This window comes from Microbacterium zouquanmingi, from assembly GCF_052266695.1.
Taxonomy (GTDB): Bacteria; Actinomycetota; Actinomycetes; order Actinomycetales; family Microbacteriaceae; genus Microbacterium.
This window is the reverse complement of record NZ_JBQPQZ010000003.1, coordinates 426,601-480,630: the sequence shown is the minus strand read 5'-3', so window position 1 is coordinate 480,630 and position 54,030 is coordinate 426,601. Positions and strand designations below refer to the sequence as shown.

Sequence of the window (54,030 nt, the reverse complement as noted above, 5' to 3'; positions counted from 1 at the left end):
ACCACTTCGTGTCATCGAAGCGCACGCCGACGCTCACCGAGTGCAAGCCCTCGCTGGATGCCTCGACCCGTGCCGTGCACCAGTAAGTGCCGTTCCCGGTGTCGGTGTACTGGTAGTACGGGTTGAAGCGGTCGTCCTCGTCGAACACGACCCGGCTCGTCCACCGGCGGCAGCACATCTGACCCTCAATGGAACCCAACCGGTCGGTCGGGAAGTTCACGTCGTCGTTCTCGTAGGCCTTGGTGATCGTTCCCGACTCGTGCACCTTCAGGAAGTGCACCGGAATGTCGAGGTGCCGCGTGGCGAGGTTGGTGAAACGGTGCGCCGCGGTCTCGTATGAGACCGAGTACGTGTCGCGCAGGTCTTCGATCGAAATCGCTCTGCGCTGCTTCGCATCCTTCAGCGACGGGACGATGTGCGTCTCGGGGATCAGTAGCGCGCCTGTGAGGTAGTTCGTCTCGACCCGCTGACGAAGGAACTCGGCGTAGCTGCGCGGTTCGGCGTGCCCGAGGATGCGACTCGAGAGCGCTTGCAGCACCGCGGTGCGCGCGTCGCCCTTCGCCGAAACACTGCTCGACAGGTACAGCCGACCGTTGGCGAGGTCGGCCACGCTGCGCGTGGTCTGCGGCAGGTCGGGCGCGTAATGCAGGGTGAACCCGAGGTATGCGGCGATCTCGGATGCTGTGCGTTGAGTCAATGGTCCGCCAGGGTGCCCGACCGCGCTGAGGATCTCAGCGGCGCGAACCTCCAGATCCTCGAAGTGGTTGTCCTGATCGCGCATCAGGTGCCGCAGCTCGACATTCGCACGCCGGGCCTCTTCGGGAGTGGCAGCGCGCTCGTCCCCCAGCCGCTCGATCTCTTCATGCAGGGCGAGAAGAGCCTTGAGCGCCTCCGTCGGCACGGTCTTCGAGATGCGGAACGGATCGATGCCGAGCGCCTGGAAGGTTTGCCCCTTCATCGCGCGCTCGAGAGCGATCTCGGTGGCACTGCGCTCGTCGAGCGGCTCGCCCTCCAGCACCGCGTCGAGGCTGACGCCGAGAGCGCGTGCGATCGCCTGCAGCTGGGTGAGCTTCGGCTCGCGCTTTCCCGTCTCGATCATCGACATCTGACTGGGCGCGCGGTCGACGGCAGAGGCGAGATCCTCGAGCGTCATCCCGCGTGCAGTGCGCAGCTGGCGGATGCGGCGCCCGATGGTGAGAGCATCGGCGTCTTCTGTGATTTCCGGGCCCTGAGCCTGTCGAAGGGTCATCATGCGGCTGATTCTGTCACGAAAGCAGAAATTTGAGAATTCTTCACCTCGAAAATATCCATCTGGACGCCTGAACTTCACACAGAGTGGGTGTCAAGCCACTCCGTAGCTCGACCGAACCGAGGAGACATCATGAGCACTCCCACCGCTGCACCCACCACTGCTCCCACGCAGACCATCCAACAGGGACCGACTCTCACGGTCACCGGCCCCGTCCGCGATCGGTTCGACGAGATCCTCACCCCTGAAGCGCTCGCCTTCCTCACCGAGCTGCACCATCGTTTCGCAGGCCGCCGCCACGACCGCATGGCGGACCGCCTGCGTCGCCGCTTCGAGATCGGCAGTGGCCGCGATCCGCAGTTCCGCGACGACACGAAGCACATCCGTGAAGACGCCGACTGGCGTGTGGCGGGAGCGGGCCCCGGCCTCGAAGATCGCCGCGTGGAGATCACCGGCCCCACCGATCCGAAGATGACCATCAACGCCCTCAATTCGGGCGCGAAGGTCTGGCTCGCCGACCAGGAGGACGCCACCAGCCCCACCTGGCAGAACGTCATCGGCGGCCAGCTGTCGCTGCGCGACGCGATCCTTGGGCGACTGACGTTCACCTCCCCCGAAGGCAAGACTTACGAGGTCACTGCCGAGCAGACTCCCACCATCGTGATGCGCCCGCGCGGCTGGCACCTGGTCGAGAAGCACCTGGCCTTCGTCGACCGAACGGGCCGCAGCATGGCGGCATCCGCTTCTCTGGTCGACTTCGGCCTGTACTTCTTCCACAACGCCAAGGCGCTGATCGACGCGGGTCGCGGGCCGTACTTCTACATCCCCAAGCTCGAATCCAGCGAAGAGGCAGGCCTCTGGGACGACATCTTCACGTTCGCCGAGGACTACGTCGGGATCGATCACGGCACGATCCGCGCCACGGTCCTCATCGAGACGCTGCCGGCGGCCTTCGAGATGGACGAGATCCTCTACGCACTCCGCGATCACTGCGCTGGCCTGAACGCCGGACGCTGGGACTACATCTTCTCGATCATCAAGAACTACCGCGGCCGCGGCGCACGATTCGTGCTGCCGGACCGCAGTGAGATCACGATGACGGTGCCGTTCATGCGGGCGTACACCGAGCTGCTGGTGCAGACCTGCCACAAACGGGGCGCCTTCGCGATCGGCGGCATGAGCGCTTTCATCCCGAACCGTCGGGATGCCGATGTCACAGCAGCCGCGATCGAGAAGGTCACCGCTGACAAGAAGCGAGAGGCCGGCGACGGCTTCGACGGAACCTGGGTCGCCCACCCCGATCTGATCCCCACGGCTCAGGCGGAGTTCGATGCGGTGCTCGGCGATCGGCCGAACCAGATCGACCGACAGCGCGACGATGTCGATGTGAAGGCAGAGCAACTCCTCGACCTGCGCATCGGACGTCCCATCACGGCGGCGGGTGTGCGCGGCAACGTGTCGGTGGCGATCCGCTACATCGAGGCGTGGCTGCGAGGTCTCGGCGCCGTTGCAATCGACAACCTCATGGAGGATGCTGCGACGGCAGAGATCTCGCGTTCGCAGGTGTGGCAGTGGATCCACCAGGACCGCTCCACCCAAGACGGCACCCGCATCACACCGGAGTACATCGAGGGCATCATCACTGAGGTGCTCGCTCAGGCGACGCGCTCTGCGGGAGACCGTTACGACGACGCCGCGGAGATCTTCCGCGAGGTGTCGCTGGGCTCCGAGTTCCCGGCCTTCCTCACGCTGTCGGCCTACTCGAAGTTCCTGGTCGACGAGGACTGACCGCATCGGGCTGTTCTTACGGGCGAGCTGAACAGTCTCAGGCGATCTCGCCGCCAGCGACCGTCTCGGCGAGCGCGTGCACGCGGACGAGGTGGTGGGCACTGTAGAAGTCAGCGTCGATGAGTCGCGCAGCATCCGCCTCTTCCGGCGAGGGGTGGGCCGTCACAGCGGTGACTGTGAGGGCGTGCATCCAGCCGCCGGCAAGCGTGCCGAGCAGCATGAGGTACGGAACACTGACGGCCGAGGCATCCCGCCCCGCACCGAACGCGAGGAGCCCATCGGTCGCGCGACGCGCAGAATCCAGCGCACGCGAGAGTCGATCGGCGACGCGCGCGGCGACCTCTCCCCCGGCCTGGCGCAATGCGCTCACCGTGTCGTCGATCTTCGCGAACAGCTCTGCCACCGTCGCGCCCTGATCGCGCAGCACCTTTCGCCCGATCAGGTCGTTCGACTGGATGGCGGTCGTGCCCTCGTAGATCGGCACGATGCGGGCATCACGGTAGTGCTGAGCCGCACCGGTCTCTTCGATGAAGCCCATGCCGCCATAAACCTGAATACCATCGCTCGTCACCCGCAGGGCCTCTTCACTCGCCCAGCCCTTGAGGATCGGCACGAAGAGTTCGGCGAGTCGCACGGATTCCTCGCCCTGGTCGAACAGGTCGCCGACGTAGACAGATAGTGCGCGCATCGCGAAGATCTGGCTGGACATTGAGCGCAGGATGCGGCGCACATCGGGATGCTCGGCAATCGGCGTCCCCTCAGCTCGCTCCTGCACGCGCCCTTGCAGACGAGAGAGCGCGTAGTCAGCGGCCCCCTGATAGGAACGATCAGAGATGCCGGTAGCCTGGTGCCCCATGCCCACTCGCGCGGAGTTCATCATTACGAACATTCCGGCAAGACCGCCGTGCAGTTCGCCGACGAGGTAGCCGGTGGCATCCTCATAGGCCAGCACACAAGTCGGGCTGCCGTGGATGCCAAGCTTGTGCTCGATGGCGACCGTCTCAACGCTGTTGCGCCCACCGAGTGAGCCGTCTGCGTTCACGAGCGTGCGCGGCGCGACGAACAGCGAGAGCCCCTTCGCGCCGTCGGGCGCGCCGGGCGTGCGAGCGAGAACGAGGTGGACGATGTTCTCCGCGACATCGTGATCTCCCCAGGTGATGAAGATCTTCTGGCCGCTGATCGCGTACGTGCCATCGTTGCGCGGAGTGGCCATCGTACGAATCGCACCGAGGTCGGTGCCGGCCTCGGGCTCGGTGAGATTCATGGTGCCGGTCCACTCGCCGCTGACCAATTTGGTCAGGTAGGTCTCACGAAGCTCTTCGGATGCGGCGGCGTCAAGCGCGTGGATGGCTCCAGCCCCCAGCATCCAGCACAGCGCGAATGCCGCGTTCGAGGCGTTCCAGATCTCGCCGAGCCCCGCGCCGACCGACTGCGGAAGCCCATCACCTCCGGCGGACTCCGGTGCTGTCGCGCTGACCCAGCCCGCTTCGACGAGCGCCTGGTAGGCCTCGGGGAAGCCCTCGGGCAGGTGCACCTGACCGCCCTCGAGCCGGGCGCCGATCTGGTCGCCCGCGCGATCGAGCGGTGCGAGGACTTCGGCGGCGAATTCTCCGGCGCCTGCGATGATCTCGACGGCATCGTCTGCAGTGATCGCACCGCCGGATGCCGCGGCGACGATGTCACGGCCGAAAGCCTCTCGATAGAGGAAGGCGTAGTCCGCGACGGGCGGGATGTAAGGGGTTGCAGCGCTCATCGTTCACTCCTGAGTTGAATGTTGCGAGCCGAGCCGGTCGATCGAGACTCAGCGCCAGTGTATCTGACACTCAGTTTCACAACTAGTGCTGGACGCTGTGGACGACTGCGCAGCCTTGTACCATTTGAGGCGTGACTGAACGCGCCCCCCTCTCCCGCAAACTGTCCGCCATCGCCGAGTCGGCGACTCTCAAGGTCGATGCCAAGGCCAAGGCGCTCAAGGCGGAAGGCAAGCCGGTCATCTCCTATGCCGCTGGCGAGCCCGACTTCGCAACGCCGCAGTTCATCGTGGATGCCGCCGCCGAGGCACTGAAGGATCCCGCGAACTTCCGCTACACCCCCGCCCCCGGGCTCCCCGCTCTTCGCGAGGCGATCGCCGCGAAGACGCTGCGTGACTCCGGACTCGAGGTCGCACCGTCGCAGGTGATCGTCACCAACGGTGGAAAGCAGTCTGTGTACCAGGCGTTCCAGGCCGTGGTGAACCCGGGAGACGACGTGCTGTTGCCCGCGCCGTACTGGACCACCTACCCCGAAGCGATCCGCCTGGCTGATGGCACCCCGGTCGAGGTATTCGCCGGCGCCGATCAGGACTACAAGGTGACCGTCGAGCAGCTCGAGGCCGCTCGCACCGAGCGCACGACTGTACTCGTGTTCGTCTCGCCCTCGAACCCCACGGGAGCCGTCTACACGCTCGAGGAGACCACAGCGATCGGGCAGTGGGCGCTCGAGCACGGCATCTGGATCATCTCCGATGAGATCTACCAGAACCTCACTTACGAAGGCACGAAGGCCACCTCGATCGTCGAGGCGGTTCCCGAGGTCGCCGATCAGACGATCCTCGTCAACGGCGTCGCCAAGACCTACGCGATGACGGGCTGGCGGGTGGGCTGGATGGTCGGCCCCGCCGACGCCATCAAGGTTGCCGGAAACCTGCAGTCCCACCTCACGAGCAACGTGAACAACATCGCCCAGCGCGCGGCCATTGCAGCGCTCTGGGGCCCGCAGACCGAGGCGGAGCAGTTCCGCGAGGCGTTTGACCGTCGTCGCCGGATGATCGTGTCGGAGCTCTCGAAGATCGATGGCGTCCAGGTGCCGAACCCGCTCGGAGCCTTCTACGTCTACCCCGACGTGCAGGGTCTGCTGAACCGCACCTGGCAGGGCGTCACGCCCACGACATCGTTGGCGCTCGCCGACCTCATCCTCGAGAAGGCTGAAGTCGCCGTTGTTCCCGGCGAGGCGTTCGGCCCGTCCGGATACCTGCGCCTGTCGTACGCACTCGGCGATGACCAGCTGCTCGAAGGCATCCAGCGCCTGCAGAAGCTGTTCGCCTGAGCGGACGTGTCAGCTCTGCTGGTATCCGATCAGCCAGCGGATGCCGTAGCGGTCGGTGACCTGACCGTCGAAGTCGCCCCAGGGGCGCTTCTGCAATGGATCGATGATCCCGCCGCCCTCGCCGAGGGCAGCGAACCATTTCTGCAGAGTGGTTGGTTCGGCGGTGCCGAGGAGCGAGAATGTCGCGCCGACCATGTGGACCGCGTCTTCATCGCCGGCGGCATCCGAAGCGAAGAGCTCGACGACACCTTTCAGCTGACCATGCGCGATCGCGGCACCGGGCCCATCGGTGCGCCCGAACTGTTCGTACGTGAACAGCTGCAGTTCACCGCCGAAGACCCCGTGATAGAAGCCCAGCGCCTCCGCAGCGTTTCCGGGAAAGTACAGGTAGGGAACGAGTCCGCTCATCCCGCGAGTGTAGTCGCTACAGTTCCACACCTACGAGAACCGGTTCGGGCTGCAGCAGCAGTCCGAACTCCGCGTGCACACGAGCCTGGATGTAGCGGGCCAGTTCGCTGACCTCTCCTGCCGTAGCGTGTGCGCGGTTGGTGAGGGCGAGGGCGTGCTTGGTCGAGATCCCCGCGCGCGAGCGCGGCAGACGAAACCCCTTGGTGATTCCGGCATTCTCAATGAGCCAGGCCGCACTCACCTTGACCTCCGGACGCGTCGTCGACGCAGGAGGCACATACCCGTCGTACGACTCCAGCGGGATCACGGTCGCTGCGTCGAGATCCGGCTGCACGGGCCAGCGCGGGCACTCGGGAGGAAGCTGCGCGGCAACCATCTCGGGGACGATCAGGTTCTGGAAGAACGATCCAGCGCTGCGGGTATCGGGATCGGCGGGGTTCAGAAGCATCCCCTTCGCCGCGCGGATCTCGAGGATCCGCTCACGTACCGACGAGAGCGGGACGGTCTCGTCGCCCTCGATGCCGAGCGCGCGACGCAGCTGTTCGCCACCGATCCGCCGGCCGCCGACGCCGACGTCGGCGAGATCGAGGGTCACAGAGAGAATCACCGCGCGACGCAGAGGGGCGCCGCCGTAGTGGTGTTTGAGCACCGAGGTGCGAAATCCCAGACCCAGTTCGGATGCCGGGACGGTTGAGACCTCGCCAGTGGACTCGTCGATGAGCTCGACCTCGACGAGAGTCTCCTGGATCTCCTGTCCATATGCTCCGACGTTCTGCACGGGGGCTGCGCCGACCGTGCCGGGGATGCCGCTCATCGCTTCGATGCCCGCGAGTCCCTGCTCGACTGTGTAGGCGACGAGGTCGTCCCAGTTGTGCCCTGCCTGCACGCGCACTCGGGTGCGGCCGGGGTGCGGGGACTCCACCCGTTCGATACCCGAGGTGAGAATGCGGATGACCGCACCATCGAAGGGCTCATCGCCTGCGAACAGGTTCGAGCCGCCGCCGAGGACGAACCACTCCTCGCCCAGAGACCACACCTCACGCAGTGTGTCGACGAGCTCATCGGCGCTCGTGGCATCCATCATCCGCTCGGGAGCCGCGCCCGTGTGCAGGGTCGTGAGCTCGGAAAGCGGTATCGGGGTGATATCTACCATCGCGGACCGTCAGAGAGCGACGCGCAGCTGCGCCTTGACGAGGACCGTGGTGTCTGCGTGTGTGACGGTGAGGTCGATGCGCGCACTGGTTTCATCGACGGCACCGACCTTCGCGAGCACCGAGACATCCGCGCCGCTTCGCGGGTCGACGACGACGGGACGCGTGAAACGCACACCGTACTCGGTGATCTTCACTTCAGGGTCAAGGGCTGCGACCACAACAGAGGAGGCCAGTCCCATCGTCAGCATCCCATGCGCGAGCACACCGGGAAGGCCGACGGACTCCGCGATGTCGTCACGGTAGTGGATGGGGTTGAAGTCGCCCGAGGCGCCCGCGTAGCGGACGAGCGATTCGCGCGTGAGGTGGATGGTGCGCTCGGCGATGACGTCTCCGACGGTGAAAGTCATGCGTCCCCCTCTTCCGCGCCGACGAGCAGCACGCTCGTGGCGGTTACGACATGTTCGCCTGCGGCATCCGTGATCACGGCTTCGCTGGTGACCATCGAGTTGCCGGCCATCATGCGGATGCCGGTGACCTTCAGTTGCCCGGTGAGCTCGTCGCCTGCGACGATCGGCTTCGAATACGTGAACCTCTGTTCTGCGTGGATCGTGCGCGCGAGCACGATGCCAGAATCGGGCTCGGCCAGCAGCAGCTGCAGCGTCTGGTCTTGAATGACCATTGCGAACGTCGGGGGCGCGACCACATCGGCGAAGCCCGCGGCACGCGCGGCCTCGACGTCGGTGTGCAGCGGAGCGTCGGCGAAGACCGCGCGAGCGAACTCACGCACCTTCTCACGACCGACCAGGTACGGAGGCGTCGGCGGGAACTCCCGGCCGACCAGTTCGTTGTTCACAGGCACCGGACAAGTCTATCCAGCCGACGCCGCGTCGCTCAGCCTCGCCGCATCCTGAGCGCCTTGATGATCATCTGCACCGCGATGACCACGAGATATGCGGCGAAGAGCATGTTTCCCCAGAAGGGGTTGACGAGCGTGGCGAGCCATGCGCCCAAGGCCGTCATCGTGCAGGCGGCGACACCGATGAGGGCTGCAGCGACCAGGTCGACGTTGTGGTGGCGGAGGTTGCCAATCGTGCCGGACAGGGCCGCCGGGATCATCATGAGCAACGATGTGCCCTTGGCGACGAGGTCGGTGGTGCCGAATCCCATCATCAGCACCGGCACGACGATGACGCCACCGCCGACGCCGATGAGGCCGGAGATGATGCCGGTGACGATGCCAACAAGAATGAGGGCTGCACCGTTGATCCAGCCCAGCTCGAAGGTCGCTTCGCGGGAGGGTATGACCACGAACAGCATCACGATGACGATGACGATGAAACCGATGAAGCCCCACCGGAGCGCCGTCTGCGAGACTCGCGGAAGCAGTCGGGTGCCGACCTGCGCGCCGGCCACTGCGCCGACAGCGAGGAGGAGCGCGGGGATCCAGGCGACGGAATCGTGGATGGCGTAGGAGATCACACCGATGCTCGCGATCGGCACGATGGCCGCAAGAGACGTGCCGGCGCTGATCCGCTGGTCAAAATGCACCATGAGCACGAGCAGCGGCACAATCACCGTGCCTCCGCCGACCCCGAAGAGCCCTGAGAGCAGACCTGCGATCAACCCGATGAAGATGAAGGTGAGGTACGCGCGCGGACCTCGGGTTATCGGACTGGTCAGCTCACTCACTCGGCAAGCCTAATGGGTGCGGCATCCGCCCTTTGTCGCACTCCCCTGTCGCACTCCCCTGTCGCACTGCCCCCAACGAGAGAAGGCCCGCCCTCCCTGACGGGAGCGCGGGCCTCCTCTACGAGGGTGTGTTACTTGTCGCCCTCGACTGCATCAGACGCGGCAGCTTCAGCTAAAGCGCCCTCCTGCTGCGACTCGGCGGCGACATCCTCGGCAGGCTTTTCCTCTGCCTTGGGTGCGTCTTCGACCTTCTCGGTCTTCTCAGCCTTCGGGGCGGCCTTGGCAGCCGACTTCTTGGCCTTCGGCGTGACGGGCTCAAGGACGAGCTCGATGACAGCCATAGGAGCGTTGTCGCCCTTACGGTTTCCGACCTTCGTGATGCGGGTGTAGCCACCCTCACGGTCAGCGACCAGCGGTGCGATCTCGGTGAAGAGCGTGTGAACCACGTTCTTGTCGCCGATGATCGACAGCACCCGGCGGCGGGCGTGCAGGTCGCCGCGCTTGGCGAACGTGATCAGTCGCTCAGCGAGCGGACGCAGGCGCTTGGCCTTCGTCTCGGTCGTCTTGATCGACTTGTGCGTGTAGAGAGCAGCAGCAAGGTTGGCAAGCAGCAGACGCTCGTGTGCGGGGCCGCCTCCGAGGCGGGGTCCCTTAGTGGGCTTAGGCATATTGGTCTAACTCCTGGTCAGAATTTCGGGGAGGTCAGAAGGACTCGTCTTCGCCTGCGCCGTAGAAGTGGGCGCCGTCGAAACCGGGCACCGAATCCTTGAGCGACAGACCGAGCGAGATGAGCTTGTCGCGCACCTCGTCGACCGACTTCTGGCCGAAGTTGCGGATGTTCATGAGCTGCGTCTCCGACAGCGCCACGAGCTCGGACACCGTGTTGATGCCCTCGCGCTTGAGGCAGTTGTAGGAGCGGACCGAGAGGTCGAGGTCTTCGATCGGCATCGACAGTTCGCTGGAGAGCACGGGCTCCACAGGTGCCGGGCCGATCTCAATGCCCTCTGCCTCGACGTTCAGCTCGCGAGCGAGGCCGAACAGCTCGGTCAGGGTCTTTGCAGCCGAAGCGACAGCGTCGCGCGGGAGCATGCTGTTCTTGGTCTCGACATCGAGGATGAGCTTGTCGAAGTCGGTGCGCTCACCGGCGCGAGTCGCCTCGACGCGGTAGCTGACCTTGAGGACCGGCGAGTAGATCGAGTCGACGGGGATCTGCCCCGCCTCGGCGTACTCGTTGCGGTTCTGGGTCGCCGACACGTAGCCACGGCCACGCTCGATCGTGAGCTCGAGCTCGAACTTCGCGGTGTCGTTGAGCGTTGCGATGACGAGCTCGGGGTTGTGCACCTCGACACCGGCAGGAGCCGAGATGTCAGCGGCGGTAACCTCTCCGGCACCGGTCTTGCGCAGGTAAGCCGTGATGGGCTCGTCGCGCTCGCTCGAGACGACGAGCTGCTTGATGTTGAGGATGATCTCAGTGACATCCTCCTTCACACCGGGGATGGTGCTGAACTCGTGCAGGACGCCATCGATACGGATGCTGGTAACAGCAGCACCGGGGATCGAGGAGAGCAGGCTGCGACGCAGCGCGTTTCCGATGGTGTACCCGAAGCCGGGCTCGAGCGGCTCGACGATGAACCGGCTCCGGTCCTCGGCGATCTTTTCCTCGGTAAGTGTGGGACGCTGTGCAATAAGCACTCTGTGTTCCTTTCGATCACATGCCCGCTATATGACATGTGTTGGGTGAGGTTTTTGAGTTGTGAAAGTCAGTGCCCTGACGGGCAGAGCGAGGGATGCGTGCGCATCCCTCGCAACAACCTGATCAGACGCGGCGACGCTTCGGCGGGCGGCATCCGTTGTGCGCCTGCGGCGTGACGTCCTGGATCGAACCGACCTCGAGGCCTGCGGCCGTGAGCGAACGGATCGCGGTCTCGCGGCCGGAGCCCGGACCCTTCACGAAGACATCGACCTTCTTGACGCCGTGCTCCTGAGCCTGGCGGGCAGCCGACTCAGCAGCCATACCAGCGGCGTACGGGGTCGACTTGCGCGAGCCCTTGAAGCCCACGCCACCCGAGGATGCCCAGCTGATGACAGCGCCGGACGGGTCGGTGATCGAAACGATGGTGTTGTTGAACGTCGACTTGATGTGGGCCTGGCCCAGCGCGATGTTCTTCTTTTCCTTGCGGCGCGGCTTGCGCGCGGCGGCCTTAGGTGCAGCCATGAAAGTTTTCTCCTATTCCCTGGCCGCTGCTTAGCGGGCCTTCTTCTTGCCTGCGACGGTGCGCTTCGGGCCCTTGCGGGTACGGGCGTTGGTCTTGGTGCGCTGGCCGCGGACCGGAAGGCCACGACGGTGACGGATGCCCTCGTAGGAGCCGATCTCAACCTTGCGGCGGATGTCTGCGGCGACCTCGCGGCGCAGGTCACCCTCCACCTTGTAGTTGCCTTCGATGTAGTCGCGAAGCGCGATGAGCTGGTCGTCCGAGAGGTCCTTGACGCGGATCGACTCGTCGATCTCGGTGGCCTTGAGGATCTCGACCGAGCGGGTACGGCCAACGCCGTAGATGTAGGTAAGGGCGATCACCACGCGCTTGTCGCGCGGGATGTCAACGCCGGCAAGACGTGCCATGCGGTTTCTCCTGAGATGAGTAGAGGTGTGGGGCAGGATGTGGACCCGGGCCTCTGTCCCGAGGTGTCGGCTGCTTTCGCGGCTTCTTGACCCTGCCTGCGTGTATTCAGTTGTGTGTCAGATCTGTTCGATCAGCCCTGGCGCTGCTTGTGGCGCGGGTTGCTCTTGCAGATCACCATGACGCGGCCGTGACGGCGAATCACCTTGCAGTGATCGCACATGGGCTTGACGCTGGGATTGACCTTCATGATGTTTCCTGTTCGCTGTCTTCGTACCGCCCCGTGCAGGGGCAGGCCGTTACTTCTCGACCGATCAGCGGTAGCGGTAGACGATACGACCGCGGGTGAGGTCGTAGGGGCTGAGCTCCACGACGACACGGTCTTCGGGGATGATGCGGATGTAGTTCTGTCGCATCTTGCCCGAGATCGTTGCAAGGACCTTGTGTCCGTTGCTGAGCTCAACGCGGAACATCGCGTTGGGCAGAGCCTCGGAGATCACGCCCTCGATCTCGATGACACCGTCTTTCTTAGCCATAGCCTCGCTGACGCTTCTGCAGACCGGTCGATCTGCGTTGGATGGATGATTGTGATGCCGCTCCAGACGGACACGCCGAAACTGGGCGCAAGGCACCAACGCTCCATCTTATCTGAACGGGTTCCGTCCGGCAACTTGGGTCAGGAGCGACCCACTACCGAGCTTGGTGAGCTCAGCCGAGTAGTTCGTTGAGCTGCTCCTGGCCGCCCGCCTGAAGATTGACGAGCTCGTCATCGATCTTCACGGTCGGCGTGCTCGCAATGTCGTGAGCGTTGGTCTGGTCTTCGACGAACTTCATGTACGTGCCATCGGCGATGCAATCGGCAGCGGCCCCCGCGCCTACCTGCTCAGCGAGCGCGCTCATGTCGTCGTCGCTGAGACCCGCAGTACCGCCCTGCGGCTGGTTGGCGAAGAGGAGGTTGAAGAAATCCAGCGTCGAGTCGGGTGCCTCGGCTGCAACACAGTAGACAGCCCCACCTGCGCGCGAGGAGTAGTCCGTCCCCTGCGACTGGTGGTTGAGGATCGCCACCGGGTGGAGGCGAAGCGTGATGTCGCCGTCCGCGGCAGCCTGCTGGAGCTGCGCACCGTAGGCCTGCTCGAACGAGTTGCACGCCGGGCACATGAAGTCGACGAATGTATCGACCTCGGTGCCGCCTTCGCCGACGACGATCGCACCGCTATCCTCGTCGATGATCGTGCTCTGCGGCGCGACCCCGGGTGCACCGGCCTGGTTGTTCAGGAAGACGACGAGGGCACCGAGCCCGACGAGGACGATGACGGCGACGGCGGAGATTCCGACGGCGAACCAGTTGGTGTTGCTCTTGGCAGCAGCAGCCATGACGTTCCGATCAGTAGAAGGAGGGTGGCGCCGAGCGCCCATACCCTTTCATCTTTCCCCAGAATCCTATGCCCCCGCAGGGAGCGCGACCCCCTCCCTCACCCCCTGCTCGCGCTTTCCCCGGGCCATTCCCCCGCGAATTGTGCGTGAGCGTGACCAACATTGCGTCTTGCCGCGGCCGGACGATCGGCACGCCGATGGACACCAGCGCCTGACAGAGGGGGGTCACCTTCCAGATGCCGCGCATTTCCCATCGAGCGAATGGATGCTGGTGACGGCGAAGCCGATCCTCACGGCGCTTCTCGTCCTTGAGCTTGTTCGCCGCCTCGGCAGGATCCTCCAGGTTGTACTTGCCCCAGCCGTCAGACTCGCCAATAGCGCGGACCGACTTGAAGAAGAAGTCGACCCGGTCGAGTTCGCCCTCATTGAAGAACTCGCGCTGCAGCACCGGCACCTCGAACCCGCTCCAGAGGATGACTGCTCGGCTCACGCTTTCAGCGGGTGACTCCGCCAGCGGATCAGCCAGTTCCCACACCGATTGCATTCGTGCTCGCCCACGCTGATTCTGCTGGCCGCCGGCCCGCTCCCGAAGTTCGCTGCGCCTGAGCGGTCCGCCCTGCACCGGCGAGATCGAAGCATCCGTGATAGCGAGCGCCTGTGCCGGTGAAACGACCCGAACGAGATCGCAGACGGTGTCCAGCATGCTGGTCACGTTGACCCCGTTGACCTGTTCGATCTCGCGGGGATCCCGACTGGTGTGCACGCAGACATCTCGATACCGCCACGACGCAGTTCGATCGGGGTCGAAGACGTGGATGTCTTTCGGTTCGTTGAACTGCGGCAGGCCCCAGATGACAGCCGCCGACTCGAGGCAGAGCACAGCATCCGGGTTCTTGCGCAGGAAGGCATACACGCGCACGGCGTACCTCTTGCGCGCCGGAAGCTTGTCATACGCGGCGCGGTCGACATATATCCCCTTGCGCACGCGCAGCCAGGCCGAATTCCGTCGGATGCCGAGCCGCCGAGCATCTTCGGTCGTGCACAGCGGAAGCGGGGAGACCGCGCACGCGCGGTCGAGCAGTGTCAATGGCATCCGCTCATCGTGCCCGAACCGGCGCTCTCACACGGCGCTATCCCCAGCTTCAGCTCGGACCGCGGATGGTGCAGAACAAGTCGTCACGCCACGAGAAATGGTTTGCCGCATGAAACAGGTGCTGGCACCACGTTTTTCATGCAGCAAGACGTTTTTCGCGCGGCGCGAGGCTACGCCACCGGCACCGGCACAATGCCGAACGGGGCGAGGCCCGCGGCGCCGCCGTCAGCGGCAGTCAGCACCCAGATACCGTCGGCGTGGAATGCGACCGAGTGCTCCCAGTGCGAGCCGTCAGTGCCGTCGACCGTCGAGACCGTCCAGTCGTCATCCTCGACCAGGGTGTCGTCTCCCCCGGCGGTGACCATCGGCTCGATCGCAAGGACCAGACCCGGCTTGATCTCAGCCCCTGGATCGGGTGTGCGGTAGTTGAACACGCTCGGCGCCTCGTGCATCTTGCGCCCGATGCCGTGCCCCACGTACTCGCGCAGGATGCCGTAGGTCGAGCCCGAAACCTCAGAAGAGCCCTGTGCCTCGATGTATTCCTGGATCGCCGCACCGATCTCGCCGATGTGAGAAACGGATGCCATCGCGGCGATCCCCGCCCACATCGAGCCCTCGGTGACGCGAGACAGCTCCGAGCGCCGCGCGACCAGGTCCGGTCGCTCCGGGTCGGGCACGATGAATGTCCGTGCACTGTCGCCGTTCCATCCCTGGAACTGCGCACCGCTGTCAACCGAGACGATATCGCCGGGCGCCAATACGCGTGCGCTGGGGATGCCGTGCACGACCTGCTCGTTCACCGAGATGCACGTGGTGTGGCGGTAACCGCGCACGAGCTTGAAGTTCGACTCGGCGCCACGGTCCGTGATCGCAGCGGACGCCGCAGAGTCAACCTCCGCTGTCGACGCCCCGGCACGAATCGCCGCGCCAGCAGCGTCGAGTGAGGCTGCGGTGATGAGTCCAGGTTCGATCATCGCCCGCAGCTGCGCTGGGGTCTTGTAGATCGAGCGACGGAACACAGCTCAGGCCGCGAGCGTCAAGCCACGCGCCTGCAGCGCCGACATGATCCGCTCGGTGATCTCGTCGAGCGAGCCGACGCCGTTGATGCGGTCGACGATGCCTCGCTCACCGTAGACAGCGAGGATCGGCGCAGTCTCGTTCTCGTAGATGTCGAGACGGTGCGCAATGCCCTCTTCGGTGTCGTCCGAACGGCCCTGCTCTTCTGCGCGAAGCTTCAGACGCGCGATGCTCTCGTCGCGCGGAACGTCTAGCAGAATGACGGCATCCAACGACTCACCACGAGCGGTGAGGAACTCGTCGAGGTGACCGACCTGTGCGGCGTTACGCGGATAGCCGTCGAGCAGGAAACCATGCACAGCGTCATCCTGCGACAGGCGATCGCGCACGATCTCACCGGTCAGCTCGTCGGGCACGAGATCCCCACGGTCGAGAATCGCGGTGACCTGCTTGCCGAGGTCGGTTCCGCCCTTGATGTTGGCGCGGAAGATATCGCCAGTCGAGACGACGGGGATACCGTAGGCCTCAGCGATGCGCACGCCCTGCGTGCCCTTGCCGGAGCCCTGCGGGCCGACGATCAGAAGACGAGCGGATGCTGCGGTGTGCTGAGCCTGTGTCAACGGAGAAGCCCTTCATAGTGACGCTGCTGGAGCTGCGCATCGATCTGCTTGACCGTCTCCAGTCCCACACCGACGATGATGAGGATCGACGCGCCGCCGAACGGGAAGTTCTGGTTCGCGTTGACGGTGGCCAGAGCGATGAGCGGGATGAGTGCGATCAGACCGAGATAGATGGACCCCGGGAACGTGATGCGCGTGAGCACGAAGTCCAGGTACTCGGCCGTCGGACGCCCCGCGCGGATGCCGGGGATGAATCCGCCGTACTTCTTCATGTTGTCGGCGACCTCGACCGGGTTGAACGTGATCGCGACGTAGAAGTAGGTGAATCCGATGATCAGCAGGAAGTAGACCGCCATGTACAGCGGCTGGTCGCCTGTGGTGAAGTTCTGCGAGATCCAGACGACCCAGCCGGCCGGCTCCGAACCATCCTGCGGAGTGTTGAACTGTGCGATCAACATCGGGATGTACAGCAGCGACGACGCGAAGATGATCGGGATCACACCCGCCATGTTCACCTTGATCGGGATGTAGGTGTTCGTGCCGCCGTATGTGCGGCGACCGACCATACGCTTTGCGTACTGCACGGGAACTCTGCGCTGCGATTGCTCGACGAACACGACGAGGCCGGTGACCACGATTCCGATTGCGAGAACAAGCAGGAATGTCTCGAAGCCGTTCGACTCGAAGATCATCCACATCGCGGACGGGAAGGTCGCAGCGATCGAGGTGAAGATGAGCAGCGACATTCCGTTGCCGATACCCCGCTCGGTGACCAGCTCTGCGAACCACATAATGAGGCCCGTACCCGCGGTCATGGCGATGATGATGAGCAGCTGAGCCCACCAGACGTCATTGGTCAGCAGCTGCTGACAAGCGGCGATGTCGGTTGTTCCGAACAACTGGCCGCTTCGCGCGACCGTCACGAGAGTCGTCGACTGTAGCAGTGCAAGTGCGATCGTGAGGTAGCGGGTGTACTGGGTCAGGCGGGCCTGTCCTGCCTGACCTTCCTTGTGCAGCGCCTCGAAGTGCGGGATGACCACACGAAGCAGCTGCGTGATGATCGTCGCCGTGATGTAGGGCATAACGCCAAGAGCGAAGATCGAGAGCTGGAGCAGAGCGCCGCCCGAGAAGAGGTTGACCAGGCTCAGCAGCCCTTCAGTACCCGCATTCAGACGCAGGCACTCTTCGACGTTCGGGAAGTGCACGAACGGAGCCGGCACATGCGAGCCGAGCCGGTAGAGGGCGATGATCGCCAGGGTGAAACCGATCTTCCGCCGTAGGTCGGGGGTGCGGAAGATCCGCGCGATAGCGCTAAACAAGGGCGTTCCTCCAGGAATGGTTGCCGGTCCGCTGAGGGCGGCCGAAAGACCAGCGTAACGCAGAGAGGGGCCGGAGAATCTCCGACCCCTCTCTGATGTGACTACTTGACGGTTCCGCCAGCGGCCACGATCTTCTGCTCAGCAGATCCCGAGACCTTGTCGACCGAGACGGTGAGCTTCACATCGATGTCGCCGTTGCCGAGGACCTTGACCTTCTCGTTCTTGCGAACGGCGCCCTTTGCGACCAGGTCGCCGACGGTGACGTCGCCGCCCTTCGGGTACAGCTCCGCGAGCTTGGCCAGGTTCACGACCTGGTACTCGACGCGGAACGGGTTCTTGAAGCCGCGCAGCTTCGGGGTGCGCATGTGCAGAGGCATCTGCCCACCCTCGAACCCGATGCGTACGGTGTTGCGAGCCTTGGTGCCCTTGGTTCCGCGACCAGCGGTCTTACCCTTGGAGCCCTCACCGCGACCGACACGGGTCTTCGCGGTGTTGGCACCGGGGACCGGACGCAGGTGGTGAACCTTGAGCACTCCTGGACGGGAGGCCGGAGCATCCGCCGCAGGCTTGGCCTTCTTCGCAGCAGGCTTCTTCGCAGCGGGCTCAGCCTTGGGTGCCTTCGCGTCGGCAGCGGCCTTTGCAGGCGCCTTCTTCGCAGCGGGCTTCTTCTCAGCCGCAGCCTTGGGAGCGGCAGCCTTCTTGGCGGGGGCCTTTGCGGCCTTCTCCTCGACGGCGTCGTTCTTCTCAGCCATTAGTCGATCTCCTCAACCTTTACGAGGTGGGCGACGGTCTTGACGTAGCCGCGCGTCTGCGCGTCGTCGGGGCGAACGGTGGTGTCACCGATGCGCTTGAGACCGAGGCTGCGCAGCGTGTCACGCTGGTTCTGCTTCTCGCTCACCTTGGACTTGATCTGGGTCACCTTCAGACGGGCGGCCATCAGGCACCTACCTTTGCAGCGGCTGCAGCAGCCGCCTTTGCCTCGTTACGGATGATGATGCCCGGAACGACGGCGTCGTAGTCAAGACCACGACGAGCCGCGACAGCGCGAGGCTCCTCAAGGCTCTTGAGCGCCGCGACGGTCGCGTGCACGATGTTGATCGTGTTCGACGAACCGAGCGACTTCGACAGAACGTCGTGGACACCAGCGCACTCGAGTACGGCGCGAACCGGACCACCAGCGATAACACCGGTACCAGCAGCAGCCGGACGGAGCAGAACGACACCAGCAGCGGCCTCGCCCTGAACCGGGTGCGGGATCGTGGTGCCGACGCGGGGAACACGGAAGAAGTTCCGCTTGGCTTCTTCGACACCCTTGGAGATGGCGAGAGGAACTTCGCGGGCCTTGCCGTAGCCGACGCCGACCAGACCGTTGCCGTCACCGACGACCACGAGAGCGGTGAAGCTGAACCGTCGACCACCCTTCACGACCTTCGAGACGCGGTTGATGGTGACGACGCGCTCCAGGAACTGGTTGTCCCCACGGTCACGCGAGTTGCGGTCACGGCCACCCTGGCCGCGGTCGCGGCCACCGCGGCGGCCCTGGCGCTCGTCGCGCTGCGGCTGCTCGGTGGACGCAGCGGTCTCGACCGGTGCGTTCTCAGCAGCAGGCTGCTCGGTGGTCACTTCGTTCTCCTTGTTGTCACTCACAGTGCCAGCCCCCCTTCGCGGGCGCCGTCGGCGATCGCCGCGACACGGCCGGCGTAGCGGTTACCACCGCGGTCGAAGACGACCTCGGTGACACCGACAGCCTTGGCGCGTTCTGCGACGAGCTCTCCGACTTTGCGGGCCTTGGCGGTCTTGTCACCGTCGAACGAGCGCAGCTCGGTCTCGAGGGTGGACGCCGAGGCAACGGTGTGGCCCTTGCTGTCGTCGACCAGCTGGACGAAGACGTGGCGGGCCGAACGGTTCACGACAAGACGCGGACGCGCCTCGGTGCCGACGATCTTCTTGCGAAGACGGGCATGACGACGCGCGCGGGCGTCGGACTTCGACTTCACAGCCATGGTTACTTACCAGCCTTTCCGGCCTTGCGACGCACGACCTCGCCGGCGTAACGCACGCCCTTGCCCTTGTACGGCTCGGGCTTGCGGATCTTGCGGATGTTCGCAGCTGCCTCGCCGACAGCCTGCTTGTCGATGCCACTGACGGTGAGCTTGTTGTTGCCCTCGACCGTCAGGGTGATGCCCTCGGGCGGGTCGATCAGGACCGGGTGCGAGAAGCCGAGAGCGAACTCGACCGAGCTGCCCTTCTGCTGCACGCGGTAACCGGTGCCGACGACCTCGAGGCCCTTGGTGTAGCCCTGAGTGACGCCGATGATGTTGTTGTTGATGAGCGTGCGGGTCAGGCCGTGAAGCGACCGGGACTCGCGCTCGTCGTCGGGACGGGAGACAACCACCTGGGTGTCCTCGACCGCGACCTCGATGGGGCTGGCCACATTGAGGGTGAGTTCACCCTTGGGGCCCTTCACCGCAACCGCACGTCCGTCAACCGAAATGGTGACGCCCGCGGGGATCTCGATGGGAAGTCGTCCAATACGCGACATTTCGAATTACCACACGTAGGCGAGAACTTCTCCGCCTACGCCCTTCTGCTCAGCCTGACGGTCGGTGAGAAGACCGGAGGAGGTGGACAGGATGGCCACGCCAAGGCCGCCGAGGACGTTGGGGAGCTCCGTGGACTTCGCGTAAACGCGCAGGCCCGGCTTCGACACGCGCTTGATGCCCGCGATCGAACGCTCACGGTTGGGGCCGTACTTCAGCGTGAGGGTGAGGTTCTGTCCGACGCGTGCGTCGCTGACCTCGTAGCCCGAGATGTAACCCTCCTGCTTGAGGATCTCGGCGATGTTGGTCTTGAGCTTGCTCGACGGCAGAGACACGGAGTCGTGGTGTGCCGAGTTCGCGTTGCGCAGACGGGTCAGCAAGTCTGCGACCGGGTCTGTCATTGTCATGAGTATTTTCCTTTGATCATGAGGTTTCGGCTGCCGTTACACGACAGACGACCTTCTATGAGATGCAATCTTCAATTGTAAGCGCACACCGGACCCCCGCCCGACGGGCAGGGGTCCGCAGCGTTACGCCTTTGCGTCCTCCGCCTGGAAGGGGAAGCCGAGGTGACGGAGCAGTGCCCGACCCTCGTCGTCCGTCTTCGCAGTGGTGACGACGGTGATGTCGAAGCCGCGAACGCGGTCGATCTTGTCCTGATCGATCTCGTGGAACACGCTCTGCTCCTGGAGACCGAAGGTGTAGTTTCCGTGGCCGTCGAACTGCTTGCCCGACAGGCCGCGGAAGTCGCGGATGCGGGGCAGTGCGAGCGAGACGAGACGATCGACGAATTCCCACGCACGGTCGCCACGGAGGGTGACGTGCGCGCCGATGGCCTGGCCCTCACGCAGCTTGAACTGCGCGATGGACTTCTTGGCCTTCGTGACGATCGGCTTCTGGCCGGTGATCTTGGTGAGGTCCTCGACCGCACCATCGATCACCTTGCTGTCGCGAGCCGCCTCACCGACACCGGTGTTGACGACGACCTTGACGAGACCGGGGATCTGCATCACGTTCTCGTAGCCGAATTCTTCCTGCATCTTCTGCTGGATTTCGGCCTTGTACTTCTGCTTCAGGCGCGGCTGGATCTTGCCAGCCGGCGCGGCAGTCTCGGTGCTCATCAGAGGTCCTTACCTGACTTCTTCGCGTAACGCACACGAACGATGCGCTTGACGCCGTCCTTGGTCTGCTCCTCGACCCGGCGGCCGACGCGGGTCGGCTTCTTGGTCTCGGGGTCGACGAGTGCGACGTTCGAAATGTGGATGGGAGCCTCGAGAGTCTCGATGCCGCCCGTCTTGGTGCCACGCTGCGTCTGGCCGACGCGGGTGTGCTTGGTGATGTAGTTCACGCCCTCGACGATCACGCGGTTCTGCGCGGCAAGGATCTCGAGGACCTTGCCCTGCTTGCCGCGGTCTCCGCCGCGCTCGGGCTTAGCACCCGAGATGACCTGAACCAGGTCACCCTTCTTGATGTTCGCCATGATCAGATAACCTCCGGGGCGAGCGAGACGATCTTCATGAACTTCTTGTCACGAAGCTCGCGACCGACCGGTCCGAAGATGCGGGTGCCGCGAGGCTCCCCGTCGCTCTTCAGGAGGACGGCGGCGTTCTCGTCGAACTTGATGTAGGAGCCGTCCGGACGACGGACAGACTTCTTGGTACGGACGATGACGGCCTTGACCACATCGCCCTTCTTGACGTTTCCACCCGGGATCGCGTCCTTGACGGTGGCGACGATGGTGTCACCCAGACCGGCGTAACGGCGGCGCGAACCACCGAGAACACGGATCGTGAGCAGCTCCTTCGCGCCGGTGTTGTCGGCGACCTTGAGGCGGGATTCCTGCTGAATCACTATTACTCCTTAAGTAAGCCTGCGGCTTACTTGGCCTTTTCGACGATCTCGACCAGACGCCAGCGCTTGGTGGCGCTGAGCGGACGGGTCTCGCTGATGACGACCAGGTCGCCGATGCCCGCCGAGTTGGTCTCGTCGTGCACCTTGCGCTTCTCGGTACGGCGGATGACCTTGCCGTAGAGCGGGTGCTTCACGCGGTCTTCGACCTCGACAACGATGGTCTTGTCCATCTTGTCGCTGACGACGTAGCCGCGCTGCGTCTTGCGGTAACCGCGGGCGTTCTCGTCACGCACATCGTGCGAGACGGGAGCTTCCGCTGCCGCTTCCTTCTTGGTGGCCATTACTCAGCCTTCCCTTCGGCGTCAGCCGAGGCATCCTCGGTCTTCTTCGCCTTCGACTTGGACGCCTTCTTGGCCGGGGCCTCGACGGGCGCGGGCGTGGCACGAATGCCCAGCTCGCGCTCGCGGATCACCGTGTAGAGGCGCGCGATGTCGCGCTTGACGGCGCGGATGCGGCCGTGGCTTTCCAGCTGGCCGGTAGCCGACTGGAATCGGAGGTTGAAAAGCTCCTCCTTGGCCTTACGCAGCTCCTCAACGAGGCGCTGGTCTTCGAACGTGTCGAGCTCTGCCGGGGCGAGCTCCTTGGTGCCGATCGCCATTACGCGTCGCCCTCCTCGCGCTTGATGATGCGTGCCTTCAGAGGCAGCTTGTGAATGGCTCGGGTCAGTGCTTCGCGAGCAAGTTCCTCGCTGACACCGCCGACCTCGAAGAGGACGCGACCCGGCTTGACGTTTGCGACCCACCACTCGGGAGAACCCTTACCGGAACCCATGCGGGTTTCAGCAGGCTTCTTCGTGAGCGGACGGTCGGGGTAGATGTTGATCCACACCTTTCCACCACGCTTGATGTGACGGGTCACCGCGATACGAGCTGCCTCGATCTGACGGTTGGTCACATACGCGGGGGTCAGAGCCTGGATGCCGTACTCGCCGAAGGAGACCTTCGTGCCGCCGGTAGCCTGACCCGAGCGACCCGGGTGGTGCTGCTTGCGGAACTTGACCTTACGGGGGATGAGCATTATGCCGACGCTCCTTCTGCAACAGGTGCCTCGTTACGCGGGGCACGACGACGGTCGCCACCACGGTCGTCGCGACCGCGTGACTTCGGCGCGTTGGCCTGCTCGCGAGCGAGCTCCTTAGCGGTGAGGTCACCCTTGTAGATCCAGACCTTCACGCCGATGCGGCCGAAGGTGGTCTTCGCCTCGTAGAAGCCGTAGTCGATGTTCGCGCGCAGTGTGTGCAGCGGCACACGACCTTCGCGGTAGAACTCCGAGCGGCTCATCTCGGCGCCGCCGAGGCGGCCGGAGACCTGGATGCGGATGCCCTTGGCTCCAGCGCGCTGCGCGCCCTGGAGGCCCTTGCGCATCGCACGACGGAACGCCACACGAGCAGAGAGCTGCTCGGCGATGCCCTGTGCGACGAGCTGAGCGTCAGCCTCGGGGTTCTTGACCTCGAGGATGTTCAGCTGGATCTGCTTGCCGGTGAGCTTCTCGAGGTCACCGCGGATGCGCTCGGCCTCGGCTCCACGACGACCGATCACGATGCCCGGACGGGCGGTGTGAATGTCGACGCGGACGCGGTCGCGGGTGCGCTCGATCTCGATGTTGGAGACACCAGCTCGGTCGAGCTGGGTCTTCAGCAGGTTGCGGATCTTGACATCCTCGGCCACGTAGTCGGCGTAACGCTGCCCCGGCTTGGTCGAGTCCGAGAACCAACGAGACACGTGGTCCGTGGTGATTCCGAGGCGGAAGCCGTACGGGTTTACTTTCTGGCCCATTACTTGCTCGCCTTCTTCTTGCTGTCGCCCTCAGCCGCAGCAGCGACCTCAGGCGTCGAGAGCACGACCGTGATGTGGCTCGTGCGCTTCTTGATCTGGAAAGCGCGACCCTGTGCACGGGGACGGAAACGCTTGAGCGTCGTGCCCTCGTCGACGTAGGCATTAGCTACGTACAGGTCCTGCTCGTCGAGGTACTCGCCGTCACGATCCGCCTTCACCTGTGCGTTGGCGATAGCCGACGCGACAAGCTTGTAGATCGGCTCACTGGCGCTCTGCGGGGCGAACTTCAGGATCGCCAGAGCTTCCTGGGCCTGCTTGCCCTTGATGAGCGCGACGACACGACGAGCCTTCTGAGGGGTCACGCGGATGTGTCGCACGCGTGCGATGGACTCCACCATTTCTCTCTCCTCTATCGTCGCCGCGTTAGCGGCGACGGCCCTTCTTGTCGTCCTTCTCGTGGCCGCGGAAGGTGCGGGTGGGCGCGAACTCGCCCAGCTTGTGACCGACCATGGTCTCGGAGACAAACACAGGAATGTGCTTGCGTCCGTCGTGGACCGCGATCGTGTGACCCAGCATTGCCGGGATGATCATGGACCGGCGAGACCAGGTCTTGATGACGTTCTTGGTACCGGCTTCGTTCTGCACGACGACCTTGCGAAGCAGGTGCTCGTCGACGAAGGGGCCCTTCTTGAGACTCCGTGGCATCTTCTTCTACTCCTACTTACGCTTCTTGCCGGCGGTGCGACGACGCACGATGTACTTGTCGCTTTCCTTGTTGGCGTGACGGGTACGACCCTCGGCCTGACCCCAGGGGGAGACGGGGTGACGTCCACCGGACGTCTTGCCCTCGCCACCACCGTGCGGGTGGTCGACCGGGTTCATCGCGACACCGCGGACGGTCGGGCGGATGCCCTTCCAGCGGCTGCGGCCGGCCTTACCCCAGTTGATGTTCGACTGCTCGGCGTTGCCGACCTCGCCGATCGTGGCGCGGCAGCGTGCGTCGACGTTGCGGATTTCACCCGACGGCAGACGAAGCTGCGCGTAGGGGCCGTCCTTAGCAACCAGACGAACGGATGCTCCGGCCGAGCGAGCCATCTTCGCGCCGCCGCCGGGGCGGAGCTCGATCGCGTGGATCACGGTACCGGTGGGGATGTTCTTCAGCGGAAGGTTGTTGCCCGGCTTGATGTCAGCCGATGCGCCGTTCTCGACGACGTCGCCCTGCTTCAGCTTGTTCGGGGCGAGGATGTAACGCTTCTCACCGTCGAAGTAGTGCAGCAGCGCGATGCGTGCGGTGCGGTTGGGGTCGTACTCGATGTGAGCGACCTTGGCGTTCACGCCGTCCTTGTCGTTACGACGGAAGTCGATGACGCGGTACTGGCGCTTGTGTCCACCACCGATGTGGCGGGTGGTGATGCGGCCCTGGTTGTTACGGCCACCGGTCTTGCTCAGTGGGCGCAGCAGCGACTTCTCGGGCGTCGATCGAGTGATCTCGGCGAAGTCAGCCACTGACGAGCCACGGCGACCGGGGGTCGTGGGCTTGTACTTGCGAATAGCCATGATTGTCCTTTATCCCCCGGGTCAGCCGATTGCCGTGAAGATGTCGATGGTGCCCGACTTCAGAGCAACGATGGCGCGCTTGGTATCCTTGCGCTTTCCGGTGCCGAAGCGGGTGCGACGGGCCTTGCCGACGCGGTTGATCGTGTTGACCGACGCGACCTTGACGTCGAAGATCTTCTCGATGGCGAGCTTGATCTCGGTCTTCGAAGCGCGCGGGTCGACGAGGAAGGTGTACTTGCCTTCGTCGATCAGCGAGTAGCTCTTCTCAGAGACAACCGGCTTCAGAATGATGTCGCGGGGGTCCTTGTTGAACGCCGACTGGAGGGCGCCGTTCTGCTCGGTCATGCCGAGACCTCCTCGGTTGCGCTGGTCTTGGAGGCGATGAAGCCCTCAAGAGCGGCCTTGGTGAAGACGATGTCGTCGGAGACGATCACGTCGTACGCGTTGAGCTGGTCGAAGCTGAGCACGTGGAGGTTCGCAAGGTTGCGGATGCTCTTCGTGGTCAGTTCATCGTTGCGCTCGGTGACGACAAGGATGTTCTTCGAGGATGCGACGGTCGCGAGGAAAGTCGCGGCTGCCTTGGTCGAAGGAGCTCCGTCGATGCCGAAGGACTCGATGGCGTGCAGACGCTCACCGCGGAAGCGGTCGCTGAGCGCACCCAGGAGGGCGGCAGCGATCATCTTCTTGGGGGTGCGCTGCGAGTAGTCACGCGGCTTCGGGCCGTGGACGATGCCACCACCGGTCATGTGCGGCGCGCGGATCGAGCCCTGGCGGGCGTTACCGGTGCCCTTCTGCTTGAAGGGCTTACGGCCAGCACCGGAGACCTCACCACGACGCTTGGTCGAGTGCGTTCCCTGGCGAGCCGCCGCGCGCTGCGCGACGACGACCTGGTGGATCAGCGGAATGTTCGTCTTGACGTCGAAAAGCGCGGCGGGCAGCTCGATGGAGCCAGCCTTCTTGCCGTCGGCATTGAGAACGTCGAGCGCGAGAGTCGAGTCAGCCATGATCAGGCACCCTTCACTGCGTTGCGGACGTAGACGACGCGGCCACGAGCACCGGGGACGGCGCCCTTGACGAGCAGCAGTCCCTTCTCGGCGTCGATGCCGTGCACCGTCAGGTTGAGGACGGTCACGCGCTCGCCACCCATACGGCCGGCCATGCGCATGCCCTTGAAGACGCGGCTCGGGGTCGACGATGCGCCGATGGAGCCGGGCTTGCGGTGGTTGCGGTGTGCACCGTGCGATGCCGAAACGCCCTTGAAGTTGTGGCGCTTCATGACACCAGCGGTGCCCTTGCCCTTGCTGGTGCCGACGACGTCGACCAGCTGACCGGCTTCGAAGAGTCCGTCAACCGTGATCTCCTGACCAAGCGAGTAGTCAGAAGCATCCGCGGTGCGGATCTCGGTGACGTGACGGCGCGGCGTAACGCCGGCGGCCTCGAAGTGAGCGGTGAGGGGCTTGTTCACCTTGCGGGGGTCGATCTGGCCAGCAGCGATCTGAACAGCGTTGTAGCCGTCCTTCTCGGGCGTGCGGACCTGGGTGACCACGTTCGGTGCCAGCTCGATGACGGTGACGGGGACGAGTTTGCCGTCCGCGTTCCACACCTGGGTCATGCCGAGCTTGGTGCCCAGCATTCCCTTGGAAATCTTTGAATTGATGTCAACCATGCGAGACCCCTTACAGCTTGATCTCGATGTTGACGTCAGCCGGGAGGTCGAGACGCATCAGCGAGTCGACAGCCTTCGGCGTCGGGTCCACGATGTCGATGAGGCGCTTGTGGGTGCGCATCTCGAAGTGCTCGCGGCTGTCCTTGTACTTGTGGGGCGACCGAATAACGCACACGACGTTCTTCTCGGTCGGAAGCGGCACGGGGCCGACGACAGTCGCGCCCGCACGGGTCACGGTGTCGACAATTTTGCGCGCCGACGTGTCGATGACCTCGTGGTCATACGACTTCAGGCGAATGCGGATCTTCTGTCCCGCCATTGTCTGCTCATCTCTCTATAAAGCGTCGTACCGTCCAGAGCCGGATGACTCTGGGGCATTGGACGCACTGCGCCACTGTTCTTCTATCAGCCCGTCACGCACGACGAAACGTCGATGCGAGGTGTCGGGGCTTGTCCTGCTACCCGCGGCCTAGAACCCTGCGCTTATGCGCCGCCTATGCACTGCCGTGGTAGTGATCCTTCCAGCGCGCATAGCGCACCTCCGGAATGTGGAACTTATCTATTCTGCCATGGCCGATTTCACTTACGCAAACCCGGGCGTGTCGCGCTCGATCCCCGCATGAGCAGAGCGAAGGCGGCGCATCCGAAAATGCGCCGCCTTCAGTGGGTGAGACTACTCGTTGCCAATCGATTTGTCCGCTGCGTCGCGGATCTCGTCGATCTTCGCCGAGGCGTCTGGGGCGATCTTCTTCGCGAAGTCCGCGACTCCGTCGAGCACCTTGTCGCTGACGTCTTCCGCCTGCTCGCTCTTGAGCGCGCTGTCGACCTTGTCCTTGTTCTGCTCGTACAGGTCCTTGCCCTTGTTCACCAGATCGTCGATAGCCATGTGCGGGTCCCCCTTCGGATCTCTGTCACCAACGGGCACCCGTCGGCACTCCCCATTGTGCACTGTGCACCGGCTACGAGGAAGCGTGCCGGTCAGGAGAACGACAAAGGGGCCGAGCCCGAAGGCCCGACCCCTGTGCTGAAGTAAGAGAACTTACTTGTTGATCTTCGTGACCGTACCGGCGCCGACGGTGCGTCCACCCTCACGGATGGCGAAGCCGAGGCCCTCTTCCATGGCGATCGGCTGGATCAGCTCGACCGACATGTCGGTGGTGTCACCAGGCATGACCATCTCGGTGCCCTCAGGCAGCGAGATGACGCCGGTGACGTCGGTGGTGCGGAAGTAGAACTGCGGGCGGTAGTTCGTGTAGAACGGGTTGTGACGGCCACCCTCGTCCTTGGACAGGATGTACGCGGTGCCCTCGAAGTTCGTGTGAGGGGTAACCGAACCCGGCTTCACGACGACCTGGCCGCGCTCGACGTCCTCACGCTTGAGGCCACGGAGCAGCAGACCACAGTTCTCGCCGGCCCACGCCTCGTCGAGCTGCTTGTGGAACATCTCGATACCAGTGACCGTGGTCTTCTGCGTCGGGCGGATGCCGACGATCTCGACCTCGGAGTTGATGGCGAGGGTGCCACGCTCGGCGCGGCCGGTGACGACCGTTCCACGACCGGTGATGGTGAAGACGTCCTCAACAGGCATGAGGAACGGCTTGTCGCGGTCACGCTCCGGGTCCGGAACGCTGTCGTCGACAGCCTGCATGAGCTCGAGGATCGCGTCGACCCACTTCTCTTCGCCTTCGAGTGCCTTCAGAGCCGAGACCTTGACGACGGGTGCGTCCTCGTCGAAGCCCTGGCCGGCGAGAAGCTCGCGAACCTCGAGCTCGACGAGCTCGAGGATCTCTTCGTCGTCAACCATGTCGCTCTTGTTCAGCGCGACGAGCAGGTACGGAACGCCGACCTGCTTGGCGAGCAGAACGTGCTCACGGGTCTGAGCCATCGGGCCGTCAGTAGCGGCAACCACGAGGATCGCGCCGTCCATCTGAGCAGCACCGGTGATCATGTTCTTGACGTAGTCGGCGTGGCCGGGAGCGTCAACGTGTGCGTAGTGACGCTTGGGGGTCTCGTACTCGATGTGCGAGATGTTGATCGTGATACCACGCTGGCGCTCTTCCGGCGCCGAGTCGATCGTGGCGAAGTCACGCTGCACGTTGGTGTCCGACGGGTACTTGTCGGCGAGCACCTTGGAGATGGCTGCGGACAGCGTCGTCTTGCCGTGGTCAACGTGACCGATGGTTCCGATGTTGACGTGCGGCTTGGTCCGCTCGAACTTGGCCTTGGCCACTGGGTCCTCCTCAGGACGTTCGTGTAGAGATTGCCGGGCACTGGATTGTGACCGGTTCCCTACGGGGTTTGATTCTCAGTTTAGTAGAGAGAGCTTTGTGAAGTTGTGTGTTGTCCGACCGGCCCCCGCGAAGGGGCCGGTCGGCTTAAGGACTTATTCGCCCTTGATCTTCTGGATGATCTCGTCCGCGACGGCCCTGGGGACCTCGGAGTACGAGTCGAACTCCATCGAGTACACAGCGCGACCCGAAGTCTTCGAGCGCAGGTCGCCGATGTATCCGAACATCTCGGACAGCGGAACCTGTGCGCGAACGATCTTGATGCCGGTGGAATCTTCCATCGACTGGATCTGGCCACGACGCGAGTTCAGGTCGCCGATGACGTCGCCCATGTACTCCTCGGGCGTACGAACCTCAACGGCCATCAGCGGCTCAAGCAGAACCGGGTTGGCACGGCGCAGAGCTTCCTTGAAGCCCATGGAGCCCGCGATCTTGAACGCCATTTCAGACGAGTCAACATCGTGTGCAGCACCATCGACGATGGTCGCCTTGACGCCCACGATCGGGAAGCCGGCGAGCACGCCAACGTTCATCGCATCCTGGAAACCAGCATCGATCGAACCGATGTACTCGCGCGGAATGCGACCACCCGTGACCGAGTTCACGAACTCGTAGGTCTTGTCAGCATCAAGCGCAAGCGGCTCGATGTTGAACTGGATCTTCGCGAACTGACCCGAACCACCGGTCTGCTTCTTGTGCGTGTAGTCGTGCTTCTCGACGGACTTCTTGATCGTCTCGCGGTAAGCCACCTGCGGCTTACCGACGTTGGCCTCAACGTTGAACTCGCGCTTCATGCGGTCAACGAGGATGTCGAGGTGCAGCTCGCCCATGCCCTTGATGGTCGTCTGACCAGTCTCGGGGTTGAGCTCGGTGCGGAAGGTCGGGTCCTCTTCAGCGAGCTTCTGGATGGCAACACCCAGCTTCTCCTGGTCGGCCTTCGTCTTCGGCTCGATCGCAACCTCGATAACCGGATCCGGGAACGTCATCGACTCGAGGACGACGGGAGCTGCCACGTCAGTCAGGGTGTCACCAGTGGTGGTGTCCTTCAGACCGATGACCGCGTAGATGTTACCTGCGGTGACCGCGGGAACCGGGTTCTCCTTGTTGGCATGCATCTGGAAGATCTTCCCGATGCGCTCCTTCTTACCCTTGGTCGAGTTGACGACCTGCGAGCCGGAGTCCAGGTGGCCCGAGTACACGCGAATGTAGGTGAGGCGACCGAAGAACGGGTGCACAGCAACCTTGAACGCCAGAGCCGCGAACGGGTCCTCGGAGCTGGGGTTGCGCTTGATGATCGTGTCGTAGTCCTTCGGGTCGTGTGCCTCGATGGCACCGACGTCGAGGGGGTTCGGCAGGTAGTCGACGACTGCATCGAGCATCGGCTGAACACCACGGTTCTTGAACGCCGAACCACACAGCACCGGGTAGATCTCGCTGTTTACGACCATCTTGCGGATGGCGCCCTTGATCTCGGCGACCGTGAGGTCTTCGCCACCGAAGAACTTCTCCAGAAGCGCGTCGTCGGTCTCGGCGACGGTCTCGAGGAGGCGCTGACGGTATTCCGCAGCCTTCTCTTTGAGGTTCTCCGGGATCTCCTGCACTTCGTAAGAAGCACCCATGGTCACGTCACCCTTGGAGTCACCCTCCCAGACGAGTGCACGCATCTCGACGAGGTCAACGACCCCGACGAAGTCGCTCTCTGCACCGATCGGGATCTGGATGACGAGAGGCTTTGCGCCCAAGCGGTTGACGATCGTGTCAACCGTGTAGAAGAAGTCAGCGCCGAGCTTGTCCATCTTGTTGACGAAGCAGATGCGCGGAACGTTGTACTTGTCAGCCTGACGCCACACGGTCTCGGACTGGGGCTCAACGCCCTCCTTGCCGTCGAAGACGGCGACAGCGCCATCGAGGACGCGGAGCGAACGCTCCACCTCGACGGTGAAGTCCACGTGGCCGGGGGTGTCGATGATGTTGATCTGGTTGTTGTTCCAGAAGCAGGTCACGGCGGCAGACGTGATCGTGATGCCGCGCTCCTTCTCCTGCTCCATCCAGTCAGTCGTCGCGCCGCCATCGTGCGTTTCGCCGAGCTTGTGGTTGACACCCGTGTAGAACAGGATGCGCTCGGTCGTGGTGGTCTTGCCAGCATCGATGTGCGCCATGATGCCGATGTTGCGGACCTTGCTCAGGTCGGTGAGCACGTCTTGTGCCACAGGAGTGTCCTTTTCTGTCTAGCAGTCAGACTGCGAAGAGTGGAGTATTCGACAGGCTCAGAGGGGCAAGCCCGGTCCCTGAGCCTGTCGAAGGGTTACCAGCGGTAGTGAGCGAACGCGCGGTTCGACTCGGCCATCTTGTGAGTGTCCTCACGACGCTTGACAGCAGCGCCCAGGCCGTTCGAAGCATCCAGAATCTCGTTCTGGAGACGCTCGGTCATCGTCTTCTCGCGGCGACCCTTGGCGTAGCTGACGAGCCAGCGCAGGGCGAGCGTGTTGGCACGGTGAGGCTTGACCTCGACCGGAACCTGGTAGGTCGAGCCGCCGACGCGGCGGCTGCGGACCTCAAGGGTGGGGCGCACGTTGTCGAGCGCCTTCTTGAGCGTGGCGACGGCATCCTGTCCGTTCTTCGCCTCGACACCGCGGAGGGCGCCGTAGACGATCGACTCGGCCAGCGACTTCTTGCCGTCGACGAGGATCTTGTTCACCAGCGAGGTGACGATCGGCGCGCCGTATACGGGGTCGTTGACGACGGGGCGCTTGGGGGCGGGACCCTTACGAGGCATCTAACTCAACCCTTCTTCGCACCGTAGCGGGAACGAGCCTGCTTACGGTTCTTGACTGCCTGGGTGTCCAGGGCGCCGCGGACGATCTTGTAACGCACACCGGGGAGGTCCTTCACACGACCACCACGGACGAGCACGAGCGAGTGCTCCTGCAGGTTGTGGCCCTCGCCGGGGATGTAGGCGGTGACCTCGGTGCCGTTGCGGAGCTTCACACGAGCGACCTTGCGCATCGCCGAGTTCGGCTTCTTAGGCGTAGTGGTGTACACACGAGTGCAGACACCGGCCTGCTGGGGGTTCGACTTGAGCGCCGGCGCCTTGGTCTTGGTGACCTTGGGCGAGCGACCCTTGCGAACCAACTGCTGAATGGTTGGCACGTTCTCTCCTCATAATGCTGCACGGTGACAGCGTGATGGGTTTCACATCATGACTCACCGGCACGCCCGATCAGGCGTGCTTTTGGTGTGGCGAGTATGCCGTGGGGGCTGACCGATATGGATCGGAGCCCGCGTGCAGGCACGTCAAGACGTGCACACACCTGGCCAAGTGTAATCCCGAGTAACACATGCGGTCAAATGAGATCGGCGCGGATCGTGAAGGCGTGAGGTCAGACCTACGGCGCCTCGGGATCGAAGGGCGAGTCCAGCGACTGAGTGAGCTCTTCGAGCATCGCTTCGATCTGCGGCTCGACGTACTGCGAGATCGCGCCCTGCACGCTCAGACGGTGACGCAGGAGCATTCCGCAGATCTCCCGACCGACCATGTTGGCGTATTCATCTGCGAGGGTCACTTCCTGGCGCAGCGCTGCTTTCGCCTCGTCTGTGAGCGGTGGAAGCGGGGGCAGCTCCCCCGATTCGTCGTCAGCCAGTCCCGCGATCGTGAAGAGGAAGGGCGCGCCCGGCACGGGCTCGGGATCCAGAGGCATCCCCTCGAACTCGGGCGCGAGGTCTTCGGCTGGACGATAGCTGCGCGCCCGGTTGCGCGCGGCCTGCTGGTCGAGCTCGGCCTGCAGCATCGGCAGATTGCGCGCCGTGTAGTCGGCGACCGCACGGTCGACAACCGTCTTGATGCGTGTCGACAGCCCATGCTGCACGCCATGCGGAACGTTCGATCCGATGCCCACGGCAGAGAGGATCGGCGAACCAAGGCACCGCCGACAGGGGGCGACTCGTCCGCGGTGCGTGGCCGGCTCCCACCGCGGCACCCAACGCAGCCAGGCCTCGACAGCCTGGTCAACCTGCGCCTCTAGCGACCGCTCCACAGATCCAGGGTACGGCGATAGGCGCGAAACGGCAGAGATTTGCGGCATCCGATTCGCAGCAATGCGTCACTGCGCGTCAGGGTCCTCACGCTCCCAGGGCCATTGGGGCCGGCTCCGGCGGGCGCGTCGCAGCGCGACGCCTGCCCAGCCAGCGACCGCGGCAGCGACCAGCACCACAAGACTCGCGCCGTGCGTGACGAGCTCACTCATCACGGCGAGGGGGGTGACGACCTCACCCACGACCACGACAGCTGTCGCACCCACCCCGAGAAGGTGGACCAACGCCGTGACGATCGCGATCGTCCACACCGAACGGAACCTCGGATGCGCCCCGCGAACGGCCAGCCACAGCACACCGGCGAATGCCGCGATGGCGAGGATCATCCCCACGATCCCCGGTGCCTGTCCGATGCCAGGTACCGAGATGATGTCGGAATCGGTGATGACGCTCAGCGCCCCGAGGCCGAAGATGGCGAGAGCGAAGAAGCCGATAGCCGTCATCACCGTCGCCAACACGGCCGAAACCCCCGCAGGCACAGGGCTGCGGGAGTCGGGCGAAGAGATGTTCGTGGCTACCTCGAAAGTGTCGGGCCGGCTTCGATGGTGCGCTCGTACTCGCGCTGCGCCTCGGCATTGAGCTCGGTCTTGCGCGCACCGCTGCGGGCGACCCACGCACCGAACCAGATGGTGAGCTCGCGACCGAAGACGAAGGCTGCGATCGCGAGTGGCGCGAGCCCCTCGCTGAGGGCGAGTTCGCTGCCCTCTCGGGCGGACAGCAGCCAGAACGGCGCCTCGAACAGCTGTCCGAGAATGTGGCCTGCCCAGGCGAACAGACCGACGATGAGTCCGAAGACGACCCACAGACCCCAGCGACCGCGGTTGATGATCGCGCCCAGCAGCCAGAAGCCGATGAAGAAGACGACGACGGGAACCCAGAAGCCCCAGGTCGTCAGCGGAGCAAGAGCAGCCTCGCCGATGTTCTCTCCAGTGACGTCGCCGACGAGAGCCTGAAGCCCGAGAGCAGTACCGAGGTAGAGGATCGCGAACGATAGGGTCGCGATCAGACCGATTCCAGCCGCGGTACCGCGGTTGCCTCGGTCGCGCGGCGGCTCAGGCGCCTGCACGAAGATCGGCTGGTGCTGCGAGATCGGGGCGACAACCACCGTCTCGGCGACGGGCTCCGAGGGGACGACGCGCGTGGGCGCGTCATATTCGCCGGATGCCACGACGTCGGTGACGACGACGTCGGATGCCGCGGATTCGGATGCTGCGCCGAACTCGGTGGCGTCAGAAGAAGTGGCCGCTGAGCGGTAATCGTCGCCCGAGGAGGCGGCGTCGGGCTCCGAGGCACCGAAGGTGCCGGGGTGATCGCGCTCCGCGGCCTCGAAGGCTGCGAGATCCGGGTCGACGGCGTTGTAGTCGACGGGGTCGTTGACGGATGCCGAAGCATCGGCCTCGGCCGGCTGCGCGGGGGAATCGCCGCGTGCGGCCTCGGCGTCGGCGAGTCCGGCGTTAGCGCTGTCGACGACGTCGTCGACGTCGGACTTGTGCTCGTTCTGGGGGACCTCAGGGTCACTCATGTGGGCGCCTCTCGTCAATATGTGCACTGTGAGGTTACCGCCGTGCGGTCTGGCGAAAGCGGAGGCGTGCCGACGTGTCTCCGGACTCGCGGCGACCTCTCAGATCTTCAGGAGGCTGCGCCCGGCGCGATGCTGCGAAGCGTGTCGCCGACGAACTGCACCATGACGGGCCCCATCGGTAGGGCGAGCCACAGGAGTGCCGCCACCACCGTGATGCAGAAGAGACCCGCGATCCAGCTCATCGCGAGGTTTCGACCGCCTACCCGTGCCATGTCTCCACGCTACGACCGAGGAGGGCATGGCAACGGGTGGACACGCTGGGCGATCTCAGCCCTTCGTCGCTCCAGCGGTCAAGCCGCCGACGATGTACTTCTGCAGGAAGAGGAACAGGATCATCACCGGAATCGCAGCCATCACCGCACCGGCCGAGAACGCCGACCAGTCCGCATAGCGTGGGTTGGAGACGAGCTTGGTGAGCCCGACGACCAGGGTCTGCTTCTCAGGGTCGATCAGCATGACGCTCGCGACGACATACTCGTTGACGGTTCCGATGAAGCTGAGAAGCCCCACCACCGCGAGAATCGGCGCAACCAGACGCAGGATGATCGTGAAGAAGATGCGAGCGTGACCGGCACCGTCGATGCGGGCCGCCTCGTCGAGCTCCTTCGGAATGGTGTTGAAGAAGCCGTACATGAGATAGGTGTTCACGCCCAGCGCGCCACCGAGATACACGAGGATCAGACCCGTGTGAGTGTTCAGCCCGATGGCAGGGAACCAGTCACCCAGCGTCGACATCAGCAGGAAGATCGCAACCACTGCCAGCAGCTGCGGGAACATCTGCACGACGACGATCGTCACAAGTCCCACCCGACGCCCGGTGAAGCGCATGCGCGAGAAGGCATATGCGGCGCAGGCGCCGATGAAGACGGTGACAAGACCGGTGACGACGGCGATCACCAGAGTGTTCAGGAACCACATCCCGTACGGATTCTTCGGGTCGCTGAGGATGCGCACATAGCTGTCGATTCCCACAGCGGAGAACAGCTGGTTCGATCCGGTGAGCGTCCCCTTCGGGTTCAGCGACGCCGAGAACACGTACAGCAGCGGGAAGATCGCGAAGATGCTCACGACGATCGCGACGAGGTGGCGCCATCCGGTGTCGGCGAACCATTTGCCGAACGAACGCCGGCGGACGGGTGAGGAGGTCGTGGAAGTCATCTCAGTTCAGCTCCTCGAGTGCCTTGGTCTTGCGGAAGCTGACGATCGAGATCGCCGCGACCACGATGAAGATGATGATCGTGAATGCGGATGCCAGTCCGTAGTCGCGGGTCTGACCTGTGAAGGCGACCTTGTAGACCATCGAGATCAGGATGTCGGTGTGACCGACGGGAATCGATACATCCGAGAAGCGCGGCCCGCCGCCGGTGAGCATATAGATCAGGTTGAAGTTGTTGAAGTTGAACGCGAATGACGAGATCAGCAGCGGCGCAACGGTGACCAGCAGCAGCGGCAGCTTGATCTGGCGGAAGATCTGCCAGGGGTTCGCGCCATCCATCACACCCGCCTCGTTCACCTCTTCGGGGATTCCCTGCAGAGCACCCATGCACACGAGGAACATGTACGGGAACCCGAGCCAGAGGTTGACGATGAGCACCGAGACCTTCGCCAGCACCGGGTCGGTGAGCCAGGGAATGGATGCTCCGCCGAAGAGCACCTGGTTGAGGAAGCCGAAGCTCTCGTTCATCATGCCGGCCCAGACCAGGGCCGAGAGGAACGCCGGGAACGCGTAGGGCAGGATCAGCAGGATGCGGTAGCCGTTGCGGAATCGCATCTTGGTGTTGTTGAAGACCAGAGCGAGCAGGAGCCCGAGGAAGAACGTCGTCGCCACCGAGATCAGAGCGAAGGCGAACGTCCAGATCGTCACCGAGATCAGCGGACCGCGGATCGAGCTGTCGGTGACCGCGCGGACGAAGTTGTCGAAGCCGACCGTGATCTGCCAGCCGGGCAGAAGCTGCTCACCATCTGCCGAGGTGAACGCGCCAGTGCCGTTGTCTTCGTAGACGGTGCCCGAATCGGTATCGGTCATCGTTCCGGCGGCCTCGTCGTACTCGAGCGTCGAGATGTAGAGATAGCCGTTCTGCCCGTCGGGGCTGCGGATGGCTCCGTCGTTGGGGTCGCTGCTGTACTGAACAGAGAGCTGCTCGAGGTCATTGGAGCGTGCGAGCACCTGAGCGAAGCTGAGTGAGGTCCACCCCTCGATGGCGGTGGCCTTGCCACCCTCCATGGTGGCGCCGCTGACCTCTTCGAGCGGCTGATCGTTCGTGCCCACGCTGACGTCGCCGTCATCGGGGTCGGTGACCAGGAGTCCGAGAGTGCCGAGCTGTTCGACGACAGTGACGGGGAAGACGGGCGAGTCTTCCACGCGTTCCTGCGCGGAGCGCATGAGCGCGGCGACCGCCTGGTCCTTGGAGCCGTTGTGGCCGGTTCCATAGTTCGTGAAGCCGATGTACCCGGTGTACAGCAGTGTGAACACCTGGAAGATGATGAGGAAGATGATTCCCGGTGTCAGATACTTGGCCGGAACTGCTTTGCGGGAGAAGTAGATGTAGTTCACCAGCACCGCGACGATCACCACGAGCGCGAGCACAAGCCACTCACGGTGAGTGAAGAGCACGAATGCCGCATACAGCGCCACCGCGTCGACGATCGCGAGGAGCGCGATCTTCAACAGCATCCACCCGATCGGCGTCGATGCCTCCTCCGCGATCCGTGCGGCCTGACGCTGTCGCCTGGTCTGCGGCGGCTTCTGCTCAGTCTCGGTGGTGTCGCTCATCTTCATCCCGTCCATCGTGTTGTCGGGGCGAGCGCTTCCGCGCCCGCCCCGACGTTTCGTGCTTTGTTACTTGATGGCCGCTGCCACGTCGTCGGCAAGCTTCTGCCACGTCGCAGCCGGGTCGGCGCCATTGATGATCGCTGCCTCAGCGATGCCCCAGAACTGCCAGACGGCACCCATGGCGGGGATGGCGGGCATGGGAACCGCATCGGCGCCGACGGCCTGGAAGCCGGCGACGATCGGGTCGGAGGCTGCGGTGTCAGCTGCTGCGGTCAGCGCGGGGAGGACGTTGCCTGCCTCGAACAGCGCGAGCTGGACGTCTTCGGTGCCGAGGTAGTTGACGAGGAAGTCGTTCGCTGCGACCTTGTTGTTCGACTCGGAGCTGACGAAGAAGCCCTTCACGCCGGCGAACGGCGAGGCGACCTCACCGGTCGGGCTAGGGACGGAGTCGATCTCGACGTTGATGCCGGCGTCGACCGCTGCGCCGACGTTCCACGGACCGGTGAGCCAGAATGCGGCATTGCCGTCGATGAACTGCTGCTTGGCGATCTCGCCGTCGATGTCGGTGTTGAAGACACCCGCTGCGCCCTGTGCACCGAGCCAGGTGGCGAACTCGGTGCCGCCGGCACTGCCGAGCTGAAGGTCTGCGGCGTCGTAGCTGCCCGAAGCGTCAGTGCCGAACACCGGAGCGCCGAAGGCGGTCTGGAACGGGTACAGGTGGTACGGGTTGCCCTCAACGCCCTGCTCGACGACGAACGGCTGAGCGAGGCCTGCGGCCTGGCCCTTGGCGATCATGTCGTCGAAGTTCGCAGCCGGCTCAGGGATGAGATCCGCATTGCGGAGCACAGCGATGTTCTCGACCGCGTAGGGGAGCATGTAGACCGTGCCCTCGTACGTCGATGCCTGGAGCGCGACGTCGAGGTAGTCGGATGCCGAGTCACCGAGCTCGAGCGGTGCGACAACACCGTTGGTGGACAGCTCGCCGAGCCAGTCGTGCGCACCCATGGTGACGTCGGGGCCCTTGCCGGTGGGAACCTGCTGGATGAAGTCGTCCTTGATGGTGTCAACGTCCTTGCCGACGATCTCGACCTTGACGCCGGTCTTCTCCTCGTAGGCATCTGCCGCACCCTGGACAGCGTCGACGCGCTCAGCATCGACCCAGACGACGAGCGACGAGTCAGCGGACTCTGCGCCCTTGTCGCTGTCGCTTTCGGTGCCGGCTGAGCAGCCGGCGAGCGTCAGCGTGGAAACGGCTGCGATCGCGCCGAACGCGACGATGGCCCTCGTGTTCACCTTCATTGGTGTGTTGCCTCTCTCGATGCGGGTATCTGCTCACAGAACTGTAAGCGCTTACAGTATGCATTGCAATCGTCCGTTAAGGAAACGGTCGGCACGGCTGATATCAAGCTGTAATAGATGACCAGGGGGCGGGTTCCCGTGGAAGCGCTTTCAAAATCGATCCCTCTGCCCGAAATCAGTAGGATGGCGCCATGGCAGATTCATCGTTCGACATCGTCAGCAAGGTCGACCACCAGGAGGCGGAGAACGCCCTCAACCAGGCCCGCAAAGAGGTCGAGCAGCGCTACGACTTCAAGGGCACCGGCGCCTCGGTCGAGTGGAGTGGCGAATCGGTCCTGATCAAGGCGAACACCGAAGAGCGCGCCAAGGCTGTGCTCGACGTGTTCCAGTCCAAGCTCATCAAGCGCGGCATCTCGCTGAAGAGCCTAGAGTCGGGCGATCCCTTCGCCAGCGGCAAGGAGTACCGCATCGTCTCGACGCTCAAGGACGGCATCTCCTCGGAGAACGCGAAGAAGATCGGCAAGATCATCCGCGACGAAGGCCCCAAGGGCGTGAAGAGCCAGATTCAGGGCGACGAACTGCGCGTGCAGTCCAAGAGCCGTGACGACCTGCAGTCCGTGATCGCCCTGCTCAAGGGGTCAGACCTCGACGTCGACCTGCAGTTCATCAACTACCGCTAGCAGCCGCCCACCCGACGACCCAGCGCTCCAACCGCGCATAAGCTTCCTCTCGCGCAACCTTGCGTGAGAGGAAGATGTCGTGCAGCGCGCCGTCGATCCGCTCGACCGTCACAGACGGTCCCAGCCTCAGCGCACGCTCGGCGATGTCTTCGACGACGAGCACGGTGTCTGCGGAGGTCAGCTCCTCCGACCACCTGGTCGGCAGCGCTGAGCGCGCCGAGAGCATCACGCACACCGGTGCCTTGATCGACAGCCCTGCCGCGACGGTTCGGTGCCCGTGCAGGATCGCCCACAGCCAGCCTGCGTGAACTGGCATCGCCGGCACAGGCCGCCAGGCGGGGTTCGTCTGCATCACGTCATCCGGATCCATGACGGCGGCCTGCGCCCGCGCGTAGAACCCCAGGTCGATCTGCGGTGCGGCTTCCATCGGACGCAACCGCGCCTGCAGCTCGACCATCGGCGCGATCGCGGCCCGCAGGGGCGCGATCTGGAACTCCAGCCACGGAGAGTTGAGGACGATGGCATCCGCAGCATCCGGATGCCGTGACGCCCACAGGCTCAGCACGAGACCACCCGTCGAGTGCCCCATCAGCAGGAGTCTGCGCGGTCGCGCAGACTCGCCGGCATCCTGCCTCATGACCTCGAGGGCCGCGGCGATGTCTTCGTCGTAGGTGGCGAGATCGGCGATGTATCCGGGCGTCTGCCCCTCGCGCAGGCTGCGACCGTACTTGCGCAGGTCGAGCGCGAAGAATCGCGCGCCCCGCGCCGTCCAGAATCGGGCGAGCCGCTTCTGGAAGAAGTAGTCAGACCAGCCGTGCACGTAGAGCACGTCGACGCCGTCGAGCACCGGATGCTGCGACTTGTCGGACTCGCCCCGAAGCCGCGTGACGAACCGCTCCCATCCCGAAGGCTGCGGTGGCAGCGGCGCAGGCAGAGCCCGCACGAGCGTTGCGACGACCTCGCCCTGTTCGTCCGTTCCGAGCGGGAGGGTCCGCTGCTCGAACTCATCGCCCAAGACATCCGGAACCCATTCGGTCATGAGGCCAATGCTCGCACAACCGCCGGGACCGCACGCGCCGGAGGACCGTCAGCCCTCGCGGTTCAGATACTGCAGCACGGCGAGCACCCGCCGGTGCGCATCGGAGTCGACGGCCAATGACAGCGCATCGTAGATGCGCGAGGCGTGCTGCACGACCGCCTTCTCGGTGAGGAAGAGCCTGCCGGCGATCGATGCGTTGCTGCGCCCCTCTGCCATCAGCGAGAGAACCTCCTGCTGCCGGGCGGTCAAGGCTCCCACGGCGGAGTCCGACCGGCTGGCACGAGAGATCATGACCGCAACGACATCGGGGTCGATCGCCGTGCCGCCCTCCGCGACACGGCGAAGATCGCCCAGGAACTCATCGACGTCGGCGATTCGCTGTTTGAGGAGGTAGCCGATACCGCCGGTCTGCCCAGAGAGCAGCTCCACGGCATACCTGCGCTGCACGTGCTGCGAGAGCACCACCACAGCGGTCTGCGGCAGCTGGGCGCGGATGCGCAGAGCCACCCTCAGACCATCGTCGGTGAAGCTCGGCGGCATCCGAATGTCCGTCACGACGAGATCGGGCCGGTGCTCTTCGACGGAACGCTCGAGCGCGGGCGCATCTGCGGCCGAGTCGACGACCTCGAAGCCGGCATCACCCAGCATCAGTTCGAGCCCACGGCGCAGGAGCGCCTCGTCTTCTCCGATCACAACCCGCATGGGATCTCCGCTCGTACTGTCGTGCCGCTGCCGTCTGGGCTCTCGATGTGCACGGTGCCGCCCAGGGCTTCCACGCGCTCGACCATTCCGGTCAGGCCGAAACCGCGCCCGACCCGTGCTCCGCCATCGCCGTTGTCTCGCACCTCGACGTGCAGCACGTCGCCACCGCGACCCAGCTGGACGGCGATGGCCCCGGCCCGCGAGTGCTTGATGGCATTCGCCAGTGCTTCGGCGACGACGAAGTACGCGGTGCTCTCCACAACGGGGGAGCATTCGTTGTCGGCGACGTTCAGGTCGAGGGTCGTGGGCACCGGCACCCGATCTACAAGGTCCTCGGCCGCCGCGGACAGCCCGCGCTGGGAAAGGGCAGCGGGCATGACCGAATACACCACCTCGCGCAGTCCCGACGCTGCCGCATCGATTCCTTTGCGCAGCTCGGTCGCGCGCTCGCGCACTGTCTCTTCGTCGGCGCCGATGTGCGCGATCTGCTGCGCCTCCAGCGCCAGAAGCACGAGTTGCGCCTGCAGCCCGTCATGCAGATCCTGCGCGATACGGCGCCGCTCGCGGTCGGCGACTTCGACCAGCCGCTCACGCGATGACTGCAGCGCGCGACTGCTCGCCAGAAGCTCGGCGATCAACCTCTCACGGTCAAGCGCGATCGCGACCACGCGACCGGCGGTGCGCACGAGTCCTGGCTCGGCCATGAGCGCGATATCGCACGAGATGGCGCCGATCCGTCGCCCATCCAGCTCGACGGTTTCGACCACGCGATGCGCTTGCTGACGTTCGGAGGTCACCTCGACTCCCTCGGTGTCGACGTAGCCTTCGCGAGCGGGCACCCAGAACCAGACTTCCAGCGTGGGGTCACCGAGCGTGCGGGCGAGCGCTGCGCCGATCGCAGGTTTGACGCTGCCGACTTCGCCGAGCCAGACGCCGAGTTCTTCCAGCTCGCCGGTCCTTGCCACGCCTCCGCGCAGCGTTCCGAGCGCGAACGCGATCGGCACGCCGCAGAACACCAGCAGCTGCAGTGCCGCAACATCCGTCGGCGCCCAGCCGAGCACCGGCCCCAGGATGCGGGAAGCGAAGAGCAGCACGACCAGCGCGACGATCCCGTACCCGTAGAGCGGCACCAGGACACGCCGTTCCACTGCGGTCGATCGCCGAAGGCGATCCGCGAGCACGATGAGGGTGCTCGTCAAAACCAGGAAGCCGACGAACTCCTGCACGCCCCCGCCCCACTGCTCGAACGCGGGGACATCAGCGATCATCAGGCCAGGAGCCGCAACATCCGGTGCGAAAAGGTAGCGAGGGACCTGCAAGAGCAACGAGGTGACATATGCGGCGATCACGGTCGCGCGCGCGACCGCTCCCCGCACGCGACCTGCAGGAAAGGCCAGCAGCAGGTGCACGAATCCGGCAAGAGGCATGCTGCCGGCGATGGTGCCGAGCGCTGCGAGGGCTGCGACATCCGCGTTGCCCAGCCCGCCGAGAAGCATCCAGACGCCCGTGAGCAGGATGAGCGCGCCCATCCGATTGCTCGGCCGGTAGTGCCAGGCGAGAACACCTGCGCCGAGATAGATCAGGACGTTGACCGGGAAGAGCGCGAGCACCGGTCCGAGCGGCCCGTGAAGGGGCAGCAGCGCGACGAGAGCCGTGTTGAGCAGCACTCCCGCGCACAGGATCACGAAGAGCGCGCGATTGAAGGATCGCCGTATCGGTGCGCTCGCGCCCGTGCTCATCTGGATGGGTTCCTCGCCGTGGAAGTATGTGCGTTCGCGCTCGACGCTGTCTCATCATGACCACGTTCTCTGCACGGGTGCAAGTGCCGTACGAGTGTTGTGGGAGGGTGCGGTGAATCTGGCGACCTAGGTCTCTATCTGCCCTCCGCCGAGGTGCATACGCTACCGAACATGGGCTCTCCACGTGTGTATTCGGCCAGTACGGAACGAGGTGGGCGCGCACTGCGTGCGGGGGCAGCAGTCGCACTCGCGGCAGCCCTCGCACTGACCGGCTGCACAGGAGCCAGCGTGTCTGAGAGCACGCCGCCACCGACAGCTCAGGCAGCGGAGGACAAGGCGATCAGCGCTGTGCTGACCGACCTCACCCAGCAGGAATTCGCGCAGAAGCAGTTCACCTCGCTCGTCGCTCAAGTGATGGTCGACGGTCGCGTGATCGACACGGTGACATACGGCGAATCGATGACCGGTTTCCCGGTCACCGAGGACGGGCGCTTCCGCAATGGGGCTGTCGCCATCATGTACGTGGCGGCGACCATGCTCGCGATGGCCGACGAAGGCCTGATCGATATCGACGAACCGATCTCACGCTGGCTGCCCGACCTGCCCGGTGGAGACCAGGCCACGCCACGGATGCTGGCATCCATGACCTCGGGATACCCCGATCATGTCGCGAACGCTGACTTCCTCACCGCGCAGGCAGCAGACCCGTTCCGCGCGTGGACCGAAAAGGAGCTTCTCGCCTACAGCGAGGCGAGCCCTCGGCTCTTCGCTCCGGGTGAGAACTGGGACTACTCGCACGCAGGCTACATCATCCTCTCCCACGTGCTCGAGGCGGAGAGTGGCAAGACGCTCGCTGAGCTGGTCGAGAAGTACGTCCTGGGCCCGCTGTCACTCGACGGCACGGTGGCAGACGTCACCGCCCACATTCCAAGCCCTGTCGTGCACGGCTTCACCGCCGAACGCGGCATCTTCGAGGACTCGACTTACTGGAACCCCTCATGGACGCTCCCCCACGGCGCGATCGAGACCACCACGATCGATGACATGACCTCGAGCTTCGATGCCATCGTCGGGCGCGGAGAACTGCTCAGCGACGAGTCGCACCAGGCAATGATCTCGACAGATCTGATCGGCTTCGGAGCCCCGCTCGAGGGATGCCGCTCCTGTCACACGCTGACCACGGAATGGACTTACGGACTCGGGGTGTTCCTCCGCGGCGACTGGGTGATGCAGACCCCGCTCTTCGGCGGGTACCAGGCCGCCGTTGCCACCCTGCCCGAGGCGCAGTCTCCGATCGGGTCGGTGACGGTCTCCGTCTCGATCGTGCCGGGGGCCCAGAGCTACACGGCAGACGAATGGAACGGGAACCTCGAGAACTACGCCGCAACACTGGCGACCCAGCTCGCCTCTGAGATCGTGCCCGAGAATCCCCCACCAGCACCCACCACCACACCCGCGCACTGACAGACCCAGGAACGCAGACATGATGAAGAACTCCAGAACCCTCCTGGCGGCGGCAGCCGTCAGCACCATGCTGCTCGTGAGCGGGTGCAGCGCTCCGAGCCCGGCATCCTCCGGCCCGTCGGGCACGTCGACTTCCTCGACGACGGATGCTGCGCCGGAGTACGCCGCGACCCTGCAGGCGAAGATCCCGGAGGTCATGGCACAGAACGCGATCCCCGGGGTCGTCGTGAAGATCCTCTCTCCGGAGAAGGGCGACTGGTCTGCGACCTTCGGCACTGCCGAGCTCGGCAGGTCAGTGCCGATGTCGATGGATGACTTCTTCCGCATCGGAAGCAACACGAAGACGATGACGTCGACGATCGTCCTGCAGCTGGTCGGAGAAGGTCTGCTCTCACTCGATGATCCGATCTCGAAGTTCCGCCCCGACGTGCCGGGCGGCGAGAACATCACGATCGCACAGCTCTCTGAGATGCGCAGCGGCCTGGTCAGCTACTCCTTCGACCCCGCGTTCAACGCGGCTCTCGACGAGGACCCGCAGAAGGCGTGGACGCCCGATGAGCTGCTCGCGATCGCCTTCGCGTATCCCGCGAACTTCGCACCCGGCACGCAGTATGAGTACAGCAACACGAACATCGTGCTGCTGGGCCTGGTGATCGAGCAGCTCACCGGCATGTCGGCATCCGATGCCTTCCAGGAGCGGATCTTCGAGCCGTTGGGCCTGAAGAACTCATCACTGCCTGAGCCCTCGGATGCAACGATCCCCTCGCCCCACGCGCAGGGGTACCAGTTCGGCTCCAACCTGGAGACGATCGACTCCTACGCCGTCCCCGCAGACGAGCTTCCGGCGGCGCTCGACGGCGCCCTTGCACCGATCGATCAGACCGACGCGAACCCCTCATGGGCATGGACCGCCGGTGGCGCGATCTCGACTCCCGACGATCTCGCCGTCTACGTCAAGGCACTGGTCGGCGGAGGCCTGCTCGATGACGCGATGCAGAAGATCCGCCTCGACAGCGTGCAGCCCACCGTCGCGGGCCAGACCGGCGGCGTCGGCTACGGACTCGGAATCGCGCAGTTCGCGCCCGGCATCCTCGGCCACGACGGCCAGCTCCCCGGCTACTCGACGTTCATGGTCTACAACAAGAACACCGATGACACGATCATCGTCGGGGCGAACCTCTCGGCCTCTCCCGTCGACGGTGAGACGGCTGCCGTCGTGGTCGCCAAGACGATCATCGCCGCCCTCTACGGAGCATCCGTCGTGCCCACCAGCAACCCCGCCGCCCCAGAAACTCCTCCCGCAGGCTGAGCCGTACCTCTAAACTGAGCGCATCATCGTCGAGAGGACCCCCATGTCGCACCGCCGCAGCTCCTTCCGCCGTGCCGGGGCCTTGGCCCTCGCTCTGGGCACCGCGTTCTCTCTCGTCGGATGCTCGTCCTCCGGTGGGACGAATGAGGAGGCCGGGATGATCGCACCCGTCATCGTGAACATCGGCGAGATCAACGGCACGACCGTTGAGGTCGCCAAAGGCAACGTGATCGACCTCACCGGCGACGACGAGACCTTCACCGACTGGACCGCCGAGATCGCGGACGAGAAGATCGTCGAGTTCACTCCGGGCAAGGACGACGGCAGCGCTCAGTTCAACCCGGGCCTGACCGCACTCGAAGTCGGTGAGACCGAGGTCACGCTCGACAACTCGAGCAGCGACGAGTCGGTGACCTTCACAGTCGAGGTCACCGCACCCGCAAACTGACGGAGGCGTTACTCGCCGCGAGAGATCCGCACCATCTCGTCGCGAGGGACGACCTTGACGCGCACGCGCTCCTGCGGTGCGCCGAGCGCGACCTCGTGCTCGTCGAGGCGGTGCCAGCCGTCGAGGTCGGTCCACTGGATGCCGCGAGACTCGAGGAGCGCGGGAATCGCAGCCTCGGATGGGTCAGCGGGATCCCACCAGGAGCCCTGATCGTTCACGAGGTGCTGCACGGTCTCCATGGCGTCGGACTTGGTGTGGCCGATGAGACCCACAGGTCCTCGCTTGATCCAGCCGGTGGCGTAGATGCCTGGGACGCGCTGGTTGGAGTCCTTCGCGATGACCTGCCCCTCGCGGTTCGGGATCACGCCGTGCTTCTTGTCGAACGGCACGTCTTTCAGCGGTGAGCCGAAGTAGCCGACCGCGCGGTACATCTGACCGATCGCCACCTCGCGCAGCTCGCCGGTGCCGGTCATTCCGCCGGAGCCGTCAGGCTTGGTGCGCTCGTAGACGATCGCTGCGACCTTGCCCTCAGCATCCGTCTTGATCTCGACCGGCTTGGCCCAGAAATGCAGGTGGAGGCGGCGACTCGCTTCTCCCCCGGCGTTGTTCACCGACGGACGCGTGCGCCACTGCTGCAGGATGCGGTCGATGACCTTGACCTGCTTGTTGCTGGCGATCGCCGCGAGGGATGCTTCGTCGTAGTCGAAGTCCTCGTCGTAGATGACCGTGTCGACATCGCGCAGCTCACCGAGCTCGCGCAGCTCGAGCGGGGTGAACTTCACCTGCGCGGGGCCACGGCGACCGAAGATGTGGACGTCTGTGACCTTCGAGCCCTCAAGCACCGTGTGCACGTTGTCGGGGATCTCAGTGGGCAGCAAGTCTTCGGCGTGCTTGGCGAGCATGCGCGCCACGTCGAGCGCGACGTTGCCGTTGCCGAGCACGGCGACCGACTCTGCATCCAGCGGCCAGTCGCGCGGCACGTCGGGGTGACCGTCGAACCAGCTCACGAAGTCTGCAGCACCGTAAGAGCCTTCGGCGTCGATTCCAGGGACGTCCAGCGTCGTGTCACGGATCGCGCCCGTGGCGAAGATCACGGCGTTGTAGTGCTTCTTGAGGTCGTCGAGTGTGATGTCCTCGCCGAAGCGCACGTTGCCGAAGATGCGGATGTCACCGCGGTCGAGCACATCACGAAGCGCGTTGATCACGCCCTTGATGCGAGGGTGGTCAGGGGCCACGCCGTAGCGGACGAGCCCGTAGGGCGCCGGGAGCTGCTCGAACAGATCGATCGACACGTCAAAGGAGCGCTCGGTCTTGAGCAGGATGTCAGCGGCATAGATGCCGGCGGGGCCTGCTCCGACGATGGCCAGGCGGAGTTTGGTCATGAGAGTCCTTTCGGATGCTGCAGCGAAGAGCCTGATCGACGATGGGGGCGATCAACTGCTGCGGTCTGCGAGAGTTTCTGCGAAGCGCGTCAGCGCCTCACGCACCGTGCCCTTGGGCAGCGGCGCCAATGCGTCGATGGCGTCACGAGTCCATGAGCGGGCAAGGTCGAGCGTCTTCTGCGTGACCACGTGATCACGCAGTTCGGCAAGCGGCTGGTCGAGGATAACGGCATCCTCACCGGCGGCGATCCGCTCCACCCCGTCGTCGATGCGGGTTGCGAGATCGGTGGAGGCAGCATCCGTCTCTGCTTTGAGCAACAGGTACGGCATGGTGGGAACGCCTGCACGCAGATCGGTGCCTGGCACCTTTCCGGTCTCTTCGGGGCTCGCCGAGAGGTCGATCACATCGTCGAGCAGCTGGAACGCGATGCCGACCTTCTCGCCGTACAGACGCAGCGGCTCGATGCACTCCTCCGGCGCGTTCGAGAAGATCGCACCACCCTGCGTCGCCGCGGCGATGAGCGAACCGGTCTTGTCGGCCAGCACCTGAATGTAGAACTCGATCGGGTCGTCATCGGGCTGAGCGCCGACGGTCTCATGGAGCTGGCCCATCACGAGCCGCTCGAAGGTGTCGGCCTGCAGGCGGATCGCCCGGTCGCCGTGCTTCGCCATGAGCTGGCTCGCGCGAGAGAAGAGGATGTCTCCGGTGAGGATGGCGACGTTGTTGCCCCACACCGCCTGCGCCGCGGGAACCCCACGGCGACGGTCAGCGCCGTCCATGACGTCGTCATGATAGAGGGAGCCCAGGTGGGTGATCTCCAGCGCCTTCGCAATGTCGATCACTGCCGGGATGTTGCCATCACCGAGCTGCGCGGTCAGCAGCGTGAGTACGGGACGGATGCGCTTGCCACCGGCCTCGTACAGGTACCGGGCGGATGCATCGACGAGGGAGTCTGCAACGCGCAGGTCTTCGGACAGCCCATTCTCGACGAGTTCGAGCCCATCCTCGATCTGACGCGCGACACGACGCGCAACAGGGCCGAGGAACACGCGGTCGCTGAAGCCCAGACGGTTCGCGAGGCGCGAACCCGGGGCAGCGGGGCTCGAAGTCACGGTGTCCACCCTACCTGCGGCTCACTCAGGCTTCGTCATCGGAGCGGATGCTGGTTTGACCGCACGGTGCAGCGCGACGATGCCGAAAGTGAGGTTGCGGTACTCGACGTTCGTCCAGCCCGCCTGCCGGATCCACGCCGAGAGCTTCTTCTGATCGGGCCAGTCGCGGATCGACTCGTTCAGATAGTCATAGGCATCGCTGTTGGTGCCGGCCAGACGTGCCACGCGTGGCAGTACCTGGGCGTTGTAGAAGCGGTAGAGGCCGCGGAACAATGCGCCAGGAGGGGTGGAGAACTCGTTGATCACGAGGCGACCCCCTGGCTTGGTGACCCGGAACAGCTCAGCGAGCGCCTTCTTCGGCTGCTGCACGTTGCGCAGCCCGTACGACATCGTGACGGCATCGAACTCATCATCGGCGAACGGCAGGTTCATGGCGTCTGCCTCGACGAAGCTCAAGTTCCCCAGGTGTCCGTGGCGACGCTTGCCCTCAGCGAGCATCCCGGGTGAGAAATCGGCCGCGACGACATCGGCTCCACTGGCCGCGAGGGATGCTGACGAAGAAGCTGTTCCTGCCGCGAGATCGAGGATCCGCTCACCGCGCTCGGGGGCGACCGCACGGGTGGTCGCCGCACGCCAGAGCGCGTCGTTTCCGAACGTCATGACCGTGTTCGTGCGGTCGTAGCCGGCGGCCACCTGATCGAACATGCCGCTGACGCGCTGCGGGTCTTTGCCGAGGTCGGCGCGATTGGGCTGGCTCATCCGACCAGTCTAGATCGGCCTGGCTGTCTGCGCGCGGCGCCGGCGAGGGGTCCCCCGGCGCCTAAACTGGATGGGTGAGCAGCACCCGCCTGGTCGTGCAGACCCGTGAGTTCGACCCGGTCGACGATCTGCTGGCCTATGCGCATCCGCACTTCCCCCTCGCCTGGCTCCGGCGCGGCGACGGCATCGTCGCCGTCGGCGACAGCGCACCGGTGACCATCAGAGTGCCCGCCGACCGTGGCCCGCTGCGCAGCGACGTGATCGCAGAGTCCTGGCGCGCGCTCACCGACGCCGCTGAGATCGATGACCCTGTGCAGTTGCCTGGCACCGGTTTGGTCGGGTTCGGCGCACTGACCTTCGACGAGGGCTCAGCGGCCGACAGCGTGCTGGTCGTTCCGTCGATGGTTCTGGGGCGCCACCGGGGGCGCGGCTGGATCACCCGCATCGCGGTATCCGGAACGGAGCTCCCCGGTGATCAGCCGGGCGCCACTCTCTCCCCCGACGCGTACGGACCGCACTGGGCGGGAACCGTCGGCCCAGGGCGTCAGAGTCCGGCAGGCTACCAGGCCTCCATCCGTGACGCTCTGGAGCGGATCGGTGCAGGAGAGGCGAGCAAGATCGTGCTCGCCCGCGATCTCGAGGGCACGATCCCCGCGGGCTCTGATCTGCGCCGCCTCGTGCGTGAACTCTCAACGGGTTACCCCGATACCTGGACGTTCGCGGTCGACGGGCTCATCGGGGCAAGCCCCGAGACACTCGTCACCGTGCAGGATCGCACCGTGACCGCGCGAGTGCTCGCCGGAACCATCGGCCGCGGTGCGGATGCTGATGAGGATGCCGCAGCATCCTCCCGCCTCGCGTCGAGCGTCAAGGACCTCGACGAGCACCAGTATGCCGTGCGCTCGCTTCTGGAGTCACTGCGGCCGCACGTGCGGGCGATGGCATCGAGCGAGCAGCCCTTCCTGCTGAAGCTTCCGAACCTGTTCCATCTCGCCACCGATGTCGAAGGCGAGTTGTCCGCGGGAGAGTCGGCGCTCGATCTCGTCGGAGCCCTGCATCCCACCGCCGCCGTCGCGGGCACCCCTACGCCCGCCGCCGTCGCGGCGATCCGAGAGCTCGAGCCTTTCGATCGCGGCCGCTACGCGGGGCCGGTCGGATGGATCGATGCGAACGGCAACGGCGAATGGGCGATCGCGCTGCGGTGCGCACAGTTCTCAGCTGGGGACGACGCAATCGCCGTGACCGCGTATGCGGGTGCGGGCATCGTCGCCGCGAGCGATCCCGAGACCGAATTGCTCGAGACCAGGGTGAAGTTCCGCCCACTGGTTGACGCGCTGGCCTAACTCGCCGCGAGCCGTTTCTTCTCGGCCTCGATATCGAAGTCGGCACCCGGCCACTGCGGATCGATGACCTCCATCGTCTCCAGCAGCAGCTCCTGCACGGCGAGGCGTGCGTACCATTTGCTGTCGGCGGGCACGACATACCAGGGGGCATGCTCGGTAGAGGTGCGTTCGAAGAGCGTCTGATAGGCCTGCATGTACTTCGGCCACAGCATCCGCTCGTCGACGTCGCCGGGGTTGTACTTCCAGTACTTGTCGGGGCGCTCGAGCCGCTCCATGAGCCGTTCCTTCTGCTCCTCGGGCGAGATGTGCAGCATGACCTTGATGATGCGCGTGCCGGATGCCGCGACCTGCGCTTCGAACTCGTTGATCGCGCCGTAGCGGCGCTCGATCTCCTCGGCCAGAGCGAGCTCGCGCACGCGACCGATCAACACGTCCTCATAGTGCGAGCGATCGAAGACGCCGATGAATCCGGGTTGGGGCAGCCGCTTCTCGACACGCCAGAGGAAGTCATGCTCGCGCTCCTCGGCCGTGGGCGCCTTGAACGCGGCGAGCTCGACACCCTGCGGGTCGACGCCGCCCACGACGTGCCGGACGATCCCACCCTTGCCTGCTGAGTCCATCGCCTGCAGCACGAGCAGCACGGAGTCAGTCGCGGCGCCGGTGCGACTCTGCGCGAACAGTCGCTCCTGCAGCTCGCCCAGCGCGTCGAGCCCGACCGTGAGATCCTCCTCGCCGTCGCGCTTGTCGCCGTCGTAGCCGGGGTGACTGCCGGGATCGACGTCCGCGAGCCGGAAGTCCTGCCCCACTCGCAGGATCTCGGTTGCGTCGGCAGTCCACCCTCGCTCGCTCATGAGTACATCCTGCCCCAGGGCGGGCATGGGCGGCGTCCAGGTCGCAATTCGTGTCGGTGTGCGGCGCTCAGAACGGCAGAAATCGCGACCCAGAGTGAGGGGGGTTACCCGGCTCAACGCGGGAGCGGAACCTCGATGATCTGACGGCCCGTGACGGGCGAGGTGAGCGCCTGATCGAGCGCTGTGCGCGTGGTGACGCGCTGATAGTCCCAGCCGTAGGCGAGGGCGAGCTGTTCGAGCTGAGCGGTGTGCGGCGTGTAGAAGGCACGGTCGAGATCTTCCCGGGGGGCGGAGGCTGCGACCTCGAGCGAGTCGAAGATCGTCCCTCCCCCGTCATTGCCGACGACGACCTGAATGCGCGGCTCCTGTTCGTCAGGCGGCAGCAGCAGAGAGCCGACATCGTGCAGGAAGGCGAGGTCGCCGAGCAGCACGCGGGTCACGCCCGCCGCCCCGTCGGCCTGGCTCGCGATCGCGATACCCAGGGCGGTGGCGATCGTGCCGTCAATTCCGGCCAGCCCGCGGTTGGAGTGCACGGGCACCTTCTTGCCGCCGAGCACAGCGTCCGCGATGCGGACGAGCCGGGACGATCCGAACATCAGGCGGTCATGGGGCCAGGTCGCGCGCCACACGGCGTCGACGAGCAGTTCGCGGTCGAGCGGGCGGCGGACCGCATCGAGCTCCGCGCGCACCGCCTCGCGGCGGGCGGCGAAATCAGTGGAGTGCAGTCCGTCGTGATCGGGAGCGTCTTCACTGAGGTCGATGACGGATGCCGCAGAGGCCCGCATCCATTCGCCCAGCCACGCCCGGTCAGAGGTCCCCGTGCTGACCGCGACGGATGCCGCAGCACGCGTGCGCTCGTTGAGATTCAGCGCCTCGCCGCCAGAGCGCACGGCAATGACCTCGACATCGTCTCGCTTCAGGAGCGCCGTGACTTCACGGCTGAGCGTGGGGTGGCCGAGAACGACGACGCGCTCGATGCGGCCGCCGAGGTTCTCGTCGCGCAGATGCTCGCGGTAGCCGTGGACGACGAGCCGTCCGAAGCGCGCACCGCTGACGATCTCGGCGATGAGCGGCCACGATCCCGCGTGCGAGATCTCTTCGGCCGCAGCCCCCGCGTCGGCACCAGCCACGACGACCGTGCGCTGTCCGAGTTCGAGAACGAGCAGTTCGCCGGCATCGGGCGTCGGGGCCTCACCCTGGGTCGCGACGAAACCGGCAGGAACCGCACCGGAGAGCGGCTCCCTGGCGGGAAGGTTCAGGTGCACGGGGCCCGGGATGCCGGCGAGGGCAGTGGGCGCAGCATCCGCCCCCATCGCGACCGTGACAGCCTCTTCGCCGAGGCCGCCCCAGGTGCCGTCTCCCGGCACTGGCGCGTCGCGCTGCCAGCGCACGAACGCATCGAACATTCCGGGCTGGATGGTCGCCTGGTTCGCGCCGACGCCGCGCAGCTCCGGCGGGCGATCGGCGGTGAGCAGAAGCAGCGGGATGCCGGAATGGAAAGCTTCCATCGTCGCGGGAAGCAGGTTCGCCGCGGCGGTTCCGGAGGTGCAGATCACCGCGACCGGTACGCGAGTCTCTCGGGCGATGCCGAGGGCGGTGAAGCCGGCGACCCGCTCGTCGATCCGAATATGAACGCGGATGGCGCCCTCACGGGCGAAGCGCAGGGCCGCGAGCGCGAGCGCCTGCGAGCGCGAACCCGGTGAGATCACGGCGTCGCGAACGCCGTGGGCGATGAGCTCGGAGAGCAGGGATGCCGCGGAATCCGCAGCTGGTGATGAGGTCATGAACGAGAGTCCGCGGCAGGGCCGTCGGTCTCATCGTCGAGGCGTGCGAGTTCTTCTTCGAGGCGGCGGATGCGCTCGTCCTGCTCGTTCTTTCCGAGGCTCCGCAGGAACTCGGGGTTGTCGTCTGGGGCGAGGGAGCGCAGCTTCTGCTCGTCGCCGCGACGGCGCCGACCGATCACGAACCACAGGATGCCGCCGAGCACCGGGATCAGGACGACGATCGCGATCCACGCACCCTTGGGCACGCCGCGATGCCGCGTCGCCGGCTGCACTGCGCAGTCCACGATGCTGAAAACCCAGAAGACGACGGCCAGAAAGCCCCCGACGATCAGTACTCTTGCCACAGCTCCAGTCTAGGCGGGATCACTGTGAGAGTCTTCGCTTCCGCTCAGAACTCGGGCGGGGCATCGAGAGCTTGGGTGGCAGCACGGCGGCCCTCAGTGATAAGCCGAGAAACGTCGCGCATCGTCCACTGCGCCATCCGTTGCATCTCAGGCTGAATCAGCACGACGGACGGATCG

67 protein-coding genes (2 of these 67 cut by a window edge) are annotated in these 54,030 nt (G+C 64.8%); 7 read left to right on the top strand and 60 right to left on the bottom strand.

What is annotated here, in order from left to right:
- On the bottom strand, positions 1 to 1,252 hold the 5' portion of the coding sequence (locus ACTU6U_RS09335) for a helix-turn-helix domain-containing protein (protein WP_443468833.1). It extends 218 nt beyond the left edge of the window; 1,252 of the gene's 1,470 nt are visible here — the first part of the coding sequence; the start codon lies at positions 1,250 to 1,252; its stop codon lies off the left edge, out of view.
- A 129-nt stretch (positions 1,253 to 1,381) separates the two neighbouring features.
- On the opposite strand from ACTU6U_RS09335, the gene aceB reads away from it, so the two are divergent.
- Complete coding sequence (aceB, locus tag ACTU6U_RS09330; protein WP_443468832.1) at positions 1,382 to 3,037, top strand: malate synthase A; 1,656 nt, start codon at positions 1,382 to 1,384, stop codon at positions 3,035 to 3,037.
- 37 nt (positions 3,038 to 3,074) lie between these two features.
- Here aceB and ACTU6U_RS09325 read toward each other — a convergent pair whose 3' ends face one another.
- Positions 3,075 to 4,790: an acyl-CoA dehydrogenase family protein gene (locus tag ACTU6U_RS09325; protein WP_443468831.1), complete on the bottom strand. Its 1,716-nt coding sequence runs from the start codon at positions 4,788 to 4,790 to the stop codon at positions 3,075 to 3,077.
- Positions 4,791 to 4,921: 131 nt separating this feature from the next.
- Here ACTU6U_RS09325 and ACTU6U_RS09320 point away from each other — a divergent pair, with 131 nt between their 5' ends.
- Complete coding sequence (locus ACTU6U_RS09320) at positions 4,922 to 6,121, top strand: pyridoxal phosphate-dependent aminotransferase (protein WP_443468830.1); 1,200 nt, start codon at positions 4,922 to 4,924, stop codon at positions 6,119 to 6,121.
- A gap of 9 nt (positions 6,122 to 6,130) precedes the next feature.
- Here ACTU6U_RS09320 and ACTU6U_RS09315 read toward each other — a convergent pair whose 3' ends face one another.
- From ACTU6U_RS09315 to ACTU6U_RS09080, 48 genes are all read right to left on the bottom strand, one after another.
- Positions 6,131 to 6,529 carry a VOC family protein gene (locus tag ACTU6U_RS09315; protein ID WP_443468829.1) on the bottom strand — a complete coding sequence of 133 codons (399 nt, stop codon included), beginning with the start codon at positions 6,527 to 6,529 and terminating at the stop codon, positions 6,131 to 6,133.
- Positions 6,530 to 6,545: 16 nt separating this feature from the next.
- The gene (locus ACTU6U_RS09310) at positions 6,546 to 7,682 is read right to left on the bottom strand and encodes a UDP-N-acetylmuramate dehydrogenase (RefSeq protein ID WP_443468828.1); all 1,137 of its coding nucleotides are present in this window, start codon (positions 7,680 to 7,682) and stop codon (positions 6,546 to 6,548) included.
- 9 nt (positions 7,683 to 7,691) lie between these two features.
- Positions 7,692 to 8,090 (bottom strand): MaoC/PaaZ C-terminal domain-containing protein, encoded by a 399-nt coding sequence (locus tag ACTU6U_RS09305; RefSeq protein WP_443468827.1) that lies wholly within the window; start codon positions 8,088 to 8,090, stop codon positions 7,692 to 7,694.
- On the bottom strand, positions 8,087 to 8,542 hold the full coding sequence (locus tag ACTU6U_RS09300; RefSeq protein ID WP_443468826.1) for an FAS1-like dehydratase domain-containing protein: 456 nt from the start codon (positions 8,540 to 8,542) through the stop codon (positions 8,087 to 8,089). The genes ACTU6U_RS09305 and ACTU6U_RS09300 overlap by 4 nt, the downstream gene beginning before the upstream one ends.
- Positions 8,543 to 8,574: 32 nt before the next feature.
- Positions 8,575 to 9,363, bottom strand: coding sequence for a sulfite exporter TauE/SafE family protein (locus ACTU6U_RS09295; RefSeq protein ID WP_443468864.1), 789 nt, complete (start codon positions 9,361 to 9,363; stop codon positions 8,575 to 8,577).
- A gap of 140 nt (positions 9,364 to 9,503) precedes the next feature.
- Entirely contained in the window at positions 9,504 to 10,040 is a 537-nt protein-coding gene (gene rplQ / locus ACTU6U_RS09290; RefSeq protein WP_443468825.1) for a 50S ribosomal protein L17, read from the bottom strand.
- A gap of 34 nt (positions 10,041 to 10,074) precedes the next feature.
- A complete protein-coding gene (locus ACTU6U_RS09285; protein ID WP_417508675.1) occupies positions 10,075 to 11,064 on the bottom strand; it encodes a DNA-directed RNA polymerase subunit alpha in 990 nt (329 codons plus the stop codon).
- Between the two features lie 124 nt (positions 11,065 to 11,188).
- Positions 11,189 to 11,587, bottom strand: a complete 399-nt coding sequence (gene rpsK / locus ACTU6U_RS09280; protein ID WP_033106075.1) for a 30S ribosomal protein S11 — start codon at positions 11,585 to 11,587, stop codon at positions 11,189 to 11,191.
- A 30-nt stretch (positions 11,588 to 11,617) separates the two neighbouring features.
- Entirely contained in the window at positions 11,618 to 11,992 is a 375-nt protein-coding gene (rpsM, locus tag ACTU6U_RS09275; protein WP_047524098.1) for a 30S ribosomal protein S13, read from the bottom strand.
- Between the two features lie 131 nt (positions 11,993 to 12,123).
- Entirely contained in the window at positions 12,124 to 12,240 is a 117-nt protein-coding gene (gene rpmJ, locus ACTU6U_RS09270) for a 50S ribosomal protein L36 (protein WP_033106073.1), read from the bottom strand.
- 64 nt (positions 12,241 to 12,304) lie between these two features.
- Positions 12,305 to 12,526, bottom strand: a complete 222-nt coding sequence (gene infA, locus ACTU6U_RS09265; protein WP_017201569.1) for a translation initiation factor IF-1 — start codon at positions 12,524 to 12,526, stop codon at positions 12,305 to 12,307.
- Between the two features lie 172 nt (positions 12,527 to 12,698).
- Complete coding sequence (locus ACTU6U_RS09260; protein ID WP_443468824.1) at positions 12,699 to 13,364, bottom strand: DsbA family protein; 666 nt, start codon at positions 13,362 to 13,364, stop codon at positions 12,699 to 12,701.
- Between the two features lie 10 nt (positions 13,365 to 13,374).
- Positions 13,375 to 14,457, bottom strand: a complete 1,083-nt coding sequence (locus tag ACTU6U_RS09255; RefSeq protein ID WP_443468823.1) for a hypothetical protein — start codon at positions 14,455 to 14,457, stop codon at positions 13,375 to 13,377.
- Between the two features lie 170 nt (positions 14,458 to 14,627).
- Positions 14,628 to 15,476: a type I methionyl aminopeptidase gene (gene map / locus ACTU6U_RS09250; RefSeq protein WP_443468822.1), complete on the bottom strand. Its 849-nt coding sequence runs from the start codon at positions 15,474 to 15,476 to the stop codon at positions 14,628 to 14,630.
- A gap of 3 nt (positions 15,477 to 15,479) precedes the next feature.
- On the bottom strand, positions 15,480 to 16,094 hold the full coding sequence (locus ACTU6U_RS09245; protein ID WP_443468821.1) for an adenylate kinase: 615 nt from the start codon (positions 16,092 to 16,094) through the stop codon (positions 15,480 to 15,482).
- Complete coding sequence (gene secY / locus ACTU6U_RS09240; protein ID WP_417508686.1) at positions 16,091 to 17,413, bottom strand: preprotein translocase subunit SecY; 1,323 nt, start codon at positions 17,411 to 17,413, stop codon at positions 16,091 to 16,093. Before secY ends, ACTU6U_RS09245 begins: the two co-directional genes overlap by 4 nt.
- Positions 17,414 to 17,514: 101 nt before the next feature.
- A complete protein-coding gene (gene rplO, locus ACTU6U_RS09235; RefSeq protein WP_443468820.1) occupies positions 17,515 to 18,165 on the bottom strand; it encodes a 50S ribosomal protein L15 in 651 nt (216 codons plus the stop codon).
- The gene (gene rpmD, locus ACTU6U_RS09230) at positions 18,165 to 18,350 is read right to left on the bottom strand and encodes a 50S ribosomal protein L30 (protein ID WP_017201575.1); all 186 of its coding nucleotides are present in this window, start codon (positions 18,348 to 18,350) and stop codon (positions 18,165 to 18,167) included. The genes rplO and rpmD overlap by 1 nt, the downstream gene beginning before the upstream one ends.
- A complete protein-coding gene (gene rpsE / locus ACTU6U_RS09225) occupies positions 18,350 to 19,060 on the bottom strand; it encodes a 30S ribosomal protein S5 (protein ID WP_443468819.1) in 711 nt (236 codons plus the stop codon). Before rpsE ends, rpmD begins: the two co-directional genes overlap by 1 nt.
- Positions 19,057 to 19,416, bottom strand: coding sequence for a 50S ribosomal protein L18 (gene rplR / locus ACTU6U_RS09220; protein ID WP_443468818.1), 360 nt, complete (start codon positions 19,414 to 19,416; stop codon positions 19,057 to 19,059). Before rplR ends, rpsE begins: the two co-directional genes overlap by 4 nt.
- 2 nt (positions 19,417 to 19,418) lie before the next feature.
- On the bottom strand, positions 19,419 to 19,955 hold the full coding sequence (gene rplF / locus ACTU6U_RS09215) for a 50S ribosomal protein L6 (protein WP_417508693.1): 537 nt from the start codon (positions 19,953 to 19,955) through the stop codon (positions 19,419 to 19,421).
- Between the two features lie 6 nt (positions 19,956 to 19,961).
- Complete coding sequence (gene rpsH, locus ACTU6U_RS09210; protein WP_443468817.1) at positions 19,962 to 20,360, bottom strand: 30S ribosomal protein S8; 399 nt, start codon at positions 20,358 to 20,360, stop codon at positions 19,962 to 19,964.
- Positions 20,361 to 20,483: 123 nt separating this feature from the next.
- The gene (gene rplE / locus ACTU6U_RS09205) at positions 20,484 to 21,074 is read right to left on the bottom strand and encodes a 50S ribosomal protein L5 (RefSeq protein WP_443468816.1); all 591 of its coding nucleotides are present in this window, start codon (positions 21,072 to 21,074) and stop codon (positions 20,484 to 20,486) included.
- On the bottom strand, positions 21,074 to 21,433 hold the full coding sequence (gene rplX / locus ACTU6U_RS09200; protein WP_443468815.1) for a 50S ribosomal protein L24: 360 nt from the start codon (positions 21,431 to 21,433) through the stop codon (positions 21,074 to 21,076). The genes rplE and rplX overlap by 1 nt, the downstream gene beginning before the upstream one ends.
- 2 nt (positions 21,434 to 21,435) lie before the next feature.
- Positions 21,436 to 21,804, bottom strand: coding sequence for a 50S ribosomal protein L14 (rplN, locus tag ACTU6U_RS09195; RefSeq protein WP_378745198.1), 369 nt, complete (start codon positions 21,802 to 21,804; stop codon positions 21,436 to 21,438).
- A 26-nt stretch (positions 21,805 to 21,830) separates the two neighbouring features.
- Positions 21,831 to 22,145 (bottom strand): 30S ribosomal protein S17, encoded by a 315-nt coding sequence (rpsQ, locus tag ACTU6U_RS09190; protein WP_206476036.1) that lies wholly within the window; start codon positions 22,143 to 22,145, stop codon positions 21,831 to 21,833.
- Entirely contained in the window at positions 22,145 to 22,462 is a 318-nt protein-coding gene (gene rpmC, locus ACTU6U_RS09185; RefSeq protein WP_147037971.1) for a 50S ribosomal protein L29, read from the bottom strand. Before rpmC ends, rpsQ begins: the two co-directional genes overlap by 1 nt.
- A complete protein-coding gene (rplP, locus tag ACTU6U_RS09180; RefSeq protein ID WP_417508700.1) occupies positions 22,462 to 22,881 on the bottom strand; it encodes a 50S ribosomal protein L16 in 420 nt (139 codons plus the stop codon). Before rplP ends, rpmC begins: the two co-directional genes overlap by 1 nt.
- On the bottom strand, positions 22,881 to 23,639 hold the full coding sequence (gene rpsC / locus ACTU6U_RS09175) for a 30S ribosomal protein S3 (protein WP_443468814.1): 759 nt from the start codon (positions 23,637 to 23,639) through the stop codon (positions 22,881 to 22,883). Before rpsC ends, rplP begins: the two co-directional genes overlap by 1 nt.
- On the bottom strand, positions 23,639 to 24,037 hold the full coding sequence (gene rplV / locus ACTU6U_RS09170) for a 50S ribosomal protein L22 (RefSeq protein WP_194421677.1): 399 nt from the start codon (positions 24,035 to 24,037) through the stop codon (positions 23,639 to 23,641). Before rplV ends, rpsC begins: the two co-directional genes overlap by 1 nt.
- A 25-nt stretch (positions 24,038 to 24,062) precedes the next feature.
- Complete coding sequence (gene rpsS, locus ACTU6U_RS09165; RefSeq protein WP_017201589.1) at positions 24,063 to 24,344, bottom strand: 30S ribosomal protein S19; 282 nt, start codon at positions 24,342 to 24,344, stop codon at positions 24,063 to 24,065.
- A gap of 12 nt (positions 24,345 to 24,356) precedes the next feature.
- A complete protein-coding gene (gene rplB, locus ACTU6U_RS09160) occupies positions 24,357 to 25,196 on the bottom strand; it encodes a 50S ribosomal protein L2 (RefSeq protein WP_443468813.1) in 840 nt (279 codons plus the stop codon).
- Between the two features lie 21 nt (positions 25,197 to 25,217).
- Complete coding sequence (gene rplW / locus ACTU6U_RS09155; RefSeq protein ID WP_417508709.1) at positions 25,218 to 25,541, bottom strand: 50S ribosomal protein L23; 324 nt, start codon at positions 25,539 to 25,541, stop codon at positions 25,218 to 25,220.
- Complete coding sequence (gene rplD / locus ACTU6U_RS09150) at positions 25,538 to 26,200, bottom strand: 50S ribosomal protein L4 (RefSeq protein WP_443468812.1); 663 nt, start codon at positions 26,198 to 26,200, stop codon at positions 25,538 to 25,540. The genes rplW and rplD overlap by 4 nt, the downstream gene beginning before the upstream one ends.
- Positions 26,201 to 26,202: 2 nt before the next feature.
- Positions 26,203 to 26,862 (bottom strand): 50S ribosomal protein L3, encoded by a 660-nt coding sequence (gene rplC / locus ACTU6U_RS09145; protein ID WP_417508713.1) that lies wholly within the window; start codon positions 26,860 to 26,862, stop codon positions 26,203 to 26,205.
- 10 nt (positions 26,863 to 26,872) lie between these two features.
- Entirely contained in the window at positions 26,873 to 27,181 is a 309-nt protein-coding gene (gene rpsJ / locus ACTU6U_RS09140; protein ID WP_017201594.1) for a 30S ribosomal protein S10, read from the bottom strand.
- 354 nt (positions 27,182 to 27,535) lie between these two features.
- A complete protein-coding gene (locus ACTU6U_RS09135; RefSeq protein ID WP_443468811.1) occupies positions 27,536 to 27,748 on the bottom strand; it encodes a hypothetical protein in 213 nt (70 codons plus the stop codon).
- A gap of 153 nt (positions 27,749 to 27,901) precedes the next feature.
- A complete protein-coding gene (gene tuf / locus ACTU6U_RS09130) occupies positions 27,902 to 29,092 on the bottom strand; it encodes an elongation factor Tu (protein WP_443468810.1) in 1,191 nt (396 codons plus the stop codon).
- A gap of 153 nt (positions 29,093 to 29,245) precedes the next feature.
- Positions 29,246 to 31,360 carry an elongation factor G gene (gene fusA, locus ACTU6U_RS09125; RefSeq protein ID WP_443468809.1) on the bottom strand — a complete coding sequence of 705 codons (2,115 nt, stop codon included), beginning with the start codon at positions 31,358 to 31,360 and terminating at the stop codon, positions 29,246 to 29,248.
- 95 nt (positions 31,361 to 31,455) lie between these two features.
- Positions 31,456 to 31,926 carry a 30S ribosomal protein S7 gene (gene rpsG, locus ACTU6U_RS09120; RefSeq protein ID WP_017201608.1) on the bottom strand — a complete coding sequence of 157 codons (471 nt, stop codon included), beginning with the start codon at positions 31,924 to 31,926 and terminating at the stop codon, positions 31,456 to 31,458.
- A 5-nt stretch (positions 31,927 to 31,931) separates the two neighbouring features.
- Positions 31,932 to 32,300, bottom strand: coding sequence for a 30S ribosomal protein S12 (gene rpsL / locus ACTU6U_RS09115; protein ID WP_017201609.1), 369 nt, complete (start codon positions 32,298 to 32,300; stop codon positions 31,932 to 31,934).
- 236 nt (positions 32,301 to 32,536) lie between these two features.
- On the bottom strand, positions 32,537 to 33,184 hold the full coding sequence (locus ACTU6U_RS09110; RefSeq protein ID WP_443468808.1) for a spermidine/putrescine ABC transporter substrate-binding protein: 648 nt from the start codon (positions 33,182 to 33,184) through the stop codon (positions 32,537 to 32,539).
- Positions 33,185 to 33,250: 66 nt separating this feature from the next.
- A complete protein-coding gene (locus ACTU6U_RS09105) occupies positions 33,251 to 33,685 on the bottom strand; it encodes a DUF6121 family protein (RefSeq protein WP_443468807.1) in 435 nt (144 codons plus the stop codon).
- Between the two features lie 71 nt (positions 33,686 to 33,756).
- On the bottom strand, positions 33,757 to 34,764 hold the full coding sequence (locus ACTU6U_RS09100; RefSeq protein ID WP_443468806.1) for an ABC transporter: 1,008 nt from the start codon (positions 34,762 to 34,764) through the stop codon (positions 33,757 to 33,759).
- Positions 34,765 to 34,871: 107 nt separating this feature from the next.
- Entirely contained in the window at positions 34,872 to 35,036 is a 165-nt protein-coding gene (locus tag ACTU6U_RS09095) for a hypothetical protein (RefSeq protein WP_443468805.1), read from the bottom strand.
- Between the two features lie 55 nt (positions 35,037 to 35,091).
- Positions 35,092 to 35,982, bottom strand: coding sequence for a sugar ABC transporter permease (locus tag ACTU6U_RS09090; RefSeq protein ID WP_443468804.1), 891 nt, complete (start codon positions 35,980 to 35,982; stop codon positions 35,092 to 35,094).
- A gap of 1 nt (position 35,983) precedes the next feature.
- A complete protein-coding gene (locus ACTU6U_RS09085; RefSeq protein ID WP_443468803.1) occupies positions 35,984 to 37,597 on the bottom strand; it encodes an ABC transporter permease subunit in 1,614 nt (537 codons plus the stop codon).
- A 66-nt stretch (positions 37,598 to 37,663) separates the two neighbouring features.
- Positions 37,664 to 38,896, bottom strand: a complete 1,233-nt coding sequence (locus ACTU6U_RS09080) for a sugar ABC transporter substrate-binding protein (protein WP_443468802.1) — start codon at positions 38,894 to 38,896, stop codon at positions 37,664 to 37,666.
- A gap of 191 nt (positions 38,897 to 39,087) precedes the next feature.
- Here ACTU6U_RS09080 and ACTU6U_RS09075 point away from each other — a divergent pair, with 191 nt between their 5' ends.
- Positions 39,088 to 39,576: a YajQ family cyclic di-GMP-binding protein gene (locus ACTU6U_RS09075; protein ID WP_443468801.1), complete on the top strand. Its 489-nt coding sequence runs from the start codon at positions 39,088 to 39,090 to the stop codon at positions 39,574 to 39,576.
- Here the strand turns inward: ACTU6U_RS09075 and ACTU6U_RS09070 are convergent.
- Genes ACTU6U_RS09070 through ACTU6U_RS09060 form a run of 3 tightly spaced genes read right to left on the bottom strand, consistent with a single transcriptional unit; the run spans position 39,563 to position 43,056 of the window.
- Positions 39,563 to 40,615, bottom strand: coding sequence for an alpha/beta hydrolase (locus ACTU6U_RS09070; RefSeq protein ID WP_443468800.1), 1,053 nt, complete (start codon positions 40,613 to 40,615; stop codon positions 39,563 to 39,565). The genes ACTU6U_RS09075 and ACTU6U_RS09070 overlap by 14 nt on opposite strands.
- 48 nt (positions 40,616 to 40,663) lie before the next feature.
- Positions 40,664 to 41,317 (bottom strand): response regulator transcription factor, encoded by a 654-nt coding sequence (locus ACTU6U_RS09065; RefSeq protein ID WP_443468799.1) that lies wholly within the window; start codon positions 41,315 to 41,317, stop codon positions 40,664 to 40,666.
- Complete coding sequence (locus tag ACTU6U_RS09060; RefSeq protein WP_443468798.1) at positions 41,305 to 43,056, bottom strand: sensor histidine kinase; 1,752 nt, start codon at positions 43,054 to 43,056, stop codon at positions 41,305 to 41,307. The genes ACTU6U_RS09065 and ACTU6U_RS09060 overlap by 13 nt, the downstream gene beginning before the upstream one ends.
- A gap of 171 nt (positions 43,057 to 43,227) precedes the next feature.
- Between ACTU6U_RS09060 and ACTU6U_RS09055 the strand changes: the two genes are divergently transcribed.
- Genes ACTU6U_RS09055 through ACTU6U_RS09045 form a run of 3 tightly spaced genes read left to right on the top strand, consistent with a single transcriptional unit; the run spans position 43,228 to position 46,277 of the window.
- Positions 43,228 to 44,520, top strand: a complete 1,293-nt coding sequence (locus ACTU6U_RS09055) for a serine hydrolase domain-containing protein (protein WP_443468797.1) — start codon at positions 43,228 to 43,230, stop codon at positions 44,518 to 44,520.
- A gap of 19 nt (positions 44,521 to 44,539) precedes the next feature.
- Positions 44,540 to 45,829, top strand: a complete 1,290-nt coding sequence (locus ACTU6U_RS09050; protein WP_443468796.1) for a serine hydrolase domain-containing protein — start codon at positions 44,540 to 44,542, stop codon at positions 45,827 to 45,829.
- 43 nt (positions 45,830 to 45,872) lie between these two features.
- Positions 45,873 to 46,277, top strand: a complete 405-nt coding sequence (locus tag ACTU6U_RS09045; RefSeq protein WP_443468795.1) for a hypothetical protein — start codon at positions 45,873 to 45,875, stop codon at positions 46,275 to 46,277.
- Between the two features lie 8 nt (positions 46,278 to 46,285).
- Here the strand turns inward: ACTU6U_RS09045 and ACTU6U_RS09040 are convergent, their stop codons facing one another.
- From ACTU6U_RS09040 to ubiE, 3 genes are read right to left on the bottom strand one after another with little or no spacing between them, the layout of a single operon-like run.
- Positions 46,286 to 47,659 carry an FAD-dependent oxidoreductase gene (locus tag ACTU6U_RS09040; protein ID WP_443468794.1) on the bottom strand — a complete coding sequence of 458 codons (1,374 nt, stop codon included), beginning with the start codon at positions 47,657 to 47,659 and terminating at the stop codon, positions 46,286 to 46,288.
- A gap of 51 nt (positions 47,660 to 47,710) precedes the next feature.
- Complete coding sequence (locus ACTU6U_RS09035; protein WP_443468793.1) at positions 47,711 to 48,772, bottom strand: polyprenyl synthetase family protein; 1,062 nt, start codon at positions 48,770 to 48,772, stop codon at positions 47,711 to 47,713.
- Between the two features lie 21 nt (positions 48,773 to 48,793).
- Positions 48,794 to 49,531, bottom strand: coding sequence for a bifunctional demethylmenaquinone methyltransferase/2-methoxy-6-polyprenyl-1,4-benzoquinol methylase UbiE (gene ubiE / locus ACTU6U_RS09030; RefSeq protein WP_443468792.1), 738 nt, complete (start codon positions 49,529 to 49,531; stop codon positions 48,794 to 48,796).
- Positions 49,532 to 49,605: 74 nt separating this feature from the next.
- On the opposite strand from ubiE, the gene ACTU6U_RS09025 reads away from it, so the two are divergent.
- Entirely contained in the window at positions 49,606 to 50,874 is a 1,269-nt protein-coding gene (locus ACTU6U_RS09025) for an isochorismate synthase (protein WP_443468791.1), read from the top strand.
- Here the strand turns inward: ACTU6U_RS09025 and ACTU6U_RS09020 are convergent.
- The 4 genes from ACTU6U_RS09020 to ACTU6U_RS09005 all read right to left on the bottom strand — a co-directional run.
- Complete coding sequence (locus tag ACTU6U_RS09020; protein WP_443468790.1) at positions 50,871 to 51,725, bottom strand: polyphosphate kinase 2 family protein; 855 nt, start codon at positions 51,723 to 51,725, stop codon at positions 50,871 to 50,873. The two genes, ACTU6U_RS09025 and ACTU6U_RS09020, sit on opposite strands and share 4 nt — an antisense overlap.
- A 113-nt stretch (positions 51,726 to 51,838) precedes the next feature.
- Positions 51,839 to 53,509 carry a 2-succinyl-5-enolpyruvyl-6-hydroxy-3-cyclohexene-1-carboxylic-acid synthase gene (gene menD, locus ACTU6U_RS09015; protein ID WP_443468789.1) on the bottom strand — a complete coding sequence of 557 codons (1,671 nt, stop codon included), beginning with the start codon at positions 53,507 to 53,509 and terminating at the stop codon, positions 51,839 to 51,841.
- Entirely contained in the window at positions 53,506 to 53,853 is a 348-nt protein-coding gene (locus tag ACTU6U_RS09010) for a PLD nuclease N-terminal domain-containing protein (RefSeq protein ID WP_443468788.1), read from the bottom strand. Before ACTU6U_RS09010 ends, menD begins: the two co-directional genes overlap by 4 nt.
- Before the next feature lie 44 nt (positions 53,854 to 53,897).
- Positions 53,898 to 54,030 carry the 3' portion of a chalcone isomerase family protein gene (locus ACTU6U_RS09005; RefSeq protein ID WP_443468787.1) on the bottom strand. 38 nt of this gene lie beyond the right edge of the window, so the window shows 133 of its 171 coding nt (coding positions 39-171); its start codon lies beyond the right edge, outside the window; it ends in the stop codon at positions 53,898 to 53,900.

Bases quoted from the DNA above. Each gene is read 5' to 3' on its own strand.
- rplP (WP_417508700.1), bottom strand. From the start codon at position 22,881: ATGCTCATCCCCCGTAAGGTCAAGTTCCGCAAGCAGCACCACCCGGGT.
- rpsK (WP_033106075.1), bottom strand. From the start codon at position 11,587: ATGGCTGCACCTAAGGCCGCCGCGCGCAAGCCGCGCCGCAAGGAAAAG.
- ACTU6U_RS09105 (WP_443468807.1), bottom strand. From the start codon at position 33,685: ATGACGGCTATCGGCTTCTTCGCTCTCGCCATCTTCGGCCTCGGGGCG.
- ACTU6U_RS09065 (WP_443468799.1), bottom strand. From the start codon at position 41,317: ATGCGGGTTGTGATCGGAGAAGACGAGGCGCTCCTGCGCCGTGGGCTC.
- rpmJ (WP_033106073.1), bottom strand. From the start codon at position 12,240: ATGAAGGTCAATCCCAGCGTCAAGCCCATGTGCGATCACTGCAAGGTG.
- rplD (WP_443468812.1), bottom strand. From the start codon at position 26,200: ATGGCTGACTCGACTCTCGCGCTCGACGTTCTCAATGCCGACGGCAAG.
- ACTU6U_RS09100 (WP_443468806.1), bottom strand. From the start codon at position 34,764: ATGAGTGACCCTGAGGTCCCCCAGAACGAGCACAAGTCCGACGTCGAC.
- ACTU6U_RS09080 (WP_443468802.1), bottom strand. From the start codon at position 38,896: ATGAAGGTGAACACGAGGGCCATCGTCGCGTTCGGCGCGATCGCAGCC.
- ACTU6U_RS09020 (WP_443468790.1), bottom strand. From the start codon at position 51,725: ATGAGCGAGCGAGGGTGGACTGCCGACGCAACCGAGATCCTGCGAGTG.
- ACTU6U_RS09075 (WP_443468801.1), top strand. From the start codon at position 39,088: ATGGCAGATTCATCGTTCGACATCGTCAGCAAGGTCGACCACCAGGAG.
- rpmD (WP_017201575.1), bottom strand. From the start codon at position 18,350: ATGGCCGCCCGTCTGAAGGTGACCCAGATCAAGTCCAAGGTGAGCGAG.
- ACTU6U_RS09255 (WP_443468823.1), bottom strand. From the start codon at position 14,457: ATGCCATTGACACTGCTCGACCGCGCGTGCGCGGTCTCCCCGCTTCCG.
- rpsQ (WP_206476036.1), bottom strand. From the start codon at position 22,145: ATGGCCACCAAGAAGGAAGCGGCAGCGGAAGCTCCCGTCTCGCACGAT.
- rplE (WP_443468816.1), bottom strand. From the start codon at position 21,074: ATGAGCACCGAGACTGCCGCGCCGGCTGGCAAGATCCAGCCGCGCCTG.
- menD (WP_443468789.1), bottom strand. From the start codon at position 53,509: ATGACCTCATCACCAGCTGCGGATTCCGCGGCATCCCTGCTCTCCGAG.
- rplC (WP_417508713.1), bottom strand. From the start codon at position 26,862: ATGGTTGACATCAATTCAAAGATTTCCAAGGGAATGCTGGGCACCAAG.
- rplW (WP_417508709.1), bottom strand. From the start codon at position 25,541: ATGACCGAGCAGAACGGCGCCCTCCAGTCGGCGTTCAACAAGGACCCC.
- ACTU6U_RS09070 (WP_443468800.1), bottom strand. From the start codon at position 40,615: ATGACCGAATGGGTTCCGGATGTCTTGGGCGATGAGTTCGAGCAGCGG.
- ACTU6U_RS09305 (WP_443468827.1), bottom strand. From the start codon at position 8,090: ATGACTTTCACCGTCGGAGACGTCATCGCCGAGCGCACCATCCACCTC.
- ACTU6U_RS09060 (WP_443468798.1), bottom strand. From the start codon at position 43,056: ATGAGCACGGGCGCGAGCGCACCGATACGGCGATCCTTCAATCGCGCG.
- rpsG (WP_017201608.1), bottom strand. From the start codon at position 31,926: ATGCCTCGTAAGGGTCCCGCCCCCAAGCGCCCCGTCGTCAACGACCCC.
- aceB (WP_443468832.1), top strand. From the start codon at position 1,382: ATGAGCACTCCCACCGCTGCACCCACCACTGCTCCCACGCAGACCATC.
- ACTU6U_RS09315 (WP_443468829.1), bottom strand. From the start codon at position 6,529: ATGAGCGGACTCGTTCCCTACCTGTACTTTCCCGGAAACGCTGCGGAG.
- ACTU6U_RS09050 (WP_443468796.1), top strand. From the start codon at position 44,540: ATGATGAAGAACTCCAGAACCCTCCTGGCGGCGGCAGCCGTCAGCACC.
- ACTU6U_RS09085 (WP_443468803.1), bottom strand. From the start codon at position 37,597: ATGAGCGACACCACCGAGACTGAGCAGAAGCCGCCGCAGACCAGGCGA.
- ACTU6U_RS09325 (WP_443468831.1), bottom strand. From the start codon at position 4,790: ATGAGCGCTGCAACCCCTTACATCCCGCCCGTCGCGGACTACGCCTTC.
- ACTU6U_RS09040 (WP_443468794.1), bottom strand. From the start codon at position 47,659: ATGACCAAACTCCGCCTGGCCATCGTCGGAGCAGGCCCCGCCGGCATC.
- ACTU6U_RS09260 (WP_443468824.1), bottom strand. From the start codon at position 13,364: ATGGCTGCTGCTGCCAAGAGCAACACCAACTGGTTCGCCGTCGGAATC.
- infA (WP_017201569.1), bottom strand. From the start codon at position 12,526: ATGGCTAAGAAAGACGGTGTCATCGAGATCGAGGGCGTGATCTCCGAG.
- ACTU6U_RS09090 (WP_443468804.1), bottom strand. From the start codon at position 35,982: ATGACTTCCACGACCTCCTCACCCGTCCGCCGGCGTTCGTTCGGCAAA.
- ACTU6U_RS09055 (WP_443468797.1), top strand. From the start codon at position 43,228: ATGGGCTCTCCACGTGTGTATTCGGCCAGTACGGAACGAGGTGGGCGC.
- rpsJ (WP_017201594.1), bottom strand. From the start codon at position 27,181: ATGGCGGGACAGAAGATCCGCATTCGCCTGAAGTCGTATGACCACGAG.
- rplB (WP_443468813.1), bottom strand. From the start codon at position 25,196: ATGGCTATTCGCAAGTACAAGCCCACGACCCCCGGTCGCCGTGGCTCG.
- ACTU6U_RS09095 (WP_443468805.1), bottom strand. From the start codon at position 35,036: ATGGCACGGGTAGGCGGTCGAAACCTCGCGATGAGCTGGATCGCGGGT.
- rpsS (WP_017201589.1), bottom strand. From the start codon at position 24,344: ATGCCACGGAGTCTCAAGAAGGGCCCCTTCGTCGACGAGCACCTGCTT.
- rpsH (WP_443468817.1), bottom strand. From the start codon at position 20,360: ATGACAATGACAGACCCGGTCGCAGACTTGCTGACCCGTCTGCGCAAC.
- rpmC (WP_147037971.1), bottom strand. From the start codon at position 22,462: ATGGCGATCGGCACCAAGGAGCTCGCCCCGGCAGAGCTCGACACGTTC.
- ACTU6U_RS09310 (WP_443468828.1), bottom strand. From the start codon at position 7,682: ATGGTAGATATCACCCCGATACCGCTTTCCGAGCTCACGACCCTGCAC.
- ubiE (WP_443468792.1), bottom strand. From the start codon at position 49,531: ATGAGCCAGCCCAATCGCGCCGACCTCGGCAAAGACCCGCAGCGCGTC.
- rpsM (WP_047524098.1), bottom strand. From the start codon at position 11,992: ATGGCACGTCTTGCCGGCGTTGACATCCCGCGCGACAAGCGCGTGGTG.
- rplQ (WP_443468825.1), bottom strand. From the start codon at position 10,040: ATGCCTAAGCCCACTAAGGGACCCCGCCTCGGAGGCGGCCCCGCACAC.
- rplO (WP_443468820.1), bottom strand. From the start codon at position 18,165: ATGGCTGAGAAGAACGACGCCGTCGAGGAGAAGGCCGCAAAGGCCCCC.
- ACTU6U_RS09045 (WP_443468795.1), top strand. From the start codon at position 45,873: ATGTCGCACCGCCGCAGCTCCTTCCGCCGTGCCGGGGCCTTGGCCCTC.
- ACTU6U_RS09135 (WP_443468811.1), bottom strand. From the start codon at position 27,748: ATGGCTATCGACGATCTGGTGAACAAGGGCAAGGACCTGTACGAGCAG.
- rplF (WP_417508693.1), bottom strand. From the start codon at position 19,955: ATGTCGCGTATTGGACGACTTCCCATCGAGATCCCCGCGGGCGTCACC.
- rplV (WP_194421677.1), bottom strand. From the start codon at position 24,037: ATGGTGGAGTCCATCGCACGCGTGCGACACATCCGCGTGACCCCTCAG.
- rplX (WP_443468815.1), bottom strand. From the start codon at position 21,433: ATGGCGAACATCAAGAAGGGTGACCTGGTTCAGGTCATCTCGGGTGCT.
- rplR (WP_443468818.1), bottom strand. From the start codon at position 19,416: ATGGCTGTGAAGTCGAAGTCCGACGCCCGCGCGCGTCGTCATGCCCGT.
- rpsC (WP_443468814.1), bottom strand. From the start codon at position 23,639: ATGGGCCAGAAAGTAAACCCGTACGGCTTCCGCCTCGGAATCACCACG.